The 54,089-nt window shown below is 65.7% G+C and carries 61 protein-coding genes and 1 pseudogene (1 of these 62 running past the window's edge); 8 read left to right on the forward strand and 54 right to left on the reverse strand.

What is annotated here, in order from left to right; all coding sequences use genetic code 11:
- Window positions 1–191: pseudogene (locus tag AC3WLF_RS27350) on the forward strand (GNAT family N-acetyltransferase); the annotation flags it as partial.
- A gap of 76 nt (window positions 192–267) precedes the next feature.
- Here the strand turns inward: AC3WLF_RS27350 and AC3WLF_RS27355 are convergent.
- The 11 genes from AC3WLF_RS27355 to pilM form a co-directional block, all read right to left on the reverse strand.
- Complete coding sequence (locus tag AC3WLF_RS27355) at window positions 268–1,731, reverse strand: glutamate synthase subunit beta (RefSeq protein ID WP_492352801.1); 1,464 nt, start codon at window positions 1,729–1,731, stop codon at window positions 268–270.
- 120 nt (window positions 1,732–1,851) lie between these two features.
- A complete protein-coding gene (locus AC3WLF_RS27360; protein ID WP_492359066.1) occupies window positions 1,852–6,657 on the reverse strand; it encodes a glutamate synthase-related protein in 4,806 nt (1,601 codons plus the stop codon).
- A gap of 287 nt (window positions 6,658–6,944) precedes the next feature.
- Window positions 6,945–7,670, reverse strand: coding sequence for a transposase (locus tag AC3WLF_RS27365; protein ID WP_492320421.1), 726 nt, complete (start codon window positions 7,668–7,670; stop codon window positions 6,945–6,947).
- A gap of 100 nt (window positions 7,671–7,770) precedes the next feature.
- Complete coding sequence (locus AC3WLF_RS27370) at window positions 7,771–8,907, reverse strand: deoxyguanosinetriphosphate triphosphohydrolase (protein WP_010812349.1); 1,137 nt, start codon at window positions 8,905–8,907, stop codon at window positions 7,771–7,773.
- 48 nt (window positions 8,908–8,955) lie between these two features.
- Window positions 8,956–10,062 (reverse strand): 3-dehydroquinate synthase, encoded by a 1,107-nt coding sequence (gene aroB, locus AC3WLF_RS27375; RefSeq protein ID WP_010812350.1) that lies wholly within the window; start codon window positions 10,060–10,062, stop codon window positions 8,956–8,958.
- The gene (locus tag AC3WLF_RS27380; RefSeq protein WP_211982343.1) at window positions 10,059–10,619 is read right to left on the reverse strand and encodes a shikimate kinase; all 561 of its coding nucleotides are present in this window, start codon (window positions 10,617–10,619) and stop codon (window positions 10,059–10,061) included. Before AC3WLF_RS27380 ends, aroB begins: the two co-directional genes overlap by 4 nt.
- A gap of 345 nt (window positions 10,620–10,964) precedes the next feature.
- Window positions 10,965–13,091 carry a type IV pilus secretin PilQ gene (locus tag AC3WLF_RS27385; RefSeq protein WP_492357214.1) on the reverse strand — a complete coding sequence of 709 codons (2,127 nt, stop codon included), beginning with the start codon at window positions 13,089–13,091 and terminating at the stop codon, window positions 10,965–10,967.
- Complete coding sequence (locus AC3WLF_RS27390) at window positions 13,088–13,639, reverse strand: pilus assembly protein PilP (RefSeq protein WP_492320423.1); 552 nt, start codon at window positions 13,637–13,639, stop codon at window positions 13,088–13,090. The genes AC3WLF_RS27385 and AC3WLF_RS27390 overlap by 4 nt, the downstream gene beginning before the upstream one ends.
- Window positions 13,636–14,307, reverse strand: coding sequence for a type IV pilus inner membrane component PilO (locus AC3WLF_RS27395; RefSeq protein WP_456806731.1), 672 nt, complete (start codon window positions 14,305–14,307; stop codon window positions 13,636–13,638). Before AC3WLF_RS27395 ends, AC3WLF_RS27390 begins: the two co-directional genes overlap by 4 nt.
- Window positions 14,308–14,309: 2 nt before the next feature.
- Window positions 14,310–14,969: a PilN domain-containing protein gene (locus AC3WLF_RS27400; protein WP_492320424.1), complete on the reverse strand. Its 660-nt coding sequence runs from the start codon at window positions 14,967–14,969 to the stop codon at window positions 14,310–14,312.
- A 17-nt stretch (window positions 14,970–14,986) separates the two neighbouring features.
- Complete coding sequence (gene pilM, locus AC3WLF_RS27405; protein ID WP_035820419.1) at window positions 14,987–16,057, reverse strand: type IV pilus assembly protein PilM; 1,071 nt, start codon at window positions 16,055–16,057, stop codon at window positions 14,987–14,989.
- A gap of 402 nt (window positions 16,058–16,459) precedes the next feature.
- On the opposite strand from pilM, the gene AC3WLF_RS27410 reads away from it, so the two are divergent.
- A complete protein-coding gene (locus AC3WLF_RS27410) occupies window positions 16,460–18,835 on the forward strand; it encodes a penicillin-binding protein 1A (protein ID WP_492352804.1) in 2,376 nt (791 codons plus the stop codon).
- A 71-nt stretch (window positions 18,836–18,906) separates the two neighbouring features.
- On the opposite strand, the gene cyaY is transcribed toward AC3WLF_RS27410, so the two are convergent.
- Window positions 18,907–19,242, reverse strand: coding sequence for an iron donor protein CyaY (gene cyaY, locus AC3WLF_RS27415; RefSeq protein WP_010812358.1), 336 nt, complete (start codon window positions 19,240–19,242; stop codon window positions 18,907–18,909).
- Window positions 19,243–19,386: 144 nt separating this feature from the next.
- Between cyaY and AC3WLF_RS27420 the strand changes: the two genes are divergently transcribed.
- Both AC3WLF_RS27420 and lysA read left to right on the forward strand, forming a co-directional pair.
- Window positions 19,387–19,620 carry a hypothetical protein gene (locus AC3WLF_RS27420; protein ID WP_492320426.1) on the forward strand — a complete coding sequence of 78 codons (234 nt, stop codon included), beginning with the start codon at window positions 19,387–19,389 and terminating at the stop codon, window positions 19,618–19,620.
- A gap of 2 nt (window positions 19,621–19,622) precedes the next feature.
- Window positions 19,623–20,882, forward strand: a complete 1,260-nt coding sequence (lysA, locus tag AC3WLF_RS27425) for a diaminopimelate decarboxylase (RefSeq protein ID WP_492320427.1) — start codon at window positions 19,623–19,625, stop codon at window positions 20,880–20,882.
- Window positions 20,883–20,901: 19 nt separating this feature from the next.
- Here lysA and msrQ read toward each other — a convergent pair whose 3' ends face one another.
- The 8 genes from msrQ to AC3WLF_RS27465 all read right to left on the reverse strand — a co-directional run bounded on the left by msrQ (window position 20,902) and on the right by AC3WLF_RS27465 (window position 29,031).
- Window positions 20,902–21,603 carry a protein-methionine-sulfoxide reductase heme-binding subunit MsrQ gene (gene msrQ / locus AC3WLF_RS27430; RefSeq protein WP_492320428.1) on the reverse strand — a complete coding sequence of 234 codons (702 nt, stop codon included), beginning with the start codon at window positions 21,601–21,603 and terminating at the stop codon, window positions 20,902–20,904.
- Window positions 21,603–22,604, reverse strand: a complete 1,002-nt coding sequence (gene msrP / locus AC3WLF_RS27435) for a protein-methionine-sulfoxide reductase catalytic subunit MsrP (RefSeq protein WP_492359067.1) — start codon at window positions 22,602–22,604, stop codon at window positions 21,603–21,605. Before msrP ends, msrQ begins: the two co-directional genes overlap by 1 nt.
- A 179-nt stretch (window positions 22,605–22,783) precedes the next feature.
- Window positions 22,784–23,623 carry an anti-sigma factor family protein gene (locus AC3WLF_RS27440; protein WP_492357590.1) on the reverse strand — a complete coding sequence of 280 codons (840 nt, stop codon included), beginning with the start codon at window positions 23,621–23,623 and terminating at the stop codon, window positions 22,784–22,786.
- Entirely contained in the window at window positions 23,620–24,156 is a 537-nt protein-coding gene (locus AC3WLF_RS27445; protein WP_492320431.1) for an RNA polymerase sigma factor, read from the reverse strand. Before AC3WLF_RS27445 ends, AC3WLF_RS27440 begins: the two co-directional genes overlap by 4 nt.
- 27 nt (window positions 24,157–24,183) lie before the next feature.
- Window positions 24,184–24,624 carry a COG4315 family predicted lipoprotein gene (locus tag AC3WLF_RS27450; protein ID WP_011616154.1) on the reverse strand — a complete coding sequence of 147 codons (441 nt, stop codon included), beginning with the start codon at window positions 24,622–24,624 and terminating at the stop codon, window positions 24,184–24,186.
- 158 nt (window positions 24,625–24,782) lie between these two features.
- On the reverse strand, window positions 24,783–25,949 hold the full coding sequence (gene ccsB, locus AC3WLF_RS27455; protein ID WP_492320449.1) for a c-type cytochrome biogenesis protein CcsB: 1,167 nt from the start codon (window positions 25,947–25,949) through the stop codon (window positions 24,783–24,785).
- Window positions 25,950–25,998: 49 nt separating this feature from the next.
- Complete coding sequence (locus AC3WLF_RS27460; protein WP_492359068.1) at window positions 25,999–28,185, reverse strand: cytochrome c biogenesis protein ResB; 2,187 nt, start codon at window positions 28,183–28,185, stop codon at window positions 25,999–26,001.
- A gap of 186 nt (window positions 28,186–28,371) precedes the next feature.
- Window positions 28,372–29,031 (reverse strand): c-type cytochrome, encoded by a 660-nt coding sequence (locus AC3WLF_RS27465; protein WP_010812367.1) that lies wholly within the window; start codon window positions 29,029–29,031, stop codon window positions 28,372–28,374.
- Between the two features lie 497 nt (window positions 29,032–29,528).
- Here AC3WLF_RS27465 and yihA point away from each other — a divergent pair, with 497 nt between their 5' ends.
- From yihA to AC3WLF_RS27480, 3 genes are all read left to right on the forward strand, one after another.
- Window positions 29,529–30,230 (forward strand): ribosome biogenesis GTP-binding protein YihA/YsxC, encoded by a 702-nt coding sequence (yihA, locus tag AC3WLF_RS27470; RefSeq protein ID WP_492294440.1) that lies wholly within the window; start codon window positions 29,529–29,531, stop codon window positions 30,228–30,230.
- 264 nt (window positions 30,231–30,494) lie between these two features.
- Window positions 30,495–31,487 (forward strand): porphobilinogen synthase, encoded by a 993-nt coding sequence (hemB, locus tag AC3WLF_RS27475; protein WP_492320433.1) that lies wholly within the window; start codon window positions 30,495–30,497, stop codon window positions 31,485–31,487.
- 22 nt (window positions 31,488–31,509) lie between these two features.
- The gene (locus AC3WLF_RS27480; protein ID WP_492320434.1) at window positions 31,510–32,724 is read left to right on the forward strand and encodes a magnesium transporter CorA family protein; all 1,215 of its coding nucleotides are present in this window, start codon (window positions 31,510–31,512) and stop codon (window positions 32,722–32,724) included.
- Between the two features lie 25 nt (window positions 32,725–32,749).
- Here AC3WLF_RS27480 and dsbD read toward each other — a convergent pair whose 3' ends face one another.
- From dsbD to AC3WLF_RS27650, 34 genes are all read right to left on the reverse strand, one after another.
- Window positions 32,750–34,648, reverse strand: coding sequence for a protein-disulfide reductase DsbD (dsbD, locus tag AC3WLF_RS27485; RefSeq protein ID WP_492320435.1), 1,899 nt, complete (start codon window positions 34,646–34,648; stop codon window positions 32,750–32,752).
- Between the two features lie 71 nt (window positions 34,649–34,719).
- The gene (cutA, locus tag AC3WLF_RS27490) at window positions 34,720–35,076 is read right to left on the reverse strand and encodes a divalent-cation tolerance protein CutA (RefSeq protein ID WP_492320436.1); all 357 of its coding nucleotides are present in this window, start codon (window positions 35,074–35,076) and stop codon (window positions 34,720–34,722) included.
- A 109-nt stretch (window positions 35,077–35,185) separates the two neighbouring features.
- Window positions 35,186–35,581, reverse strand: a complete 396-nt coding sequence (gene rplQ, locus AC3WLF_RS27495) for a 50S ribosomal protein L17 (protein ID WP_010812373.1) — start codon at window positions 35,579–35,581, stop codon at window positions 35,186–35,188.
- 136 nt (window positions 35,582–35,717) lie between these two features.
- On the reverse strand, window positions 35,718–36,698 hold the full coding sequence (locus AC3WLF_RS27500) for a DNA-directed RNA polymerase subunit alpha (RefSeq protein WP_010812374.1): 981 nt from the start codon (window positions 36,696–36,698) through the stop codon (window positions 35,718–35,720).
- A 167-nt stretch (window positions 36,699–36,865) separates the two neighbouring features.
- Window positions 36,866–37,489 carry a 30S ribosomal protein S4 gene (gene rpsD / locus AC3WLF_RS27505; protein WP_013958240.1) on the reverse strand — a complete coding sequence of 208 codons (624 nt, stop codon included), beginning with the start codon at window positions 37,487–37,489 and terminating at the stop codon, window positions 36,866–36,868.
- Between the two features lie 301 nt (window positions 37,490–37,790).
- On the reverse strand, window positions 37,791–38,189 hold the full coding sequence (rpsK, locus tag AC3WLF_RS27510; protein WP_010812376.1) for a 30S ribosomal protein S11: 399 nt from the start codon (window positions 38,187–38,189) through the stop codon (window positions 37,791–37,793).
- A gap of 24 nt (window positions 38,190–38,213) precedes the next feature.
- Entirely contained in the window at window positions 38,214–38,579 is a 366-nt protein-coding gene (gene rpsM / locus AC3WLF_RS27515; protein ID WP_010812377.1) for a 30S ribosomal protein S13, read from the reverse strand.
- 19 nt (window positions 38,580–38,598) lie between these two features.
- Window positions 38,599–38,715: a 50S ribosomal protein L36 gene (rpmJ, locus tag AC3WLF_RS27520; RefSeq protein ID WP_008642959.1), complete on the reverse strand. Its 117-nt coding sequence runs from the start codon at window positions 38,713–38,715 to the stop codon at window positions 38,599–38,601.
- 30 nt (window positions 38,716–38,745) lie between these two features.
- Window positions 38,746–38,964: a translation initiation factor IF-1 gene (gene infA / locus AC3WLF_RS27525; protein ID WP_010812378.1), complete on the reverse strand. Its 219-nt coding sequence runs from the start codon at window positions 38,962–38,964 to the stop codon at window positions 38,746–38,748.
- A 23-nt stretch (window positions 38,965–38,987) separates the two neighbouring features.
- A complete protein-coding gene (secY, locus tag AC3WLF_RS27530) occupies window positions 38,988–40,331 on the reverse strand; it encodes a preprotein translocase subunit SecY (protein ID WP_010812379.1) in 1,344 nt (447 codons plus the stop codon).
- Between the two features lie 43 nt (window positions 40,332–40,374).
- Window positions 40,375–40,809, reverse strand: coding sequence for a 50S ribosomal protein L15 (rplO, locus tag AC3WLF_RS27535; RefSeq protein ID WP_010812380.1), 435 nt, complete (start codon window positions 40,807–40,809; stop codon window positions 40,375–40,377).
- Window positions 40,810–40,831: 22 nt separating this feature from the next.
- Entirely contained in the window at window positions 40,832–41,014 is a 183-nt protein-coding gene (gene rpmD, locus AC3WLF_RS27540) for a 50S ribosomal protein L30 (protein ID WP_010812381.1), read from the reverse strand.
- 10 nt (window positions 41,015–41,024) lie between these two features.
- A complete protein-coding gene (rpsE, locus tag AC3WLF_RS27545; protein ID WP_006160449.1) occupies window positions 41,025–41,543 on the reverse strand; it encodes a 30S ribosomal protein S5 in 519 nt (172 codons plus the stop codon).
- Window positions 41,544–41,564: 21 nt separating this feature from the next.
- Window positions 41,565–41,921: a 50S ribosomal protein L18 gene (gene rplR, locus AC3WLF_RS27550; protein WP_010812382.1), complete on the reverse strand. Its 357-nt coding sequence runs from the start codon at window positions 41,919–41,921 to the stop codon at window positions 41,565–41,567.
- 11 nt (window positions 41,922–41,932) lie between these two features.
- Window positions 41,933–42,466, reverse strand: coding sequence for a 50S ribosomal protein L6 (gene rplF / locus AC3WLF_RS27555; RefSeq protein WP_010812383.1), 534 nt, complete (start codon window positions 42,464–42,466; stop codon window positions 41,933–41,935).
- Between the two features lie 10 nt (window positions 42,467–42,476).
- Complete coding sequence (gene rpsH / locus AC3WLF_RS27560) at window positions 42,477–42,872, reverse strand: 30S ribosomal protein S8 (protein ID WP_010812384.1); 396 nt, start codon at window positions 42,870–42,872, stop codon at window positions 42,477–42,479.
- Window positions 42,873–42,899: 27 nt separating this feature from the next.
- Window positions 42,900–43,205, reverse strand: a complete 306-nt coding sequence (gene rpsN / locus AC3WLF_RS27565; protein ID WP_010812385.1) for a 30S ribosomal protein S14 — start codon at window positions 43,203–43,205, stop codon at window positions 42,900–42,902.
- A gap of 9 nt (window positions 43,206–43,214) precedes the next feature.
- A complete protein-coding gene (gene rplE / locus AC3WLF_RS27570; RefSeq protein WP_010812386.1) occupies window positions 43,215–43,757 on the reverse strand; it encodes a 50S ribosomal protein L5 in 543 nt (180 codons plus the stop codon).
- Window positions 43,758–43,782: 25 nt separating this feature from the next.
- Window positions 43,783–44,091 carry a 50S ribosomal protein L24 gene (gene rplX, locus AC3WLF_RS27575; RefSeq protein WP_010812387.1) on the reverse strand — a complete coding sequence of 103 codons (309 nt, stop codon included), beginning with the start codon at window positions 44,089–44,091 and terminating at the stop codon, window positions 43,783–43,785.
- A 9-nt stretch (window positions 44,092–44,100) separates the two neighbouring features.
- Window positions 44,101–44,469: a 50S ribosomal protein L14 gene (gene rplN, locus AC3WLF_RS27580; protein ID WP_010812388.1), complete on the reverse strand. Its 369-nt coding sequence runs from the start codon at window positions 44,467–44,469 to the stop codon at window positions 44,101–44,103.
- 279 nt (window positions 44,470–44,748) lie between these two features.
- Complete coding sequence (rpsQ, locus tag AC3WLF_RS27585) at window positions 44,749–45,027, reverse strand: 30S ribosomal protein S17 (RefSeq protein WP_010812389.1); 279 nt, start codon at window positions 45,025–45,027, stop codon at window positions 44,749–44,751.
- On the reverse strand, window positions 45,024–45,218 hold the full coding sequence (rpmC, locus tag AC3WLF_RS27590; protein WP_010812390.1) for a 50S ribosomal protein L29: 195 nt from the start codon (window positions 45,216–45,218) through the stop codon (window positions 45,024–45,026). Before rpmC ends, rpsQ begins: the two co-directional genes overlap by 4 nt.
- A gap of 11 nt (window positions 45,219–45,229) precedes the next feature.
- Complete coding sequence (rplP, locus tag AC3WLF_RS27595; protein WP_010812391.1) at window positions 45,230–45,646, reverse strand: 50S ribosomal protein L16; 417 nt, start codon at window positions 45,644–45,646, stop codon at window positions 45,230–45,232.
- Between the two features lie 2 nt (window positions 45,647–45,648).
- Window positions 45,649–46,446, reverse strand: coding sequence for a 30S ribosomal protein S3 (rpsC, locus tag AC3WLF_RS27600; RefSeq protein ID WP_010812392.1), 798 nt, complete (start codon window positions 46,444–46,446; stop codon window positions 45,649–45,651).
- Between the two features lie 9 nt (window positions 46,447–46,455).
- Complete coding sequence (rplV, locus tag AC3WLF_RS27605; protein WP_010812393.1) at window positions 46,456–46,785, reverse strand: 50S ribosomal protein L22; 330 nt, start codon at window positions 46,783–46,785, stop codon at window positions 46,456–46,458.
- Between the two features lie 9 nt (window positions 46,786–46,794).
- The gene (gene rpsS, locus AC3WLF_RS27610) at window positions 46,795–47,070 is read right to left on the reverse strand and encodes a 30S ribosomal protein S19 (protein ID WP_010812394.1); all 276 of its coding nucleotides are present in this window, start codon (window positions 47,068–47,070) and stop codon (window positions 46,795–46,797) included.
- Window positions 47,071–47,092: 22 nt separating this feature from the next.
- Complete coding sequence (gene rplB / locus AC3WLF_RS27615; protein WP_492352852.1) at window positions 47,093–47,923, reverse strand: 50S ribosomal protein L2; 831 nt, start codon at window positions 47,921–47,923, stop codon at window positions 47,093–47,095.
- 2 nt (window positions 47,924–47,925) lie between these two features.
- Complete coding sequence (gene rplW, locus AC3WLF_RS27620) at window positions 47,926–48,240, reverse strand: 50S ribosomal protein L23 (RefSeq protein ID WP_006576245.1); 315 nt, start codon at window positions 48,238–48,240, stop codon at window positions 47,926–47,928.
- Complete coding sequence (gene rplD / locus AC3WLF_RS27625) at window positions 48,237–48,857, reverse strand: 50S ribosomal protein L4 (protein WP_010812396.1); 621 nt, start codon at window positions 48,855–48,857, stop codon at window positions 48,237–48,239. The genes rplW and rplD overlap by 4 nt, the downstream gene beginning before the upstream one ends.
- A 12-nt stretch (window positions 48,858–48,869) precedes the next feature.
- Window positions 48,870–49,520 (reverse strand): 50S ribosomal protein L3, encoded by a 651-nt coding sequence (rplC, locus tag AC3WLF_RS27630; protein ID WP_010812397.1) that lies wholly within the window; start codon window positions 49,518–49,520, stop codon window positions 48,870–48,872.
- Between the two features lie 298 nt (window positions 49,521–49,818).
- Window positions 49,819–50,319, reverse strand: a complete 501-nt coding sequence (locus AC3WLF_RS27635; RefSeq protein WP_492320438.1) for a flavin reductase family protein — start codon at window positions 50,317–50,319, stop codon at window positions 49,819–49,821.
- A 1-nt stretch (window position 50,320) separates the two neighbouring features.
- Window positions 50,321–51,562 carry a styrene monooxygenase/indole monooxygenase family protein gene (locus tag AC3WLF_RS27640; RefSeq protein WP_492359069.1) on the reverse strand — a complete coding sequence of 414 codons (1,242 nt, stop codon included), beginning with the start codon at window positions 51,560–51,562 and terminating at the stop codon, window positions 50,321–50,323.
- A 33-nt stretch (window positions 51,563–51,595) separates the two neighbouring features.
- On the reverse strand, window positions 51,596–52,384 hold the full coding sequence (locus tag AC3WLF_RS27645; protein WP_010812400.1) for an SDR family oxidoreductase: 789 nt from the start codon (window positions 52,382–52,384) through the stop codon (window positions 51,596–51,598).
- 86 nt (window positions 52,385–52,470) lie between these two features.
- Window positions 52,471–53,700 (reverse strand): dienelactone hydrolase family protein, encoded by a 1,230-nt coding sequence (locus tag AC3WLF_RS27650; RefSeq protein WP_492320440.1) that lies wholly within the window; start codon window positions 53,698–53,700, stop codon window positions 52,471–52,473.
- Between the two features lie 286 nt (window positions 53,701–53,986).
- Here AC3WLF_RS27650 and AC3WLF_RS27655 point away from each other — a divergent pair, with 286 nt between their 5' ends.
- Window positions 53,987–54,089, forward strand: the beginning of a protein-coding gene (locus AC3WLF_RS27655) for an AraC family transcriptional regulator (protein WP_492320441.1). The gene runs 899 nt beyond the window's last position; only the first 103 of its 1,002 coding nucleotides appear in the window; its start codon is at window positions 53,987–53,989; the stop codon falls past the right edge of the window.

Here is a 54,089-nt window from a genome sequence, read left to right on the forward strand (position 1 = left end):
CCGCGGCACAGGCGGCCGCGCGCGCGGCGGGGCTGCGGCGTTCGCGGCTGATCGCGGTGCAGTCGGCCGCGCCGTGGTGGCGCAGGCTCGGGTATGCCCCGGTGGCGGCCCACACGGCCGCCGCCCATGCGGCCAAGCTGGCCAGCTACGGCGCCAGTGCGGTGCTGATGGAGCGCACGCTGGCCGACTGAGCGCTGCGCCGGCGCGAGGACGACAAAAAGCCCGCCGGCTTGCGCCAGGCGGGCTTTTTGTTCCTGCCGGGGTGAATCAGCGCGGCAGTTCGGTGTGGCCCATCAGGAAGGCATCGACCGAACGCGCGGCCTGACGGCCTTCGCGGATCGCCCACACCACCAGCGACTGGCCACGGCGCACGTCGCCGGCGGCGAACACCTTGGGCACGTTGGTGTGGTAAGCACGCTCGCCCTCGGTCGAGGCCTTGGCGTTCTTGCGCGCATCGGTATCCACGCCAAACGCTTCCAGCATCGAACCCACCGGGTTGGTGAAGCCCATCGCCAGCAGCACCAGGTCGGCCGGCAGGATGAACTCGCTGCCTTCGACTTCCTGCATGCGGCCATCCTTCCATTCGACGCGGCAGGCCTTCAGTGCGGTGACCTTGCCGTTTTCGCCGATGAATTCCTTGGTGGCGACCGACCAGTCGCGCTCGCAGCCTTCATCGTGCGACGACGAGGTGCGCAGCTTGATCGGCCAGTATGGCCACACCAGCGGCTTGTCCTCTTCTTCCGGCGGCTGCGGCAGCAGTTCAAACTGCGTCACCGAGGTGGCGCCATGGCGGTTGGATGTACCCACGCAGTCGGAGCCGGTATCGCCGCCACCGATCACGATCACGTTCTTGCCTTCGGCGCGGATCTCGTTTTCGCCGTCGCCGGCCACTTCCTTGTTCTGCGGGATCAGGAATTCCAGCGCGAAGTGGATGCCGGCCAGGTCGCGGCCCGGCACCGGCAGGTCGCGCGGCACTTCCGAGCCGCCTGCCAGCACCACGGCGTCGAACTGGTCCATCAGGGCCTGGGCCGAGATGGTTTCACGGGCGTAGTTCTTGATGCCGGCCGGCAGTTCGCCGTCGGTCACCATCACGCCCGGACGAAAGGTCACGCCTTCGGCCTGCATCTGCTCGATGCGGCGGTCGATCAGCGTCTTCTCCATCTTGAAGTCGGGGATGCCGTAGCGCAGCAGGCCGCCGATGCGGTCGTTCTTCTCGAACACGGTCACGTCATGGCCGGCGCGTGCCAGCTGCTGCGCGACAGCCATGCCGGCGGGGCCGGAGCCGACCACGGCCACGGTCTTGCCGGTCTTGTGGCGCGGCAGCTGCGGCCTGACCCAGCCCTCTTCCCAGGCCTTGTCGATGATGGCGTGCTCGATCGACTTGATGCCCACCGGCAGTTCATTGATGCCCAGCGTACAGGCGGCCTCGCATGGTGCGGGGCAGATGCGGCCGGTGAACTCGGGGAAGTTGTTGGTCTGGTGCAGCACCTCGATCGCCGACTTCCAGTCCTGGCGGTACACCAGGTCGTTGAAGTCGGGAATGATGTTGTTGACCGGGCAGCCGTTGTTGCAGAACGGGATGCCGCAGTCCATGCAGCGCGCACCCTGGATCTTCGCTTCGCTGTCGGACAGCGCGAACACGAATTCCTTGTAGTGCTTCACGCGCTTGACTACCGGTTCGTAGCCTTCGTTCTGGCGCGGAAATTCGAGAAAGCCAGTCGCCTTACCCATGTTGCGTCCTTGGTCATGCTGCGCGGGACCGGCGGCGTCGCCAGCCCTGCGGTGGGGTCAGAATCTTGTCAGGGCCGCGGCGGCTGCCGCGGCCCCTCTGCGTGGTTGCGTTGCGCTCGCTCAGGCCGCGATGGCTTCGCGGTCGCTGTCGCGGGCGGCCTGTTCCTTGGCGTACATCTCGCCCAGCGCGCGCTTGTACTCGGTCGGGAAGACCTTGACGAACTTGCGGCGTGCCGTGGTCCAGTCGGCCAGCAGCGCCTTGGCGCGCTCGGAACCGGTGTAGCGGAAATGCTGCTCGATCAGGTTGCGCAGGATGACTTCATCCAGCACGCGCTTGCCGTCGACCTTGTGCCACGAAGCCTCGGGCTGGCCCTTCTCCTGGTCGGCCGAGGCCAGCACCGCTTCCAGCGCCACCATCGAGGTGTTGCAGCGCTTGTCGAACAGGCCGTCCTCGTCGTAGACGTAGGCCACGCCGCCCGACATGCCGGCCGCGAAGTTGCGTCCGGTGCCGCCCAGCACCACCACCGTGCCGCCGGTCATGTACTCGCAACCGTGGTCGCCGGTACCTTCCACCACTGCCACCGCACCCGAGTTGCGCACCGCGAAGCGCTCGCCGGCCACGCCGTTGAAGAACGCTTCACCGGCGATGGCACCGTACAGCACGGTGTTGCCGACGATGATGTTGCGGGTCGGGTCGCCGCGGAACTCATGCGGAGCGCGCACGATCACGCGGCCGCCCGACAGGCCCTTGCCGACATAGTCGTTGCCGTCGCCCACCAGGTCCAGCGTGATGCCGTGCGCCAGGAACGCGCCGAACGACTGGCCGGCGGTGCCTTGCAGCTGGATGTGGATGGTGTCGTCCGGCAGGCCTTCGTGGCCATGCTGGCGCGCCACCACGCCCGACAGCATCGCGCCGACGGTACGGTTGACGTTCTTCACCGGCTGGATGAACGAGACCCGCTCGCCCTTCTCGATCGCCGGGCGGGCCTTGGCGATCAGCACGTGGTCCAGCGCCTTGCCGGCCTCGGCCGACAGGCCGTGGTCCTGCACGTCGGTGTGGTACAGCGGCACGTCCGCGCCCAGCGACACCTGGTGGAAGATGCGGCCGAAGTCCAGGCCGCGCGCCTTCCAGTGCTCGATGCCGGGCTTGGTGTCGAGCAGGTCGGCGCGGCCGACCAGCTCGTCGAACTTGCGGATGCCCAGCTGGGCCATGATCTCGCGGGCCTCTTCTGCCACGAAGAAGAAGAAGTTGACCACGTGTTCCGGCTTGCCCTGGAACTTCTTGCGCAGCTGCGGATCCTGCGTGGCCACGCCCACCGGGCAGGTGTTCAGGTGGCACTTGCGCATCATGATGCAGCCCTCGGCCACCAGCGGCGCCGTGGCGAAGCCGAATTCGTCGGCCCCCAGCAGCGCGCCGATGACGACGTCGCGGCCGGTCTTCATCTGGCCGTCGGCCTGCACGCGGATGCGGTTGCGCAGACCGTTGAGCAGCAGGGTCTGCTGCGTTTCGGCCAGGCCCAGCTCCCACGGCGTGCCGGCGTGCTTGATCGACGACCACGGCGAAGCGCCGGTGCCGCCATCATGGCCGGCGATCACGACGTGGTCGGCCTTGGCCTTGGCTACGCCCGCGGCCACCGTGCCGACGCCGACTTCGGACACCAGCTTGACCGAGATGTCCGACACTGGGTTGACATTCTTCAGGTCGTGGATCAGCTGTGCCAGATCCTCGATCGAATAGATGTCATGGTGCGGGGGCGGCGAGATCAGGCCCACGCCCGGCACCGAGTAACGCAGCTTGCCGATGTAGTCCGAGACCTTGTGGCCGGGCAGCTGGCCGCCCTCGCCGGGCTTGGCGCCCTGCGCCATCTTGATCTGGATCTGGTCGGCCGAAGCCAGGTATTCGGCGGTCACGCCGAAACGGCCCGACGCCACCTGCTTGATCTTCGAGCGCAGCGAATCGCCTTCCTGCAGCTCCAGGTCGCGTTCGATCACGTTGTCGCCCAGCAGGCCCTTGAGGGTATCGCCCTGCTTGATGGGGATGCCGCGCAGCTCGTTGCGGTAGCGCTTCTCGTCCTCGCCGCCTTCGCCGGTGTTGGACTTGCCGCCGATGCGGTTCATCGCCAGCGCCAGCGTGGTGTGGGCTTCGGTCGAGATCGAGCCGAGCGACATCGCACCGGTGGCGAAGCGCTTGACGATCTCCCTGGCCGACTCCACCTCTTCCAGCGGAATCGCCTTGGCCGGATCGACCTTGAACTCGAACAGGCCACGCAGCGTCATGTGGCGCTTGCTCTGGTCGTTGATGATGTTGGCGTATTCCTTGTACGTCTGGTAGGCGCCCTTGCCGTCGTCGGCGCGCACCGAGTGCTGCAGCTTGGCGACCGAGTCCGGGGTCCACATATGCTCTTCGCCGCGGATGCGGAAGGCGTATTCGCCGCCGGCGTCGAGCATGCTTTCCAGCACCGGGTTGTCGCCAAAGGCGTCGCGGTGCAGGCGCAGGGCTTCCTCGGCCACTTCGAAGATGCCGATGCCCTCGACGTTCGACGGGGTGCCATGGAAGTACTTCTGCACCAGTTCGCGCGACAGGCCGATCGCTTCGAAGATCTGCGCGCCGGTGTACGACATGTAGGTGGAGATGCCCATCTTGGACATCACCTTGAACAGGCCCTTGCCGATCGCCTTGACGAAGTTCTTGACGGCCTTCTCGGGCGACAGGTCGCCGGACAGGCCCTGGGCCATTTCGGCCAGCGTTTCCATCGCCAGGTACGGATGCACGGCTTCGGCGCCATAGCCGGCCAGCAGCGCGAAGTGGTGCACTTCACGGGCGGTGCCGGTCTCGACCACCAGGCCGGTGGACGTGCGCAGGCCCTTCTCCACCAGGTGGTGGTGGATGGCGGACGTGGCCAGCAGCGCGGGAATCGCGACATGCTCGGCATCCACGCGGCGGTCCGACACGATCAGGATGTTGAAGCCCGAACGCACCGCATCCACGGCTTCGGCGCACAGCGAGGCCAGGCGCGCTTCGATGCCTTCCTTGCCCCAGGCCTTCGGGTAGCAGATGTTCAGCTCGTACGAACGGAACTTGCCGCCGGTGTAGTGCTCGATGTTGCGGATCTTGGCGATGTCCTTGAAGTCCAGCACCGGCTGGGACACTTCGAGGCGCATCGGCGGGTTGATGTTGTTCAGCTCCAGCAGGTTCGGCTTCGGGCCGATGAACGACACCAGCGACATCACCATGTTCTCGCGGATCGGGTCGATCGGCGGGTTGGTGACCTGGGCAAACAGCTGCTTGAAGTAGTGGTACAGCGTCTTGTTCTTGGACGACAGGATGGCCAGCGGCGAGTCGTTGCCCATCGAGCCGGTGGCTTCCTCGCCGGCCAGCGCCATCGGCGCCATCAGGAACTTGACGTCTTCCTGGGTGTAGCCGAAGGCCTGCTGGCGGTCCAGCAGCTTGGCCACGGGCTTCTTCTCGGCGGCAACGTCTTCCGGCTTGGCGTCGAGCTCGTCCAGCTTGATGCGCACGGCGTCGATCCAGCTCTTGTACGGCTTGGCGTTGGCCAGGTTGTCCTTGAGTTCCTTGTCGTCGATGATGCGGCCCTGCTCCATGTCGATCAGGAACATCTTGCCCGGCTGCAGGCGCCACTTCTCAACGATGCGCGACTCGGGGAACGGCAGCACGCCGGCTTCCGAAGCCAGCACCACGATGTCGTCCTCGGTCACGTAGAAACGTGCCGGGCGCAGGCCGTTGCGGTCCAGCGTGGCGCCGATCTGGCGGCCATCGGTGAAGCAGATCGCGGCCGGGCCGTCCCACGGCTCCATCATGGCGGCGTGGTACTCGTAGAAGGCGCGGCGGTTGTCGTCCATCAGCGTGTGCTGTTCCCAGGCTTCCGGGATCATCATCATCATCGCGTGGACGAGCGGGTAGCCGGCCATCGTCAGCAGTTCGAGGCAGTTGTCGAACGATGCGGTGTCGGACTGGCCCGGGTAGATCAGCGGCCACAGCTTGGGCAGGTCGTCGCCGAGCACCGGCGACGAGATCGCGCCGGTGCGCGCGTTGATCCAGTTGACGTTGCCCTTGACCGTGTTGATTTCGCCGTTGTGGGCGACCATGCGGTACGGGTGGGCCAGTTCCCAGGCCGGGAAGGTGTTGGTCGAGAAGCGCTGGTGCACCAGGGCCAGGGCCGAGACGGCGCGCTGGTCCAGCAGGTCCAGGTAGTACTCGCCAACCTGGTTGGCCAGCAGCAGGCCCTTGTACACCACGGTGCGGGCCGACATCGACGGCACGAAGTATTCCTTGCCGTGCTTGAGCTTGAGCGCCTGGATGGCGTGGCTGGCGGTCTTGCGGATGACGTAGAGCTTACGTTCCAGCGCGTCCGTGGTCATGATGTCGCGGCCGCGCCCGATGAAGATCTGGCGGATCACCGGCTCGGTGGTGCGCACCGTCGGCGACATCGGCATCTTGGCGTCGACCGGCACGTCGCGCCAGCCCAGCACGACCTGGCCTTCCAGGCGGACCGTGCGCTCCAGTTCCTGCTCGCAGGCCAGGCGCGAGGCGTGTTCCTTCGGCAGGAAGATCATGCCCACGCCGTATTCGCCGGCGGGCGGCAGGCTCACGCCCTGCGCGGCCATTTCCTCGCGGTAGAACTGGTCCGGGATCTGGATCAGGATGCCGGCACCGTCGCCCATCAGCGCATCGGCGCCGACCGCACCCCGGTGGTCCAGGTTCTCCAGGATCTTCAGGCCCTGCGAGATGATCTCGTGGGACTTCTTGCCCTTGATATGCGCGACCATGCCGACGCCGCAGGCGTCATGCTCGTTGCTGGGATCGTACATGCCCTGCGCTTGCGGGCGCAGGTCAATGGCGTGGGAAGACTCGCTGGTCTGCGCTTGTGCCTGAGCTTGGGCCGAAAGATTTTTCGTTTGGTCCACGGGCTGAATTCCGGTGAAGGCTGCGCGAACTGGCTGGGCGTACCGGAACGGGACCGCGCGCTTTCTCGTTTTCTTTATTCCTCCACCCAAACCGGAAACCGGCGGGACGGAAAATGGGGACGAAGCTGTCAGCGGGCCGCAGCGGCGTACACGAGCGTGACGCGCCGCACAATGACTGTGGGTGGAGCAACTATATGGGAATCGCGTTCGCCTCGCAAAATTTTTAAATGGGGTCGGATCACATTAAGTTACGCACCGTTTCGGTGATCCATTTAAATGGGGACATATTAATTATGCGACGGCTCTGGCACATCCACCGGTGCCGTTTGCACCTTTTTGGGGCGCCCTTTCGGCAGCGGTTGCACGCGCCGTGTTGCGTGCCGCTCCAATTGGGCCAGGAACGCTTCGTCGCCAAGCGGCCAGCCGCTGTGGGCATGGGCGCGCAGGGTCTCCAGGGTCTTGCCCGACAGGCCCTCGGCGCTCAGCATCCGGTAGTTCGACTGGCGCTCGAACGGCGTATTGCCCAGCTCCCAGTACGCGGAGTGGTCGCTCACAAACGGGCTGGCCTCGATGCCGGCGTGATGGTGGTAGCTGCTCCAGCGGTCGCCCTCGGGCGCGCTCACCTCGCCCGCGCGCAGCGCGTTGCCCTCGACATAGAGCATCGCCGGCAGCATCCACCGGGCCGGGTCGAACACCGCGGAACGGAAGCGCCCTTCCCACAGCGTGCCGGTGCGGCTGGCCACCCGGTTGAAGTAGCGCGCATAGCGCCGCCCCACCGCCTGCATGGTCAGGCTCAGCGAGTCTGACTCCTTGGGCGTGGCCACCAGGTGAACGTGGTTGGGCCGCAGCGCGTAGGCGTGGATGGCAAGGTCATGCTCGCGCGCGGCCATGCGCAGGCAGTCGAGGTAGTGCAGGTAGTCGTCCGGCCCCAGGAATACGGGCTGGCGGTTGTTGCCGCGCTGCAACACCAGGGCGGGCAGACCGGCGGGGGAAAAGCGGGGAAGGCGTGCCATGACAGTCATGCGAGCATAGATGCCCGCATCATAGCCTGATCCGTCCCCACTTATGCGGCAGGCTGGCGCGCCGATTGGACGGCCAGCCGGAACGCGGCCGTCAGTTGCCTTCGCTGACCGCGAAGATGCGGCGGTGCTCGCGGATCGCGTAGCGGTCGGTCATGCCCGCGATGTAGTGGGCAATCAGACGCGACTGGTCGCCGCCATGGCTGGCCTGGTACTGCGGCGGCAGCAGGCGCGGGTCGGACATGAAGGCCTGGAACAGGTCGCCGACAATGCGCTGCGCCTTGGCCGACATACGCATCACCAGGTAGTGCCGGTACAGGTGCCGGAACAGGAAGCGCTTGAGTTCGGCTGCTTCTTCATGCATCTGCGGGCTGAAGCCGACCAGCGGGCCGGCGGCGCGCACCGCGTCGATATTGCGCGGGTTGGCCGCGGCGATATTGCTGCTGGTGGTCTCGATCAGGTCGACGATCAGCGTATTGATCATGCGCCGGACCGTCTCGTTGATGGCGCGCCGGCCGTTGACGCCAGGGAAGACTTCGGCCACCTCGGCGCGGTGGCGGGCCCACATCGGCACCTCGTCGAGCTGCTCCAGCGTCAGCAGCCCCGAGCGCAAGCCGTCGTCGATATCGTGGTTGTTGTAGGCGATCTCGTCGGCGAGGTTGGCCAGCTGCGCCTCCAGCGACGGCTGCGTGCCCTCCAGGAAGCGCCGGCCCAGCTCACCCAGCGCCGAGGCATTGACCCGCGAGCAATGCTTAAGGATGCCCTCGCGCGTCTCGAAGGTCAGGTTCAGCCCGTTGAAGCCGCCGTAGCGCTCTTCCAGCTCGTCCACCACCAGCAGGCTCTGCAGGTTGTGCTCGAAGCCGCCGTGGTTCTTCATGCAGGTATTGAGCGCATCCTGCCCGGCGTGGCCAAAGGGGGTGTGCCCCAGGTCGTGCGCCAGCGAGATCGCCTCGACCAGGTCTTCATTGAGGCGCAGGTTGCGCGCGATCGAGCGGGCGATCTGCGCCACCTCCAGGCTGTGGGTCAGCCGGGTGCGGAACAGGTCCCCTTCATGGTTGACGAAGACCTGGGTCTTGTACTCGAGCCGCCGGAACGCCGTGCTGTGGATGACCCGGTCGCGGTCGCGCTGGAATTCGCTGCGCGACAGCGATGCGGGTTCTGCATGCACCCGCCCGCGCGTCTGCGCAGAGCGGGCGGCGTAAGGGGCGAGATGGCTTTCAAAGTCGGTCATGCGGCGCGTCCGGTGGCTGGGGCGGGGTGGCGAGGCATAACCGATCGGTCAGGCGACCGGGGCCTCGGTGGGTGGTTTGAGCACGGCGTGCGCGAGCGTGGCGCGCAGGTCAGCGTCCGGCACGGTGGTGATGAACGCTTCGCCGAGCTGCTTCAGCAGGATGAACTTGATGCTGCCCGCCTCGGCCTTCTTGTCGACCTTCATCAGTTCGATATAGCGGTCGGCACCGAGTTCCGGCGCCACCACGGGCAGGTTGGCGGCCTGCGTCAGCTCACGGATGCGGGCGCGGGTCTCGGTGTCGATAAAGCCCAGCCGGTGCGACAGGTCGGCGGCCATCACCATGCCGCAGCCGACGGCCTCGCCGTGCAGCCAGGCGCCGTAGCCCATGCCGGCCTCGATCGCATGGCCGAAGGTGTGGCCGAAATTGAGGATGGCGCGCAGGCCGCCCTCGCGCTCGTCCTGGGCCACCACGCCGGCCTTGATCTCGCAGGAGCGCTGCACGGCGAGCGCCATCAGGTCCGGGTCGCAGGCATTCAGCGGCTTGATATTGCGCTCGATCCAGCCGAAGTACTCGGCATCGGCGATGGCGCCGTGCTTGATGACCTCGGCCATGCCGGCGGCCAGTTCGCGCGCGGGCAGCGTGCGCAGCGTGTCGATGTCGGCAATCACCGCGTTGGGCTGGTGGAACGCGCCGATCATGTTCTTGCCGAGCGGGTGGTTGATGCCGGTCTTGCCGCCCACCGACGAATCCACCTGCGCCAGCAGCGTGGTCGGCATCTGGATGAAGGGCACGCCGCGCATGTAGCAGGCCGCGGCAAACCCGGTCATGTCGCCCACCACGCCGCCGCCCAGCGCGACCAGCGTGGTCTTGCGGTCGGCGCCGGCCTGCAGCAGCGCGTCGAAGATCCGGTTCAGCGTTTCCCAGTGCTTGAAGGCTTCGCCGTCGGGCAGCGTGACGGTGCGCACGGTCTTGCCGAGCGCGGCCAGGGCCGCCTCCACCCGCGCCGCGTAGAGCGGGCCGACGGTTTCGTTGGTGACGATGACGGCGTGCTGGCCGCGTACATGCGGGCGCAGCAGTTCGGCGTTGTCCAGCAGGCCGGTACCGATATGGATGGGGTAGCTGCGCTCGCCCAGGTCGACTTCAAGCGTAATCATGGATTGGGGTCCTGCGCCGGCGGCTCCGACGCTTCCGGCGGCGCGGAGGCCGGCTGCGGGGGATCGATCGGGAAACCGGCCATTTCAAGTTGCATCAACACCATATTAGCAAGCTGCGCCACCGAAGGCTTGCCGGTTTCGATGATGAAGTCGGCAACCTCGCGGTAGAGCGGGTCGCGCTCGGCATAGAGCGCCTCGAGCTTGCCCTTGGGGTCCTCGGTCTGCAGCAGCGGCCGGTTGCGGTCGTGGCGGGTGCGCAGCCACAGGTCGTGAGGGCTGGCGCGCAGGTACACGACCGTGCCGCGGGCCTTCAGCACCTCGCGGTTCTCGGCGCGCAGCACGGCGCCACCGCCGGTGGCCAGCACAATGCCCTGGCGCGCGGCCAGCTCGCGGATCATCGCGGCCTCGCGGTCGCGGAAGCCGGCTTCGCCCTCGACCTCGAAGATCACCGGGATGCGCACGCCGCAGTGCGCCTCCAGTTCATGGTCGGAATCGAAGAACGGATAGTGCAGGCGCCGCGCCACCGTGCGGCCCACGGTGGTCTTGCCGGCGCCCATCAGGCCGACGAAAAAGAGGTTGGGTCGATCGGATTCCGGTCGCTCGGAGTCAGATCGATCGGCATCGCGCCGATCCTGGGCCTGGCGCTGTGCCGCCGGGCCTGTCGCTGAGGCTGTCACTGGACTGTCGTTCGGGAGCGCGGCATGCGGGCCGTCCTCCCCGGTTGGGAACTGCATCATCTTCTTATGTTGTGGCGCGGCCGGCAAGTGGCGAATGCGGCATGGCCCACATGGCTGGCCCGTCCCGGGGCCGTCTCCGCCCCCCGCGGCGCGCAAAAAAAAGGCCGCATCCCTCGATGCGGCCTGCCAGTCTACTGTATCCGGCGTCCTCCGGACGCCATGTCCCTACCGGAGCGACACGCTCTCGTTCAGTATGCGCGGGGTCAGGAACACCAGCAGCTCGGTGCGGTTGCGCACCTTGGCGTTGTTCTTGAACAGGTAGCCCAGCACCGGGATATCACCCAGCAGCGGCACCTTGTCGGTTTCGTTGGACTCGGTCTGGGTGTAGATGCCGCCGATCACCACCGTGCCGCCGTTCTCCACCAGCACCTGGGTCTGCACGTGCTTGGTGTCGATGGCAAAGCCGGAAGTGGTCTGGATGCCGACGCTGTCCTTGTTCACATCCACATCGAGCAGCACATTGCCTTCGGGCGTGATCTGGGGCGTCACTTCCAGCTTCAGGTTGGCCTTGCGGAACTGCACCGAGGTCGCACCGCTGGAGGTCGCCGCCTGGTACGGCAGCTCGGTACCCTGCTCGATCAGCGCCTTGATGTTGTTGGCCGTGACCACGCGCGGGCTGGAGATGATCTTGCCCTTGCCATCCGCTTCCAGCGCCGACAACTCCAGTGCCAGGAATTTGGTGGCGGCGCTGTTGAACAGGCTGACCGCGACATTGGCCGGGTTGGTGCCGTTGATGGCACCGGCGGGCAGGCTCAGGAACGGGCCGTTGTCGGAGGTGGCCCCGGGCAGCACGTTGTTGTACGTGTTGCCGACGCGGGCATTGTTGTACTGCCCGGCAAAGCCCAGCTTCACACCCAGGTTGCGGCTGAAGGAGTCGGTGGCCTCGACGATGCGCGCCTCGATGATCACCTGGCGCACCGGGATGTCGATCTTGCCGATGAAGTTCTGCACCTCTTCCAGCTTGCTGGCGATATCCGAGACGAAGAGCTGGTTGGTGCGCGCATCGGCCGTCAACGAACCGCGCCTGGACAGCATGCGCGTGCTGGCGCCCGCCGCCCCGGCGGTACTGACGGCGGCCACGGCACCGCCGCCCGCCCCCATGCCCAGCAGCATCTTGCGCACGTCTTCGGCACGCTGGTAATTGAGCTGGAACACCTGGCTGCGGATCGGCTCCAGGTCATTGATCTGCTGCTGCGACTCCAGTTCCAGCTTCTCCTTGGTCTGCAGCTCCGCCTTGGGCGCCACCCACAGCACATTGCCGTTGCGGCGCGAGGCCAGGCCCTTGGCATCCATCACGATCTGCAGCGCCTGGTCCCACGGCACATCCTTCAGGCGCAGGGTCAGGTTGCCCTGCACGCTTTCGCTGGTGATGATGTTCAGGTTGGTGAAATCGGCAAACACCTGCAGCAGCGAGCGGATGTCGATGTTCTGGAAGTTCAGCGACAGGCGCTCGCCGCGGTAGCCTGGGCCACTGATCAGCTTGGTCGGGTCTTCCTTGACCGGGCGCACCTCGACCACGAACTGGGTATCGGTCTGGTACGAGCTGTATTCCCAGTTGCCGCGCGGCTCGATCGTCAGGCGCGCGTTGCCGTTGGTGTCCGAGGCCTGCATGCCCTGCACCGGCGTGCCGAAGTCGCTGACGTCGAAACGCCGCCGCAGGTTGTCAGGCAGCGTGGTGCCGAGGAAATCGACCACGATATTCTTGCCCTGCTGCGCGATGTTGATGCCCGAATCGCGCGAGGACAGGTCCACCACCACGCGCCCGGCGCCATCGGCACCGCGGCGGAAGTCGACATTGCGCACCGACGGCCGCGCCGCCGCGGCTGTGGACGTCGCCGTCGCAGCCGGCGCAAACGTGGGCGCAGCGTTCTTGACCGCCGGCGCCACATTATCCAGCGCCACCACGAAATAGTTGCCGCGCTGGTCGGTGCGATAGGTGGCGTTGCGCGTGAGGTCGAGGATCACGCGGGTACGGTCGCCGATCTGCACCACGTTGGCTGACTTGACCAGCTTGCCGCCGTAGTCGTACTGCGCGCGCCGGTTGGCAAAGCCGGTATCGAAGAAATCGATCGCGAGCCGTGCCGGGTTCTGCGTGGTGAAGTCCGCCGGCTTCTGCGCCAGCGGCCGTTCGAGCTCGATCGTGAACACGGTCTGCTCCCCGACCATGCTGACGTCAACCGACTTGATGCGGTTGCTTTGTGCCAGCGCGGCCGGCGCGGCAATCACCAGCAACAGCGCCATTGCCATTCTTGCGGCGCCCGCGAGCGCACGGTACCAGCGCGCGAGGGTCATGCCGCCACCTCCAGCTTCAGGCTGGTCATTTTCTCTTTCCACTCTGATACCCCCTCCCGGACCAATTCGCGCAGCACGATCTCCTGATCGGTGATGCGGACCACCCGGCCATAGCTCTGGCCGAGATACTGACCCACCTTGATATGGTGGATCTTGTTATCAACCCGCACGATGCCGAAGGTCTCCCCGTGCTTCTTCATCATCCCGAGCATCTTGAAGTTCTCGAGCGGGTAGTCCTCCAGCGGCTCGCGGCGCCGCCCGGCTTCGGGCGAATCCGCCAGCGTCTTGTTCAGCTCGCCGATCTTGGCCTGCGCGAAGGGCTCGGGCGCCTTGGCTGCGGCGTACTCGCGCGGCACATAGGGCCGGGCGTCGGGCAGCGGCTCGGGCGGCTTGGCGCGCGCGCTGCGTGTGGCATCCATCCACTGGCGCAAGGCGTCTTCATCGCTGGCGCCGCAGGCGCCGAGCAGGCCGACGGCCAGCGCCGCCGCCGCGAACGTGCGTGGCGCCGTGATCCACGCGAGGCTGCGGGTACGGGCGGTGCGCCTCATTTGGCACCTCCTGCCTTGGCTGCCGCAGCGGCTGCCGCGGCCTTGCGCTGCGCGGCCTGCTCGTCCGGGTCGAGCGCGCGGTAGGCCATCGCCACCGCCTCCATCGACATCCCGCCTTCCTTGGTATTGGCCAGCTGCAGGTTCTGCATCGACACGATCCGCGACAGGGCCGCAACGTCGGCATTGAACTGCGCCACCTCGTGGTAGCGCCCGGTCACGCGCAGGTTCACCGGGATCTCGGCGAAGTAGGGCTTGATCACCGCCCCCTGCGGCTTGAACAGCTCGAACTGCAGCCCGCGTGCGACACCGGCGTGGTTGACGTCGGCCAGCAGTGCATCCATCTCGGCCTTGTTGGGCAGCTGCCGCTCCAGCAGCGCCACGCGCTGCTCCACCTGCTTCTTCTGCTCGCGCAGTGCGTCCAGGTTGGCCACCTGCGCCACCTTGGACTGGTACGCCTGCTTCAGGCTTTCCTGCTCCTGGCGCTGGCGGTCGAGTTCGTCGAACTTGGCGCTCCAGTAGAACTGCCAGCCCAGCAGCAGCACCACGGCCGCGGCCAGCACCGCGAACAGCACGCGCGGCGCGGCCGGCCACGTCTCCGGTTCGTTCAGGTTGAGCCCGCGGAACTGGCCGGTCAGGTCGGCCAGGTTGATTTCAGTATTGAGCGCCATGGTCAGGCCTTTCCGGCTGCGGGTGCGGGAACTGGGGCGGCTGCGGGTGCGGACGCGCCCGGCACGGCCTTCTTGCCGTCGGCCGCCGCTTCCGGCGCGCGGTACGCGAAACGCATCGAGAAGTCGAACAACCGGCGCTGCTCGCGCAGGTTGTTGGTCATGGTGACAGCCTTGGATTCGACCAGCTCGGCCTTGTCCAGCCAGGCCACCCCGCCCAGGTTGCGCAGCAGCTCGGAAATGCGCTCGTTGGACTGCGCCACGCCCGCGATGGTGAAGGCCTCGCCGGTCTGCTTCAGGCTGGTCAGGTAGACGCCCTCCGGCACCTGCCGCACCAGTTCCTCAAGCAGCTGCACCGGGCGGTTGCGCTCGGTCTGCAGGCTTTCAACCGCCTTCTGGCGCTGCAGCAGCGCGTCGATGTCCTTCTTCAGGCTGTTGACCTCGCGGATCTGCCCGTCCAGCCTGGCGTTCTCAGTGCTCAATACCTGGTTGAGCGCGACCACCGAAGCGATGCGCCCGTCGATATAGAAGCCGCCCAGCAGCACCACGGCAGCGCCAGCCACCGCGGCACCGGCCAGCATCGTATAGACCTTCTTGCGGCGTGCTGCCTTGCGGGCTTCGTGGTAAGGCAGCAGGTTGACCGAAGGCAGTGTGTTCGTAGACATCTGATGCCTCCGGTGCGTTATTGCAGGCCGCGCAGGGCCAGGCCGGCACTGACGATGTACGCCGGCAAGTCGCGCTGCAGGTAGCGCTCGTTGACCTTGGCGTTGGTCGCCATGTTGGCGAACGGGTTCGCCAGCGTGGTGGTGATCTTGGTCTGGTGCTGGATTGCCGATTGCACGCCGAGCAGCGACGCATGTCCGCCCGAGAGCAGGATCTCGTCGACCCGGCCCAGGCTGGAACTGGCGATGAAGTTGCCGACCGCGGACTGCACTTCCATCGCCAGTGCATCCAGCGACGGCTTGAGCAACTGCGCGCGCCAGGCTTCAGGCAGCGTGTTCTTGCGCTTCTTGATCTCGGCCTTGAGCGCGTCGAGGGTGAACATGCGCGCCGCACTCTGCGTGAGCTGGTCGCCGTAGCTGTTCAGCGGCTGCTCGTAGAGTTCCTTCCAGCCCTGGTAGAAGATCGCCTTGGAACGGCTGCCGCCCAGGTGGATCACCGCCACCACCGGCAGCGCGCGCGCATCGGCCTCGGGCATCTCGTGCGGCACGCCCAGCATCTGCACGATCGAGCGCTGCACCGCGTATTCCTCGACATCCATGACCTGGGGCTTGAGCCCGGCCATCTCGGCCGCGGTCACGCGCTCCTGCACGCGGTCGCTGTTGGCCGCCGTGACGCGCACGCCGATGCCGCCCTCGGTCTCGCTGGGGCCGATCACGGCGAAGTCGAAGTTGACCGCCTGCGACGGCGGATAAAGCCGGTGCGCCTCGGACTCGACCTGGGAATACAGCTCGTCTTCGGACAGGTTGTCCGGCAGGCTGACCGTCTGTGACTCCGTCAGCATGGACGGCACGCCCAGCACCACGTCCTTCGAACGGATGCCGGCCTTGCCCAGCGCGCGTTTGAGCGCGATCCCGACGGCCTCGATATTGATGACGTTGCCATCGGCAACGGCGTTGCGGTCCAGCAGTTCGCTGGCGCATTTTTCCAGCCGATAGTCTTGCCTGCTGCCCCCTACGGACAGCTCGACTACCTTGACACTGGACGACCCGATATCCACGCCGACCGTAGTCCGGCGTAGAAGCCCCGACAAAATGCCCCGACGCAAGGTGACCCCCTGACTTTTGAACTCGCCCCTGGCTTGAACGCTCTAATCGGGCGAGCCTTGTTTCTTGAATGAAACCTTTGCTCTTTTATGTTGGTCGATTCTCACAAAATCCAGCATCGGTGGCAATGTGCCGAACTGGCGCCGAGTTCTTTTTGAGAAGCCCCTCACCAATCCGTTGCCAAAACCCCACGGTCGTCGGGTTCCCTTCCGTGCCCGCTTGTGCGCCTGCCCGTACCCCTCTAGCTGCACACAACATCGCCGTGCATGCACGCATTCGCCACATTACATCTTGTAACAGCGCGATAGCGGCGCCCGCACCACTGTACGCCCGGGCGGGCCGATGCCGGAAGATATAATCCCGGGCACCCCTGACTAGGTATTTCCCTTATGGCCACCGCACAACACAAGCCGTCCCACCCTGCCCGCCGTCCGATCTGGACGCGGCTCATGTTCTGGGCGGTCGGACTGGTTGTCGCCGGTGCCGTCGTGATTGCGCTGCTGCTCGGCTACGCGCTGCTGGTGGCCGCGCCCAACCTGCCTTCGCTGGACACCATCACCGACTACCGGCCCAAGATCCCGCTTCGCATCTACACCGCGGACAATGTGCTGATCGGCGAATTCGGCGAAGAGCGGCGCAACTTCGTGCCCATCGCCGAGATTCCGGACGTGATGAAAAAAGCGGTCCTGGCGATCGAGGACGACCGCTTCTACGAGCACGGCGGCGTCGACTTCGTCGGCGTGCTGCGCGCCGGGCTGGCCAACCTGCGCGGCGGGCTGTCGCAGGGCGCCTCCACCATCACCATGCAGGTGGCGCGCAACTTCTTCCTGTCCAGCGAGAAGACCTACACGCGCAAGATCTACGAGATGCTGCTGGCGTACAAGATCGAGGCCAACCTGAACAAGGACCAGATCCTCGAGCTGTACATGAACCAGATCTACCTGGGGCAGCGCGCCTACGGCTTCGACAGCGCCGCGCGCGTGTACTTCGGCAAGTCGGTGCGCGAAGTGACGCCGGCCGAGGCCGCCATGCTGGCCGGCCTGCCCAAGGCGCCGTCGGCGTACAACCCGGTGGTCAACCCGCGCCGCGCCAAGGTGCGCCAGGAGTACATCCTGCAGCGCATGCGCGACCTGGGCTATATCACGCCCGACCAGTACGAGCAGGCCGTGCATGCCGAGCTGAAGGTGCGCACCGAGGGCAACGAGTTCTCGACCCACGCCGAATACGTCGCCGAGATCGTGCGCCAGCTGATGTACGCGCAGTACCGCGAAGAAACCTACACGCGCGGCCTGACGGTCTACACCACGCTGACCAAGCCGGACCAGGACGCCGCCTATGAGTCGGTGCGCACCGGCATCATGAACTACGAGCGCAAGCACGGCTACCGCGGCCCCGAGGCCTTTATCGACCTGCCTTCCGACCCGGCCGAGCGCGAGCAGGCCATCGACGATGCGCTGGTCGAGCACCCCGGCAGCGGCGACCTGCGCTCGGCCGTGGTCACCAGCGTGTCGGCCAAGCAGGTGAAGGCGACGCTGCTGTCCGGCGAAGTGGCAACCATCGAGGGCTCGGCGCTGCGCTTTATCGCGCCGTCGCTGTCGTCCAACGCGCAACCCAAGATGAAGATGCGCCCCGGCGCGGTCATCCGCGTGACCCAGGACGAGAAAGGCAACTGGTCGGTGACCCAGCTGCCGGAAGTGGCCGCGGCGTTCGTGTCGATCAACCCGCAGGACGGCGAGATCCGTTCGATGGTGGGCGGCTTCGACTTCAACCGCAACAAGTTCAACCACGTGACCCAGGCCTGGCGCCAGCCGGGTTCCAGCTTCAAGCCGTTCATCTACTCGGCCGCGCTGGAAAAGGGCTTCTCGCCGGCCACGGTGATCAACGACGCACCGCTGACGATCGGCCCCGATACCGGCGGCCAGGTGTGGGAACCGAAGAACTATGACGGCCGCTTCGAGGGCCCGATGACCATGCGCCGCGCGCTGGCCAAGTCCAAGAACCTGGTCTCGGTGCGGATCCTGCGCGCGATCGGCACGCAGTACGCGCAGGACTACATCACGCGCTTCGGCTTCGAGGCCGACAAGCACCCGGCCTACCTGCCGATGGCGCTGGGCTCGGGCGCCGTGACGCCGCTGCAGATGGCGGGCGCGTACTCGGTGTTCGCCAACGGCGGCTACCGCATCAACCCGTACCTGATCCAGAAGGTGGTGGACGCGCGCGGCAACGTGATCTCCGAAACCCAGCCGCAGCGCGCCGGCACCGACGCCGTGCGCGTGCTTGACGCACGCACCGCCTTTCTCGCCGACACCATGCTGCGCGACGTGGTGCGCATAGGCACCGCCAACAGTGCCAAGCAGCGCCTGGGCCGCAACGACCTGGCGGGCAAGACCGGCACCACCAACGACGCGGTCGATGCCTGGTTTGCCGGCTACACGCCCAACCTGGTGGCAATCGCCTGGATGGGATACGACCAGCCCAAGAGCCTGGGCGTGCGCGAAACCGGTGGCGGCCTGGCGCTGCCGATCTGGGTGGGCTACATGAGCAAGGCGCTCAAGGGCGTGCCGGAGTCGCCGGAGCGCCCTGCGCCGGAAGGCGTGCTGATGGTGGGCGGCGACTGGACCTTCGAAGAGAATGCCGGCGGCGCCGGGGTGGCTTCGGTGGGCCTGGGCGATCCGTGGCCGGGCAAGCCGGAGGAGTCGACCAACGCGCCGGCCGACACCGAGACCGAGAAGAAGAAGATCCTGGAGATGTTCGGCGGCGCCTGATCACGGCCGCCAGACAGCGGAAAGCCGGCCCACGAGGCCGGCTTTTCTTTTGCCGCGAGGCAGGCTTTGCGTCAGCCCAGCGTGAGGGCCGCGCCGGCCTGCTCGCTGACGTAGCCCGACAGCGCCGCGTACAGCTCGCCGCCGTTGCGGGTGTCGATCCAGCGCTCGCCGTCGCGGCGGAAGTGGAAGCCGCCGGCGCGCGCGGCCACCCACAGTTCCTGCATCGGCGCCTGGCTGTTGATGATGATCTTGGTGCCGTTCTCGAACTCCAGCTCCATCACGTTGCCGGTGCGGCTGATCTCAATATCGGCGTCGGCCGCGTCGGCGGCCGCCTCGACCGTGGCTTCGATGCGGTCCAGCTCCTGCGTGGCCAGGGCCAGGAACTCGCTTTCGCTCAAGGGGGGCATGCTAAACTCCGAGACCGCCGTTGCCGCCGCTGCCCGGACCGGGCGTACGTGGCGCGAACGGCTTTTTTGTTAAGAATCCTTCGGATGCCCGGCCGTTGCGCGCGGGCCATCCAACGCCTTGCCAACAGCCTAAAGGACGACCCGATGCTGCGTCGTGTTGCGATTGTATCGGCGTTTGCCGCCGCCCTTGCGATGCCCCTACTGGGCGGATGCGGCATCCGCGGGCCGCTGACCATGCCCAAAGTGCCGCCCGAGCCGACCCCGCCGACCGTGACGGATCCGGGCCTGGGCCGCGCCGATGCCATGCCGGCCCCGCCCGCCACCCCTGCCCCCGCCGCGCAGCCGGCCTCGTCCCCTGCCGCCTCCACCACCCGATAACCATGACCGCATTTTTCCATCGCCAGGACGGCGCGCTTGCCGTCGAGCAGGTGCCGCTGGCGCGCATCGCTGCTGAATTCGGCACGCCGACCTATGTGTACTCGCGCGCGGCGCTGACCGCTGCCTACCAGGCCTACGCCGCCGCCTGCCAGGGCCGCAAGGCGCAGGTCCAGTACGCCATGAAGGCAAACTCCAACCTGGCGGTGCTGCAGGTGCTTGCCAAGCTCGGTGCCGGCTTCGACATCGTCTCGGGCGGCGAACTCAAGCGCGTGCTGGCCGCCGGCGGCGACCCGCGCAAGGTGGTGTTCTCGGGCGTGGGCAAGAGCGCGGCGGAAATGGAACTGGCGCTGGCACATGACGTGCGTTGCTTCAATGTCGAGTCGATCCCCGAGCTGGACCGCCTCAACGAAGTGGCCGGCCGCGTGGGCAAGCGTGCGCGCGTGTCGCTGCGCATCAACCCGGACGTCGACGCCAAGACGCACCCGTATATCTCCACCGGCCTGAAGGGCAACAAGTTCGGCATCGCCTTCGAGGACGTGCTGCCGACCTACCGCGCCGCGGCCGCGCTGCCGCACCTGGAAGTGACCGGCATCGACTGCCATATCGGATCGCAGATCACCGAGGTCGAGCCCTATCTGGAAGCGCTGGACAAGGTGCTGGACGTGGTCGAGGCGCTCGAGCGCGACGGCATCCGCCTGGAGCATATCGACGTGGGCGGCGGCCTGGGCATCACCTACACCGACGAAACCCCGCCGGACATCACCGGCTTTGCCACCACGCTGCTGGAACGCGTGGCCGCGCGCGGCCACGGCCACCGCGAGGTGCTGTTCGAGCCGGGCCGCTCGCTGGTGGGCAACGCCGGCGTGCTGCTGACGCAGGTGGAGTTCCTCAAGCCCGGCGCGGCCAAGAACTTCTGCATCGTCGATGCCGCCATGAACGACCTGGCTCGCCCGGCCATGTACGAGGCCTACCACCGCATCGAGCCGGTGGTGCTGCGCGACGCGCAAGCGGTGACCTACGACATCGTCGGCCCGGTGTGCGAATCCGGTGACTGGCTCGGCCGCGACCGCGCGCTGGCAGTGCAGCCGGGCGACCTGCTGGCAGTGATGTCGGCCGGCGCCTACGGCTTCACCATGAGCTCCAACTACAACACCCGCCCGCGCGCCGCCGAAGTGATGGTCGATGGCGCCAGGGTGCACCTGGTGCGCGAGCGCGAACTGGTCGAGGACTTGTTCCGCGACGAACGCCTGCTGCAGGATTAAATCCCAAAGCCCGGCCCGCCTACGTGGCGGGCTGGCGCACCCCCTCGGCGGGCTTGCGCAGCCGCCACCACAGCCGCATCCCCAGCAGCATGAACACCACCGCCGCGTAGATCGACACTTCGCCAAAGTCGTTCTTGCCCGCCTTGTGCCACCAGTAGTGCAGGATGGCCAGCACCGCGATCGCATAGACCAGCTTGTGCAGCGCCTGCCAGCGCTTGCCGCCCAGCCAGCGCACCATACCGTTGGTCGAGGTCAGCGCCAGCGGGACCATCAGCATGAAGGCGGTGAACCCGACCGTGATGAAGGGCCGCTTGTACACGTCCTTGATCATGTAGGCGAGGTCAAATCCGCGGTCCACGCCGATCCACAGCAGGAAGTGCTGCAGGCCGTAGAAGAACGCGAACAGGCCCAGCATGCGCCGCAGCTTGATCAGCCAGTTCCAGCCGGTGAGGCGGCGTAGCGGGGTGATGGTCAGCGTCAGGCACAGCATCACCAGCGTCCAGGTGCCGGTGGAGCGCGTCACGAATTCAAGCGGATTGGCGCCGAACTGCTCCGTGGCCCCCAGGTACAGCAGCCGTACGAACGGCAGCAGCGCCAGCAGCCAGACCGCAAGCTTGAGCGCGCGCACGCGCTGCGGCGACAGCGTGGCCAGGCCGGCCGGCTTGCGCGCCGCCACGGCGGCGGCGCTGGTGGAAGAGGTAGCCATGCGCTCGCCTTGCATCAGAAAAACTTCTTCAGGTCCATGCCCTGGTACAGCGACGCCACCTGCTGGCCGTAGCCATTGAACGGCAGGGTCTTGCGCTTGGGTGCGAACAACGCGCCAAAGCCGCTGCCGCGCTCCTCGCCGATGCGGCGCTCGGTAGCCTGGCTCCAGCGCGGATGGTCCACGTCCGGGTTCACGTTCGAATAGAAGCCGTATTCCTGCGGCGCGGCCAGGTTCCAGCTGGTGGGCGGCTGCTTGTCGACAAAGCGGATCTTCACGATCGACTTGGCGCTCTTGAAGCCGTACTTCCACGGCACCACCATGCGCACCGGCGCGCCGTTCTGGTTGGGCAGGACCTCGCCGTACAGGCCGAAAGTCAGCAGCGCGAGCGGGTGCATGGCCTCGTCCATGCGCAGGCCCTCGCTGTACGGCCAGTCGAGCACGCCGCTGCTGACGCCGGGCATCTGCTTCTTGTCGGCCAGCGTGATGAACTGGATGTACCTGGCACCAGGCTGCGGCTCGACGCGCCGGATCAGCTCGGCCAGCGGGTAGCCGATCCACGGGATCACCATCGACCAACCCTCCACGCAGCGCAGGCGGTAGACGCGCTCTTCCATTGCCGCCAGCTTCATCAGCTCGTCCAGGTCATAGACCTTGGGCTTCTTCACCAGCCCCTCCACCGACACCTGCCATGGGCGCGGGCGCAGCGTGCCGGCGTTGCGCGCCGGGTCGGACTTGTCGGTGCCGAATTCGTAGAAGTTGTTGTAGGTGGTGACGTCCTCGAAGGGCGTGCGCTTGTCGGTGATGACATAGGCGTTGTTGGGCGTGGCGGCCAGCTTCTGGCCGTGCTGCCCCTGCGCCAGGGCCTGGCGCGCGAACCACGGCGCCAGCGTGCTGCCGGCGGCGCCGGCTGCGGCCAGCGCCAGCACGCGGCGGCGCGCTTCGAAGACGTGACGGGGCGTGATCTCGCCGGCGGCGATATCGCCGCCGCGCAACCATTTGGGGGTAGGGATCATCATGGTTTTCCTCGTTGCCTGGCCGTGCCGGCGCCGGTCGCGCCCACACGCTTGCAGGATTGGACTCTGGCCTTGGTCGGAGAGTGCGGGCCAGTCCTGACAGTTTTTTGTGCCTGCGTCGGAATGCCGCGGATCATGAGGTGCCAGGCACACGCAATGTGCCGCCGGCACCTCGCGCGCGGCTATCCGCCCTGGTACTGCTGGTACACCACCTGCGCCACCGTGAGCAGCCGCGCCCGTTCCAGCGGGCCCGCCAGCGCAAAGCCCAGGTCGCGGTCGATCCAGTAGAAGGCCATCATCGGGTCGCGGCCGGCGGCTGGCCGCCTGGAGCCTGCGCCTGGCATGCGCTCGACGCGGAAGCCCGTATCGGGCGTGCCCTGTGCCATGCGCCGCAGCTGCAGCGACAGGCGCGTACCGTCGTCCGCTTCATACATCAGGATGGCCGACGGGCCGCCTTCGGCCACGCCCAGGCGGCCGCCGATCAAGTGGAAGCCCTGCGCGCGCAGGTCCGGCACCTGCAGCGCCGTGCCCAGGCGCTTGGACAGCCATGCGATCAGGTGGGCCTCTTCCGTCGCCGCGACTTCAACCGGGTGGCGCATTTCCGGAGCGTAGACCGCGTGCGTCGCCAGCGCCTCGCGCGCAAAGCGCTCACCGGGCGCCAGCACCAGCGTGCTGCTGCCAAGGCGGTCATGCGCCAGCCAGCCGAGAGCGCCGCCCACCGCCAGCAGCGCCACCGACGCGCAGGTGGCCGCCAGCGCCATGGCCCAGCGCGGCTTGGTTCGCGCGGCATTGCGCTTGCGATCTCCGTGCAGCCCCGGCGGCAAGGCCGCGAGCGGTACGGGTTCGTTCAGTACGGGATCCAGCGCCCCGTGCAGGGCATCGGCCTGCCGGCGCCAGACTGCGACCTGTGCCGCCGCCTCCGGGTGCTGCGCCAGGTACGCCTCCACGGCGGCGCGCCGCGCGCCGGAAAGCTGGCCATCGGCGTAGGCATGTAGATCGGCTTCGTGGATGGCGGACATCATTTCACCCGCTGCAGGGGGCTGGCGGCGGCAGGCCGGGCCGGGCCGGCGCCGTCGAGCAGCCGCCGCATCTGCTCGCGCGCCCGCGCCAGGCGCGACATCACCGTGCCCTGCGGAATATCGAGCACGCGCGCGGCCTCGGCGTACGTCAGTTGTTCCAGGCTGACCAGCAGCAGCACCGCGCGCTGCGCCTCCGGCAGTTGCGCCAGCGCCTGCACCAGGTCGCGGCGCAGGCCGGGGTCGTCAGCGGGGGCGCTGACCTCGGGCAGCGTCTCGGTGGTGACCACCAGTTCCTTCCTGCGCACGGTATTCAGGCGCAGGCGGTGCATCAGGGTCAGCAGCCACGGCAGCAGGCCATCGGCGCCGTCGCCCCACCAGGCGCCGGGGCGCAGGCGGAAGCGCCAGCGGTAGCGCAGCGCGCGCTCGAGCGTGTCCTGCACCAGGTCGTCGGCCAGCGCCGCGTCGCCGGTGAGGCCGCGCGCATGGCGCCGCAGCCGCGGCGCCAGCGCGACGAGCTGGCCGTCAAACCCTTCCATGCCGTGGCTGCGGTGGCTGCCGAAGCGTCAGGGCTTGGCCACGTGCCAGACGTTGTTGAGGTTGTCGCCGGTGCGGTCGCCCGGCTTGGCGTCCTTGGCAAAGCGGTACAGCGGCATGCCGCGGTACGCCCACTGCTTGCCGCCGTCATCGCGCGTGATGATGGTGTACTGGCCCGACGCATTGCTGCCAGGCGCGGCCATCAGCGGCGGCCAGTTGGTGGCGCACGGGCCATTGCAGGCGCTCTTGCCGCTGCCGGCGGTGTCGCGGTCGAAGGTGTACAGCGTCAGGCCCTGCGGATCGGTCAGCACGCCACTGGTCACCTTCACCGTGGGCGGCAAGTTGCCGGCGCCGCCGCCACCGCCCAGGCCCATGCCGGAACAACCGGCGAGCAGGACAGCCGCACAGCCGAGCGCGAGCGCGGCGGGACGAACGAGGGATGCTGCAGTGGTAAGACGCACACGTGCCATGATCTTGTTCTCCATACAAACCGGTACCGCCAGCCGGCACCGCTCCTCAAGTAAACACCGGATGTGACGCCTTTATTCCATGGGCATCCAGAAAAATTGAAAAAAGACGAAAAAAAACCTGCCCGGAGGCAGGTTTTGCATTGCAGCATGGCGCCGCGTCACAGTTCGCCGTAGCTGTGGAGGCCCGACAGGAACATGTTGACGCCCAGGAACGCAAAGGTCGTCACCAGCAGGCCGACCAGCGCCCACCAGGCCGCCACCGTGCCGCGCAGGCCCTTCATCAGCCGCATGTGCAGCCACGCCGCGTAGTTCAGCCAGACGATCAGCGCCCAGGTTTCCTTCGGGTCCCAGCTCCAGTAGCCGCCCCAGGCCTCGGCCGCCCACAGCGCGCCCAGGATGGTGGCGATGGTGAAGAAGGCAAAGCCGACTGCGATGGCCTTGTACATCACATCATCGAGCAGCTCCAGCGATGGCAGGCGTTCAGCCAGGATGCCGCGCTGCTTGAGCAGGTAGGCCACCGAGACCATCGCCGCCAGCGCAAAGGTGCCGTAGCCGATAAAGTTGGCCGGCACGTGGATCTTCATCCACCAGCTTTGCAGCGCCGGCACCAGCGGCTGGATCTCCTGCGCATTGCGGCTGACCGTGTACCACAGCAGGAAGCCCACCGCGGCCGACACCACCAGCATCACGAACGGGCCCAGCGCGCGCGTGGCGTAGCGGCCTTCGTAGTAGAGGTAGAACAGCGAAGTGATCAGCGTGAACAGCACGAACACTTCATACAGGTTGGAAATGGGGATGTGGCCGATGTCCGTGCCGATCAGGTAGGACTCGTACCAGCGCACCAGCAGGCCGGTGAAGCCCAGCACCACCGCGCCCCAGCACAGCTTGCTGCCGATGCTGTAGCCCGTGTTCGAGCGCGCCGCCAGCCCGAGCCAGTAGAACAGCGTGGACAGGAACACCAGCGCGCTCATCCACAGGATGGCCGACTGGCTTGACAGGAAATACTTCAGGAAGAAGGCCTGGTCCGCGCGCGCCAGCTGCCCCTGGTAGAGCTGGATCGCGAACAGCGACAGCGCGGTGAGCGCCAGCATCAGCGGGCGCACCGCCTTCCAGTGCCAGCCGAGCAGTGCGAACGCAGGCACGGCGCCGATCAGCACGGCCTTGTCGTAGCCGTCCATCCACTGCCCGTATTGCGACAGCGCCACGCCGGCGCCAACTGCCAGCGCCAGCGCAAAGAGCCAGTCCACCCAGGTCAGGCGGCGCAGGAAGGAAGGTTCGAGATAGGCCTCGTCAGCGCCGGTGTCGGCGCGCGTGGTGCCGCGCATGGCGGGACCGGCCTGGTTCACATTTGAGGACATAGCGTACCTGCTCAATTCAGTGGGGGGTGCCGGCGGGCTCGGGCGCCTCGCTGCGGCCCCCTGCGGCGCGGCCGATATCGTCGCGCAGCGCCGTGAATTCCTTTTCGAAATCCATCGTGCGGCGCTGGGTCGACATCGCCATCAGCACATGGCTGCCAGGCTCGGTGTCGCCCTCGGCGGGCTTGTCTTTCACCCAGATCCAGACCCGGCGCTCACGGATATAGAACATCGCGAACACGCCCAGCACCAGCAGCAGACAGCCAAGATACACGATGTTCTTGCCCGGCGCACGGGTCAGCTGGAACACGCTGGCCTTGATCTCCTTGAAGTCGTCGAGCTGCAGGAACACCGGCGCGCCGTAGAAGAAACTGTCCGACAGCGCGTTGATGGCCTGCTGCAGGAAGGTGCCGCTCTGGGCGCTGTTGGCTACCACCGGCAGCTTGTCCTGGGCGCGCGCCAGCTGCCACAGCTCCCACATCGACCCGTTCAGGATCTTCAGGAGCACGTCGGCGGCCTTCTGCTGCTCGGCCGGGGGCACGGATTTCTCCAGGAACGCGGCGATCGCGGTGAAGCCGCCCGGGGGCGAATCCGGCGTAGGCCGCGTGGCGCCTGCGAACAGGTCGAGCGCACGCAGCGAGCTTTCGGCCAGCTGGCGGCGCAGGTCGACCTTGTCATCGCCCGGCATCGAGGCCAGCGCAAATCGGCGCGCGGCCTCGCCGCGCAGCGCGCGGTCCTGCAGCGCGGCGCGCAGGCGCATCCAGTCGGCCACGCTGCCCTGGTCGTCGGCGGGGATGCGCAGATAGCGGAATTGTTCGCTGGGCGATTCGCGCATGCCGGCCAGGAACACCGACTGGCCGTCCATCTGCACCGGCACCATGTAGTTGTTGAACTCGCGCGCCTGGCCGGTGCGGTCGCGCAGCTTGTATTGCACCGACGGGCCGACATTGCGCAGCGTCTTGGCGCGGTCGGTGCTGGCGGCGGCGCCCAGGTGCTTTTCCAGGGTCTCGTTGAACGATTTGCGCGCCACGCCACGCGCGTCGGGCTTGCCCGAGGCATCGGTGACGTTCTCGATATTCATCAGCCGGAAGTCGCTGAACTCGACCGTCAGGCCATCGCTGTCGGCGCTGGTGCCGGTGCCCGCCAGCGGCTTGTTGCCGCCCACCGCGCCATCGATGGTGAAGCTGGCGTGGCCGCTGCCCTGCATCGGGTAGCCGACGAATTTCAGGCGCGAGCCGCCGTCCTCGAAGCTGGACTGGTAGATGGCGATGCCGTCGACGATCAGGGGCTCGTTCACCTTGATGGTGGCCTCGGTCTGCTTGCCGGTCGCGCGGTCGGTCACGATCACATCCGAGGCAAACAGCTTGGGCATGCCGGTCTCGTAGAAATCGACCTTGAACTTCTTGAGTGTGATCGCGAACGGCAGGTCCTGCACCAGCGCGCCGTCCGAAATGTTCAGGATCGCGGTGGAGACGGTCGAGCCCTCGGGCACGTAGGCGTTGCCGCGAAAGCCCGGGTTGCTCGCCGACAGCCGGTGCTGCGGCGGGATCTCGCTGATGACCGCGTTGCCGCTGATCGGGGTCTTGCCGCCCAGCCACATCTGCGCGCGGATCAGCAGGTCGCCGTCCAGCAGGCCGCCGATGCAGATCACCACGATGGCGGTGTGCGCCAGGATATAGCCGGCCTTGTTGGCCGCGCCAGCCTTGGCCGCCAGCAGCGTGGCGCCGTCATGCTCGACCGCCTTGAGGCGGTAGCCGCGGTTGCGCAGCAGCGCCGACAGGCGGCTCACCGCCTCGGTGCGCGGGCGCGCGCCGTCGAATTCGCCGCGGTGATGGAAGGCGCGCAGGCTGCGCTCGCGCACATGGTCCTTCCACGAGCGCATGTCCGCCACCATCCTGGGCGCATTGCGGATCAGGCAAAGGCTGGTCGACACCACCAGGAAGGCCAGGATCAGCAGGAACCACCAGGAACCGTAGACCTTCTGCAGCGACAGCGTGTGGAACACATCGGCCCAGAACGGCCCGAACTGGTTGACGTAGTTGGGATACGGCTCGTTCTGCTTGAGCACGGTGCCGATCACGCTGGCGATGGAGATCACCGTCAGCAGCGCGATCGCGAAGCGCATCGAGGACAACAATTCGACCGCGTCGCGCAGCACGCGGTGAGAGGTCTTCAGGTGCAGCCCTGAAGTGGAAGCGGTCGACATGTGCAGGGAAACCTAAAACAACGTGCGGCTGGAAATGAAAAAAGGGCGGACATGCTTTGGCAAGCAGGCCACCCTTTTCGATTGTGACAGGCGCGTTCGGTTGCATGCCGCGGCCACCCGCCGGAACGGGGGACCGCCAAACCAACGCGCCGGCGCCTGGCGGGCGCCAGCGGAGTCGCGGAATCGTTATCGAACGCCGGCGACGTAATCCGCCACCGCCTTGATCTCGGCATCCGACATCTTGGCGGCGATGGTTGTCATGACCGGGTTGTTCTTGCGGGTGCCCTGGCGGAATGCCACCAGTTGTGCCTCGGTATAGTCCGCCCACTGGCCGCCGATGCGCGGGTACTGGGCGGGGATGCCGGCGGCAGTAGGACCGTGGCAGGCGGCGCAGGCGGGCACGCCCTTGGCTGCGATGCCGCCGCGGTAGATCTTCTGGCCGGCTTCGATGGTGTCCTTGTTCTTGGCGGTGGCCGGCTTGAGCGACTGCTTGGCCAGGTAGGCGCCGACGTTGCGCATTTCCTCGTCGGTCAGTACCGATGCCATCGGCACCATGATCGCGTTGTTGCGTGCCTTGGACTTGAAGTCGGCCAGCTGCTTGTGGACGTACTCGGGATGCTGGGCGGCCAGCTTCGGGTTGGCGGCGGCAGCGCTGTTGCCGGCGGCGCCGTGGCAGCTCAGGCAGGCGGGCACATTGCGGTCGGGGGCACCTTGCGTGTACAGCGTTTCACCCTTGGCCGGGTCAGCCTTTGCGGCGGCCTGCTCTGCGGCAGATGCCATTCCGGAAAGGGCGGCGGCAGGAACGGCCAAAGCCAGGACACCCAGAATCTTCGCAATGCGGTTCATTCGCACACCTTCTCTGAATTGTTTTGGATACCGTGATGCGTGCCGCCCCGGCGCTTTGCCGGCGGTGAGGACGCGCCGGTGCAAAGGCTGGTATCGTGGCCACCCGCGCGCGGCTGACCGATCCGCAAAGCGCTGGCCGTGGCGGCAGACCCCGCCAGCCCGCTCCCGCCGCCGCACCCTCCGGTGCAACGCGCAATGCGGGGCAAAGGCCCTGCCCACGATGGAACGACACACTAGGCTTCCCGCCCGGACGACGGCAGTCGAGGCACGCGGCCATGGATGCCACGCGTCACCCGTTCAGGAGACCGTAAACCGGCGTATTGTACAATAAGTTATGTGCCGGATTGATGCCTTGCGCCTTGTCATGCCCCTTTCGGGCTGCGCCAGATCAACCCCGGCGGGCGGCCCAGGCCGCCAGCCATCCCACCCTGGCGAGACCCCGGCCCCGGCATGCGCAATGCGCACAGCCTCCGCGGCCCGCCCCACCGCTCTAGCGCATGTCCCTTCTTCACCAGGCCCGCTTCTTCATCACCGTGAACCACCTGCGCGACCTGCCCGCCACGGCCGTGCCGGAGGTGGCGTTCGCCGGCCGCTCCAACGCCGGCAAGTCCACGGCCATCAACATCCTGTGCAACCAGAAGCGGCTGGCGTTCTCGTCGCGCACCCCCGGGCGCACGCAGCACATCAACTATTTCTCGGTGGCGCCGGTCAAGGCGCCCGACCCGCTCGCCTTCCTGGTCGACCTGCCCGGCTACGGCTATGCCGAGGTCTCGGGCTCGGCCAAGTACCACTGGCAGGGACTGCTGAGCGACTATGTGCAGACGCGCCAGCAACTGTCCGGCCTGATCCTGATGATGGACGCGCGCCGTCCGTTCACGGATCTCGATTGCCAGATGGTGGAGTGGTTCCTGCCGACGGGGCGCCCCATCCACGTGCTGCTGACCAAGGCCGACAAGCTGACCAACAGCGACAACGCCAAGGCGCTGCGCGAGACCCGCAAGATGCTGCAGGGCTACGCCGAGCAGATGGAAACACCGGTGCCGATGACGGCACAGCTCTTCTCCAGCCTGAAGCGCCGCGGCATCGAAGAGGCGCAGGGCGTGATCGCCGGCTGGCTCAACCTGCCGGAAGCGCAGAAGGCCGAAGCCCGGTCCGCAGCGGAGAAGAGCGAGCCGCCTGCTGCCGATCCCGCAGTGTAATCACCAGGTCAGCACGCAAAAAAAAGCCCCGCTGCAAGCAACGGGGACAAACTTTCCCGCCGCTGGGGCGGGTACCCGCTCAGGGAGGAGTAGCGGGAGACACCGCGCCACGCAGGGCGCAACGCAAAGTGTCCGCGAGTATGATAGCGGGCACGCTCAAAAGTTTAGTTTTTCTTCGGCCAGCGGCTTTGGACCGCGCTTTGCCGCGCGCGCCGTGCTTGCCGGCCCGCTTTCCTGTCCAGCCCTACAGTCAAGAAGCCCGCCATGTCCACCTTCCCCGAATACCGCCCGCGCCGCATGCGCCGCGATGATTTCTCCCGCCGCATGATGCGCGAGCATCGCCTGTCGCCGGACAACCTGATCTACCCCGTCTTCATCCTCGACGGCCAGAACCAGCGCCAGGCGGTGGGGTCGATGCCGGGCGTCGAGCGCGTGTCGGTCGACCTGCTGATGCCGGTGGCCGAAGACTGCGTCAAGCTGGGCATCCCGGTGATCGCGCTGTTCCCGGTGATCGACCCGTCGCTGAAGACGCCGGACGGCATCGAGGCCACCAACCCCGAGGGCCTGGTGCCGCGTGCCGTGCGCGCGCTCAAGGACCGCTTCCCCGAGCTCGGCGTGCTCTGCGACGTGGCGCTCGACCCGTACACCAGCCACGGCCAGGACGGCGTGCTGGACGACAACGGCTATGTCATCAACGATGTGACCGTCGAGATCCTGGTGCGCCAGGCACTGGCACAGGCCGAAGCCGGTGTCGACATCGTGGCCCCGTCCGACATGATGGATGGCCGCATCGGCGCGGTGCGCACTGCGCTGGAAGACAACGGCCATATCCATACGCGCATCATGGCGTACTCGGCCAAGTATGCGTCGGCGTTCTACGGCCCCTTCCGCGACGCGGTGGGCTCGGCCGCCAACCTGGGCAAGGGCAACAAGATGACCTACCAGATGGATCCGGCCAATACCGACGAAGCCCTGCGCGAAGTGGCACAGGACATCCTGGAAGGCGCCGACATGGTGATGGTCAAGCCCGGCATGCCGTACCTGGACATCGTGCGCCGCGTGAAGGACGAGTTCCGCTTCCCCACCTACGTCTACCAGGTCAGCGGCGAGTACGCGATGCTCAAGGCCGCCGCGCAGAACGGCTGGCTGGACCACGACAAGGTGATGATGGAATCGCTGCTGGCCTTCCGCCGCGCCGGCGCCGACGGCATCCTAACCTATTTCGCGCGCGACGCCGCGCGGCTGCTGACGGCCTGAGCGGCCAACCGACAGAGCGCCTATGGAACTGCTAGGCTTCTCGGCCAGCCAGGTACACCCGCTCGCCTCGCTCACCGACGCGGGCAACTTCCTCGGCGGCAATGCCGCGTCGCTGTTCGTCTGGGCGGATTTCTCCACCGAGGAAGTCACCGCCGCGCCGGATGCCTGGCGCGAGAGCGTGCGCCAGCTTGCCGGCGCGCCGATCCTGGACCTGCACCTGGCCGACGCCACCAATGCCGCGCATCCGTCGTATTTCGATACGACCAATGCGTACGACATGGTGATCTTCCGCAAGCTCACCTTCGAGACCAGCCGCGCCATCGCCGAGGCCGAGCCGCAGGACCCTGCGGCCGGCACGGCGAAGCCGTCCGCTGCCGAGTCCGCCGCCCGCCAGAAGCGCTATCCGCCCGGCTTCCTCCCGGCACTGGCCAAGATCGACACCCAGCCGGTCACGTTTTTCGTGTTCGACACGGTGCTGGTCACGGTGCGCTCGGGGCAATCGCGCACCGTTGACCAGGTGCGCCAGCGCCTGGTCGAGCTATGCCAGGCACCACGCCCGCAGGCCACGCCCGTGCGCGGCAACGGCCAGCCGCTGCTGCACGGCGTGCGCCCGCCCAGCCGGCCCGAGGACCTGATGCTGCGCCTGCTCAATGCAATGGTCGACCGTTACCTGGAACTGCGCGCGCCGCTGACGCGCCAGCTCGACCGCTGGCAGCGCGCGCTGCTCAATTCGCGCCGCAGCTTCTCAAGCTGGGAGGGACTGCTGGATGCCCGCATCCAGCTGCGCAAGCTGGAGCACCTGAGCGAAGAGCAACGCGACGCGCTGCAGGAATTCCGCGACAGCCTGCTCGACAACCGCTACAGCAGCGACCAGCCCGGCGGCCCGGCCAATGCGCCGGGGCGTGACGAGGTGCTGCTGGTGCGCATCAACGACGTGATGGAGCATATCCAGCGCGTGCTGGCGCACGCGCGCCGGCTGGAGGATTCGATCGAGTCGGCGGTGCAGATCCACTTCTCCGCCGTGGCGCACCGGACCAACCGCACCATGCGCGCGCTGACGCTGATCACGGCGCTGTTCATGCCGCTGACACTGATCACCGGTGTCTTCGGTATGAACTTCGACCGCATGCCCTGGCTGCGCGAGCCGCACGGGTTCTGGTGGTCGATCGGCCTGATGGGCGCCGTGGCGCTGGGGCTGGCCGCGCTGTGGGCGCTGGGGCGGCGGCTGGAACGGTAGCCGCAGCGCAGCACCAAGGTACGCCTCAGGTGCTGGTACGCGTGCCGAAGGCCCGCTCCAGGCTTTCCAGGAAGCGGTTGGCCGACTGGTAGCCGATCACGCGCACCGGGCGCTCGCGCCCGTCAGGCCCGAACAGGATGATGCCGGGCGGCCCGAACAGGCCGAAGCGCTTGAGCAGCGCCTTGTCGTCGGCATTGTTGGCGGTCACGTCCGCTTGCAGCAGCACGATCTCGGACAGCCGCGCGCGCACGCGCGGATCGACGAAGGTCATGCGCTCCATTTCCTTGCAGCTGACGCACCAGTCGGCGTAGAAATCCAGCAGCACCGGCTTGCCTGCGGCGGCGGCCTGCGCCACGCGGGCATCGAGCTCGGCCACGCTGCGCACGCGCTCGAAGCGCACCGCCTGCGCGCCGGCAGCGCCTTCTGCGCCACCGCGTCCCACGCTCAGGTGCGACAGCGGCTGCAGCGGATCGCGCCCGCCCGAGGCCACGCCGATCAGCACGATGGCCGCTGCGATCGCGAACAGCACGCCCACGCCCTTGCCCACCCGCGCCAGGTTGCGCGGATCCGGGCCCAGGCCGTCAAAGGCGCCCAGGAACACCGCCGCCACCAGCAGCAGCGCCGCCAGCGCCAGCATCGAGGCCCAGGCCGGCAGCACCGGCCCCAGCATCCACAGCGCCACGCCCAGCAGCAGGAAGCCGAAGAAGCGCTTGGTGACCTCCATCCAGCGCCCGGCCCGCGGCAGCAGGTTGCCCGCGCCCACGCCCACCAGCACCAGCGGCACGCCCATGCCCAGCGCCATGGCGAACAGCGCCGCGCCGCCGATCACGGCATCGCGGGATTGCGCGATATAGGCCAGCGCCCCGGCCAGCGGCGCAGTGACGCAGGGCCCGACGATCAGCGCCGAAATCGCGCCCATCGCCGCCGCACCCGCCACCTGGCCGCCCTGGCGGCGGTTCGACGATTCGGTCAGGCGGGTCTGCCAGCGCTGCGGCAGTTGCAGCTCGTACAGCCCGAACATCGACAGCGCCAGCGCCACCATCAGCGCCGCGAACAGGCCCAGCACCCACGGTGTTTGCAGTGCGGCCGACAGGCCCTCGCCCAGCAGCCCGGCAGCCACGCCAACCGCGGTGTACACCACCGCCATGCCCAGCACGTAGGCCAGCGACACCACCAGCGCACGGCCGCGCGTGACATGCTCGCCCACGACGATCGAGGACAGGATCGGCACCATCGGCAGCACGCACGGGGTGAACGTCAGCAGCAGGCCCAGCCCGAAGAACAGCGCGGCGATCAGGGCCAAGTTGCGGCTCGCCAGCGCGCCGGCGATGCGGTCGCTGTCGTCGGCGCGCAGCACCGCGGGGGCGGCTGGCGCAGGGGCAGGCACGGCCGCCGGCGCATCCGAGCGCCCGCGCTTGCCGAACAGGTCGGCAAGCCCGCTGCCGCCGACCTTGTACACGCTCTCCATCGGCGGATAGCACAGGCCCTTGTCGGCGCAGCCCTGCGAGGTGACCGTCAGCGACCACTTGCCGTCGGCCGGAGCCGCCTCCACCGGCACGCGGATGACCACGCTGTCGCGGTAGGTCTCCATCTCCTTGCCGAAGGTCTCGTCGAACTTGACCTTGCCGGGCGGATACGCCGGCGTTCCCAGTTTCACGTCGGCGGGTTGCGCGGCAAAGGCGAAGCGCTCGCGGTACATGTAGTAGCCGGGGGCAACCTCGAAGCGCACCTCGACCGTCTTGTCGTCAAGCTGGCTCGCGGCGAAGCGGAAGGCCTGCTCCGGCGGCAGGAAGTCGTCCTCGGTGGCGGCATGCACGCCGCCCGCCAGGCACACCCAGGCCAATGCCGCCAGCAGCGCTGCGGCAATATGCCGCGCCCAGTCCTGCCCGAGCGCGCGCTCCGGAAGTGCCAAACCAATGGTCATCTCGCTGTTTCCTGTCTGTCTTGAACTGGGGGGCCGGCGTACCTGCTGCTGCGCTGCGGGCGCGGTTGCCCCTACTTTGCCGGCGCTGAGGCGGTCTCGGTCTCGCTACGGACCCAGGCCAGGTACGGCGCGTAACCAGCCGTCACCGGCCACGCTATGAGTTCCGGCACGTCGTAGGGGTGATGTTGCCGGATCACGGCCTCCAGCGCAGCGTAACGTGCACGCGTGGTCTTGATCAGCAGCGGCCACTCCTGCGCGCGCTCCAGCTTGCCCTGCCACCAGTACTCGGACTCGACCGGCGCCAGGCGGTTCACGCAGGCGGCGGCGCGCGCCTGCAGCACTACCTGCGACAGGTGCGCGGCAGTCTCGGCATCGGGGGCATTGGTGATCACGACGATCACCTCGGCCGGGTCGGTATGACTTTGCATCGACACTCTCCTTGCGGCGTCCCAAAAACAAAAGAGCCAGGCGGATGCCTGGCTCGATTGTAAAGCGGTGTGCCCGGACCCGTCGCAGCGACGGGTCGGGAAACCAACCTTATTCCGCGGCTTCTTCAGCCGGGGCTTCGGTGATTTCCGGACGATCCACCAGTTCGACCAGCGCCATCGGCGCATTGTCGCCCTGACGGAAACCGAACTTCAGGATGCGGGTGTAGCCGCCCGGACGGGTGGCGTAGCGCGGGCCCAGTTCGGTGAACAGCTTGGTGACCATGTCGCGGTCGCGCAGGCGGGCGAAAGCCAGGCGGCGGTTGGCAACGGTGTCCTTCTTGGCCAGCGTGATCAGCGGCTCGACAACCTTGCGCAGTTCCTTGGCCTTGGGCACGGTGGTCTTGATCAGCTCGTGCTGGAACAGCGAGTTGGACATGTTGCGCAGCATCGCGAGACGGTGCGACGAGGTGCGGTTCAGTTTCCGCAGACCATGACGGTGACGCATGATGATTCCTTTCAGTTAAGTGTTTGACCAGCTCTTCTATCGTCCGATGCGGCTGGACGCGGGCCGGTAGTCATACGAGCCCTGGCGAGAAGCCAGGGCGGTTACCGCGGTGCGGGACCAATGCCCCGCGCCACAATTACTTCTCCAGACCTGCGGGCGGCCAGTTCTCGAGCTTCATGCCGAGGGTCAGGCCACGCGAGGCGAGGACTTCCTTGATCTCGTTGAGCGACTTGCGACCCAGGTTAGGAGTCTTGAGCAGTTCGTTCTCGGTACGCTGGATCAGGTCGCCGATGTAGTAGATGTTCTCGGCCTTCAGGCAGTTGGCCGAACGCACCGTCAGTTCCAGGTCGTCGACCGGGCGCAGCAGGATCGGGTCGATCTGCGGCGTACGGCTCGATGCAGCTTCGGCTGCCGACTCGGTGCCTTCCAGCGCTGCGAACACGGACAGCTGGTCGACCAGGATACGGGCCGACTGGCGGATCGCTTCCTCGGGCGAGATCACGCCGTCGGTTTCGATGTTCATCACCAGCTTGTCCAGGTCGGTACGCTGTTCCACGCGAGCGGATTCAACCGCGTACGAGACGCGGCGCACCGGCGAGAACGAGGCGTCCAGCACGATGCGGCCGATGACCTTGCCCGACTCGTCGCCGAACTTGCGCACGTTGCCCGGCACATAGCCGCGGCCTTGCTCGACCTTGATCTGCATGTCCAGCTTGCCGCCGGCCGACAGATGGGCGATCACGTGGTTCGGGTTGATGATCTCGACGTCGTGCGGCAGCTCGATATCGGCAGCCGTGACCACACCTTCGCCATCCTTGCGCAGCGACACCGTGACTTCGTCGCGGTTGTGCAGCTTGAACACCACGCCCTTCAGATTGAGCAGCAGGTTGACGACGTCTTCCTGCACGCCGTCGATGGTGGAATACTCGTGGACCACCCCAGCGATCGTGACTTCGGTCGGTGCATAACCGACCATCGACGACAGCAGCACGCGACGCAGGGCGTTACCGAGCGTATGGCCGTAGCCGCGCTCGAACGGCTCCATCACGACTTTGGCGTGATGGTCGCCCAGAGGCTCGACGGCGATGATTTTTGGCTTGAGGAGTGCTGTTTGCATTAGGTTGTCCTTTTCAATACCCTCGGCTCGTTACACCGATAAGGCTGACGTTTGGAACCTGAAAATCCCATCGCGAGATGGGCGAAGCCCGACCGCGCGTACAGCGCGTCGGGCTGGAAGGGAAGCTTTGCGGCGAACGCAAGCTCTGGGCCGTTCCGCTCGCGTGATTAACGCGAGTACAGTTCGACGATCAGGCTTTCGTTGATGTCGCCCGAGATATCGGCGCGATCCGGCACTTGCTTGAAGGTGCCTTCGAACTTCTTCGAATCCACGGCCACCCAGGTCGGGAAGCCCGACTGCTCGGCCAGCGACAGCGATTCAGCGATACGGACTTGCTTCTTCGACTGTTCGCGGATGGTGACGACGTCGCCAGACTTGATCTGGGCCGACGGCACGTTCAGGGTCTGACCGTTCACCAGAATCGCCTTGTGGGACACCAGCTGGCGCGCTTCAGCGCGGGTCGAGCCAAAGCCCATGCGGTACACGACGTTGTCCAGGCGCGATTCCAGCAGTTGCAGCAGGTTTTCGCCGGTGTTGCCCTTGCGGCGGTCGGCTTCGGCGAAGTAGCGGCGGAACTGGCGCTCGAGCACACCGTAGATGCGCTTGACCTTCTGCTTTTCACGCAGCTGGTTGCCATAGTCGGAGGTGCGTGCACCCGAGGTGCGGCCGTGCTGGCCCGGCTTGCTGTCCAGCTTGCACTTGTCGGCGAGCGAGCGACGGGCGCTCTTCAGGAACAGGTCGGTGCCTTCACGGCGGGAAAGTTTGGCCTTCGGGCCGGTATAACGTGCCACGTTGTCTTCCTTTGATCGATCGCGACGCCTTCAAGACGCGCCGCGAGTCCGTCAACGCAGTACCTCCGCAGTGCATTTCTGCACCCGGGAGACCGTGACGGACGGTGGGCTTATTAAGCGCGTCCCGTTGCCGGTACGACGCTGCAAGCATTTACGGTGCGCCGGCATGGGAATGTGCCGTAAGAGACATTCCCTCGACGCAAAACGAAAACCTGCCGCATTAAAATGCAGCAGGTCAACGCGCCATATTACCATATCCGAAACCGGCAGGTAAACCCACCGGGCCCGGACACACCAACGCTCAGATGCGGCGGCGCTTCGGCGGACGGCAGCCGTTGTGCGGAATCGGCGTGACGTCTTCGATGATCGCGATCTTGATGCCCAGCGCGTTCAGCGCGCGGACAGCCGATTCACGACCCGGGCCGGGGCCCTTGATGCGCACTTCCAGGTTCTTGATGCCCTGGTCTTGCGCCACGCGGCCGGCGTTCTCGGCAGCAACCTGGGCAGCGAACGGGGTCGACTTGCGCGAACCCTTGAAGCCCTGGCCACCGGCGGTCGCCCACGACAGGGCGTTGCCCTGGCGGTCGGTGATCGTGATGATGGTGTTGTTGAACGAGGCGTGGACGTGCGCAATGCCGTCGGCAACGTTCTTCTTGACCTTTTTACGCGCGCGAGCGGCGTTATTCGGACCTTTTGCCATTAGTTTCTTCCTCTGCCTTCGGCTTTACTTCTTCAGAGCCACGCCGGCCTTGCGCGGACCCTTGCGGGTGCGGGCATTGGTCCGGGTACGCTGACCGCGCATGGGCAGGCCCTTGCGGTGACGCATGCCACGATAGCAACCAAGGTCCATCAGACGCTTGATGTTCATCGTGGTTTCACGACGCAGGTCACCCTCGACCGTGACCTTGCCCACTTCGTCACGAAGCTTTTCCAGGTCGGCGTCGGTCAGATCCTTGACCTTCTTGTCAAACGGTACACCGGTGGCCTCGCAAATCTTGCGAGCGCGCGAGCGGCCGACACCATAAATGGCCGTCAGGCCGATTTCGGTGTGCTTGTGGTTCGGGATGTTAACCCCTGCGATACGTGCCATTCGTCAATCCTCTTTCCGATTAGCCTTGGCGTTGCTTGTGGCGGGGATCCGACGAGCAGATCACGCGCACGACACCGTTGCGCTTGATGATTTTGCAGTTGCGGCAAATGCGCTTAACAGAAGCCAGCACTTTCATAATTTTCCTCTTCCTTCAATTCCTGTTCGCTCACTTCGTCCGGAAGACGATTCGTGCGCGCGACAGATCATATGGGGTCAGCTCGACCGTCACCTTGTCACCCGGAAGAATCCGGATGTAGTTCATTCGCATCTTGCCGGAGATATGGCCCAGTACTACATGGCCATTTTCCAACTTGACCCGGAACGTCGCATTGGGAAGGTTTTCCAGGACCTCCCCCTGCATCTGGATGACGTCGTCTTTTGCCATACCTAGCCTGTACCGATCCGAAGTCAGCGCAAGGTCAGATTACCCTTGAAATTCGCCTTCTTCAGCAGCGACTCATATTGCTGCGACATCACGTAAGACTGAACCTGAGCCATGAAGTCCATCGTGACGACCACGATGATCAGCAGCGAGGTTCCGCCAAAGTAGAACGGAACGTTCCACCGCAGCACCAGGAATTCCGGCAACAGGCAGACCAGTGTGATATAGACCGCACCAGCCAGCGTCAGGCGCACCAGAATCTTGTCGATATAGCGCGTCGTCTGCTCGCCCGGACGAATGCCCGGAATGAAGGCACCGCTTTTCTTCAGGTTGTCTGCCACTTCACGGCTGTTGTACACCAGGGCCGTGTAGAAGAAGCAGAAAAATACAATCGCAGCAGCGTACAGCAGGATGTAGACCGGCTGGCCCGGCGACAGCGTGGCAGCCAGGTCCTTGATGAACCCGCCAACCGAACCCGTCGCGTCGGACGTGAACCAGCCCGCGATCGTCGCCGGGAACAGGATGATCGACGATGCGAAGATCGGCGGAATCACCCCTGCCATGTTCAGCTTCAGCGGCAGGTGCGACGACTGGCCGCCGTACACCTTGTTGCCGACCTGACGCTTGGCATAGTTCACCAGGATCTTGCGCTGGCCCCGCTCGACGAACACCACGGCGAAGGTCACACCGATCACGATCGCCACGATGAAGATCGCCGCGATGATGCTCATGGAACCCGTGCGGACCAGTTCGAACAGTCCGCCGATCGCGTTGGGCAGGCCCGCCGCGATACCGCCGAAGATGATGATCGAGATGCCGTTGCCCAGACCACGCTCGGTGATCTGCTCACCCAGCCACATCAGGAACATCGTGCCGGTCACCAGCGTAATCACTGCCGTGGCCCGGAACATCAGGCCCGGATCCAGCACCAGCCCAGGCTGCGACTCCAGCGCCACCGCAATCGACAACGCCTGGAACGTGGCCAGGACCACGGTGCCGTAGCGCGTGTACTGCGTGATCTTGCGTTGCCCTGCCTGCCCTTCCTTCTTCAGCGCCTCCAGCTGCGGCAGCACGATCGTCAGCAACTGCATGATGATCGACGCCGAGATGTACGGCATGATGCCGAGCGCGAAGACGGTAAAGCGCGACAGCGCCCCGCCCGAGAACAGGTTGAACATCCCGAGGATGCCACCCGACTGACTCTGGAAAAGCTTCGCAAGCTGCTCCGGATCGATACCGGGCACCGGAATATGAGCGCCGATGCGGTACACGATCAGGGCCAGCACCAGGAACATCAGCCGGCGCTTGAGGTCGCCGTACTTCGCCGTGTTCCTGGCTTGCGCGCTTGCATTGGGTTTCGCCGTGGCCAAACGATGCTCCGACTATAACTGCCTATGCTGCGATAAATGCCTGTCAGGCTGCGATCTGGCCGCCGGCGGCTTCGATCGCGGCCTTGGCGCCAGCGGTGGCGCCCAGACCCTTGATCGTCACCTTGCGGGTCAGTTCGCCAGCCTTGATGACCTTGGCGCTCTTGACCAGCTCGCCCACCAGGCCAGCTTGCTTCAGGACCAGCAGGTCGACTTCGGCCGCTTCCAGGCGCTCGATGTCACGCAGCGTGACTTCGGCGTTGAACGCCTTGGTCAGCGAGGTGAAGCCGCGCTTGGGCAGGCGACGATACAGCGGCATCTGACCGCCTTCGAAGCCCACCTTGTGGAAGCCGCCCGAACGCGACTTCTGACCCTTGTGGCCGCGACCGGCAGTCTTGCCCAGGCCGGAGCCGATACCGCGGCCGACGCGACGCTTGGCGTGCTTCGAACCGGCGGCCGGTTTCAGGTTGTTCAGTTGCATCTTGCTCTCCGAGTTCCCGGTATCAGGCCAGAACCTTGACCAGGTACGAGACCTTGTTGATCATGCCGCGCACAGCGGGCGTGTCCTGCAGCTCCGACACCGAGTTGATGCGGCGCAGGCCCAGGCCACGAACAGTGGCGCGATGATCCTCGCGCGTGCCGATCAGGCTGCGCACGAGTTGCACTTTTACGGTTTTCTGCGACATTGCGTTCACCTTAACCCAGGATGTCTTCGACCGACTTGCCACGCTTGGCGGCGATTTCGCCCGGCGTGCTCATCTTCTGAAGGCCGTCCAGCGTGGCGCGAACCATGTTGTACGGGTTGGTGGAGCCGTGCGACTTGGTCACCACGTTGGTGACGCCCATCACTTCGAAGATCGCGCGCATCGGGCCGCCGGCGATCACGCCGGTACCTTCCTTGGCGGGCATCATCAGCACCTTGGCGGCGCCGTGCTTGCCAACGACTTCGTGTTGCAGCGTGCCGTTCTTCAGCGAGACCTTGACCATCTTGCGACGGGCTTCGTCCATTGCCTTCTGAACAGCAACCGGCACTTCCTTGGCCTTGCCCTTGCCCATGCCGATGCGGCCATCGCCGTCACCAACCACGGTCAGCGCAGCGAAACCGAGAATCCGGCCACCCTTCACCACCTTGGTGACGCGGTTGACCGAGATCATCTTCTCGCGGAGGCCGTCGTCGCGTTCGTCCTGTTGGACTTTTGCTTGCATCTTTGCCATGACGTATCTCTCTCTATGCGCTTAGAACTTCAGGCCGGCTTCGCGAGCGGCGTCTGCCAGGGCCTTGACGCGGCCATGGAAACGGAAGCCGGCGCGATCGAACGCGACAGTTTCCACGCCGGCAGCCTTCGCCTTCTCGGCGATGCGCTTGCCAACCACGGTGGCGGCAGCGGCGGTAGCGCCCTTGCCATCCAGTTCCTTGCGCACTTCCACCTCGGCGGTCGACGCGGAAGCCAGCACCTTGGTGCCGCACTCCGAGAAAACCTGGGCGTAAATATGCGAATTCGTACGGAACACGGTCAGACGATTGACTTTCATCTCCGCGATCTTGGCGCGGGTCTGACGTGCACGGCGCAAACGAGCGTCTTTCTTGTTCATCATTGCACCCCTTACTTCTTCTTGGTTTCCTTCAGGATGACGCGCTCGTCCGAGTAACGCACACCCTTGCCCTTGTAGGGCTCAGGCGGGCGGTACGCGCGGACTTCCGCGGCAACCTGACCGACTTTCTGCTTGTCCGCACCCTTGATGATGATCTCGGTCTGCGTCGGCGTTTCCGCCTTCACGCCTTCCGGCATCTCATGGATCACGTCGTGCGAGAAACCAAGCTGGAGCTTCAGCGCAGCGCCTTGCAGCTGGGCACGATAGCCCACGCCGACGAGGTTCAGCTTACGCTCGAAACCGGTGGTTACGCCCTTGACCATGTTGGCCACCAGAGCACGCATGGTGCCCTGCAGAGCATTTGCTTCACGCGATTCGTCAGCCGGGCTGAAGGTCAGCGTGTCGTTTTCGACATTGACCTTGACCAGGCTGTGAATCGGCTGCGACAGCGTACCGAGCGGGCCCTTTACGGAGAGCACGCCAGCCGCCACGTTCACTTCCGCGCCCTTGGGGAGCGCGATGGGAGCCTTACCTACACGGGACATGGTTCTCTCCTTAAGCGACGTAGCAGAGAACTTCGCCGCCCACGCCAGTGGCGCGAGCCTTGCGGTCGGTCATCAGACCCTGCGGGGTCGAAATGATCGCCACACCCAGGCCGTTCATCACTTGCGGGATGTCGCTGCGGCCCTTGTATACGCGCAGGCCGGGCTTCGAGACGCGCTCAATGCGCTCGATGACCGGACGGCCGGCGTAGTACTTGAGACCGATGCTCAGTTGTGCCTTGCCGCCATCTTCCTGGACGGCGTAGTCGTCGATGTAGCCTTCGTCCTTCAGGACCTTGGCGATTGCCACTTTCAGCTTCGACGACGGCATGACAACCGACGCTTTCTGCACGCCCTGGGCGTTGCGGATGCGCGTCAGCATATCGGCGATAGGATCGCTCATGCTCATACTGTTTCTCCTGTAGCCTGTGCGTAATTACCAGCTGGCTTTCGTCAGACCCGGAATTTCGCCCTTGAAGGCGATTTCGCGGATCTTGTTACGCGCCAGGCCAAACTTGCGGAAGGTACCGCGGGGACGACCGGTGATCGCGCAGCGGTTACGCTGGCGGGTCGGGTTCGCGTTGCGCGGGAGCTGTTGCAGCTCGAGACGCGCGCTGTAACGCTCTTCTTCCGACTTCTCTTGGTCGTCGATAATGGCCTTGAGGTTGGCGCGCTTGGCGGCATACTTCGCCACCAGCTTGGCGCGCTTCTTCTCACGTTCAATCAGAGCCAGTTTAGCCACGGTTACCCCTTAATTGCGGAACGGGAACTTGAACGCACCGAGGAGTGCCTTGGCTTCCTCGTCGTTCTTTGCCGTCGTCGTGATGCTGATGTTCAGACCACGCAGTGCGTCGATCTTGTCGTACTCGATTTCGGGGAAAATGATCTGCTCTTTCACACCGATGTTGTAGTTGCCACGACCGTCGAACGACCGGCCCGACACACCACGGAAGTCACGCACGCGCGGCAGGGCCACGGTAACGAAACGATCGAGGAATTCGAACATGCGCTCGCCGCGCAGGGTCACCATCGCACCGATGGGGTAGCCCTGACGGATCTTGAAGCCGGCGATAGCCTTCTTGGCCTTCGTCACGACCGGCTTCTGACCGGCGATCTTGGTCAGGTCGCCGACGGCGTTCTCAATGATCTTCTTGTCATTGATGGCTTCGCCAAGACCCATGTTCAGGGTGATCTTGGTGATGCGCGGCACTTCCATGACCGACTTGTAGCCGAACTGTTCGATCAGCTTCGGCACAACCTGTTCTTTGTAAAACTCTTGCAGACGTGCTGCCATGCTCAACTCCTATACGTGCCCAGAATCAAGCTGCCACGACGGCGCCGGTGGTCTTCAGCACGCGCACGCGCTTGCCGTCTTCCACCTTGATGCCGACGCGCGACGGCTTGCCATTGGCATCCACGAGCGCAACGTTGGAAATATGCAGGGGCATGACCTTGTCGACCACACCACCGGTAGTGCCCAGCATCGGGTTCGGGCGGGCATGCTTCTTGGCGATGTTCACGCCTTGCACCGCAACCTTGTCGCCCAGGACAGCTTGCACGGTACCGCGCTTGCCCTTGTCCTTGCCGGTCAGCACAATGACTTCGTCGCCTTTGCGAATCTTGTTCATGGCGGCTCCTTACAGCACTTCCGGAGCGAGCGACACGATCTTCATGAAGCGCTCGGTACGGAGTTCACGAGTCACCGGCCCGAAGATACGGGTGCCGATCGGCTCGAGCTTGTTGTTCAGCAGGACGGCGGCGTTGCCGTCGAACTTGATCAGCGAACCGTCAGCGCGGCGCACGCCCTTGGCGGTACGCACGACGACGGCGTTGTAGATGTCGCCCTTCTTCACGCGACCGCGCGGCGCTGCGTCCTTGACGGTCACCTTGATGATGTCGCCAACGCTTGCGTAGCGGCGCTTGGAGCCACCCAGCACCTTGATGCACAGCACTTCGCGCGCACCAGTGTTATCGGCTACTTCGAGCCGGCTTTCTGTCTGAATCATGGTGTTTGTCTTCCCAACTTAATCCGTCAGGTGCAAAAAGCGCCCATCGGTCAGTCTTGGTCCCGTCGGCTCCGGCATTGCGCCAGCTCCGTATGGGTTGATCAACTTTGAAGTCGGTAGGAACCAGGCGATCTCAACTATTTGTTGAGGGCGCTCGGTCCTGGCTCGCTTCACAGGCCCGCCCGGGTGGTAATGCAAAGGCGAACGCAACAAAGCGGAAGTCCAGGATTATAGCTACATAATCCTGGACTTGCAAGTCAAGCTAAGAACGTGTTGTTCTTAGATGACGCGTGCAGCCTCTACCAGCCGGGAAACCACCCAGGACTTGGTCCGCGACAGCGGACGGCCTTCCTGGATCTCGACCTTGTCGCCTTCCTTGTACTGGTTGGCTTCGTCGTGTGCGTGGTACTTCTTCGAACGCAGCACGTACTTGCCGTACAGAGGATGCTTGACGCGGTTTTCCACCAAGACCGTAACGGTCTTGTCCATCTTGTCGCTCACGACACGGCCGACCAGGGTACGGCGAAGCGACTTTTCCGTTTGTGCAGCTTCAGTCATTTCGCGTTTGCCTTTTGAGTCAGCACGGTTTGCACACGCGCGATGTCCTTGCGAACCTTCTTCAGCTGGCTGGTGTTCTGCAGCTGTTGGGTCGCCTTTTGCATGCGCAGGCTAAATTGGGCCTTCAGCAGCTCGGAGAGCTCCTGGTTCAGCCCGGCGGCGTCCTTGCCGCGAAGTTCGGATGCTTTCATCCCTGCTCTCCTTACGTCCCGACCTGGCGCACCACGAAATTGGTGGCGATCGGCAGCTTGGCGGCCGCGAGGCGGAACGCCTCACGTGCCAGGTCTTCGCTCACGCCATCCATTTCGTACAGCATCTTACCCGGCTGGATTTCAGCCACGTAGTACTCCGGATTGCCCTTACCGTTACCCATACGGACTTCGGCAGGCTTCTTCGAGATCGGCTTGTCCGGGAAAATCCGGATCCAGATGCGGCCGCCACGCTTGATGTGGCGGGTCATCGCACGACGTGCCGACTCGATCTGACGAGCGGTCAGGCGGCCACGGCCCATGGCCTTCAGGCCGAATTCGCCGAAAGACACGGCGTTACCACGGGTAGCCTTACCCGTGTTGCGGCCTTTCTGCTCCTTGCGGTATTTTCTGCGCTTCGGTTGCAGCATCGTTATTCTCCACTCTTCGCATCTGCGCCAGGCGCAGCGCGGCGACCGGCACCGGCACCGCCGCGGCGGTTGCCACCCGGACGGCCTTCGCCTTCACGGCGGCGGCCTTCCGGACGACCCGGGCGACGACGACGGTCGTCCTGCGGCTCTTCCACCACCGGCGCGTCGTTGCGGCCGAGGTGATCACCCTTGTAGACCCACACCTTGACACCGATGATGCCGTAGGTGGTTTCTGCTTCGGAGAAGCCGTAGTCGATGTCGGCGCGCAGGGTGTGCAGGGGCACACGGCCTTCGCGGTACCACTCGGTACGTGCGATTTCGATACCGTTCAGACGGCCGGCGCTCATGATCTTGATACCCTGGGCGCCCAGGCGCATCGCGTTCTGCATGGCGCGCTTCATGGCGCGGCGGAACATGATGCGGCGCTCGAGCTGCTGGGTGATCGAATCGGCGATCAGCTGAGCATCGGTTTCCGGCTTGCGGATTTCCTCGATGTTCACATGCACGGGCACGCCCATGCGACGCTGCAGCTCAGCCTTGAGCAGTTCGATGTCCTCACCCTTCTTGCCGATCACCACGCCCGGACGCGAGCTGTAAATGGTGATGCGTGCATTGCGGGCGGGGCGCTCGATCACGACGCGGCCAACCGATGCGTTCTTCAGCTTCTTCTTCAGGAAGTCCCGAACTTCGATGTCTTCCTTCAGCATGCCGGCGAACTTCGTGTTGCTGGCGTACCAGCGCGAAGCCCAGTTACGGCTGACAGCCAGGCGGAAGCCAGTCGGATGAATCTTCTGTCCCATCGTGACTCCTTAGTTGCCGAGCGTCACAGTGATGTGACAGGTTTGTTTCTCGATGCGGTTGCCGCGGCCCTTCGCCCGTGCGGTGAAGCGCTTGAGCGAGGTTGCCTTGTCGACGAAGATCGATTTGACCTTCAGTTCGTCGATGTCGGCGCCTTCGTTGTGCTCAGCGTTGGCGATGGCCGATTCGACCACCTTCTTCACGATCCCGGCAGCCTTTTTCGGGCTGAACGTCAGGACATTGAGCGCGCGCTCGATCGGCAGACCACGGATCTGGTCAGCGACCAGGCGCGTCTTCTGGGCGGAGATGCGGGCACCGCGATGAATCGCTTTCACTTCCATGATGGCACCTTACCTCTTCGCTTTCTTGTCAGCCGCGTGGCCCTTGAACGTGCGGGTAATCGCAAATTCACCGAGCTTGTGGCCAACCATGTTTTCCGTAACGTACACCGGCACGTGTTGACGGCCGTTGTGAACGGCGATCGTCAGGCCAATGAACTCCGGCAGAATGGTCGAGCGACGCGACCAAGTCTTGATGGGCTTCTTGTCCTTGCCGCTCGATGCGACTTCCACCTTCTTCAGCAGGTGGGCGTCGCAGAACGGACCCTTTTTAGCGGAACGAGTCATATCTTTAGCTCCTACCTACCGATTAACGCTTGTGGCGCTTCTGGACGATCATGCTGTCCGTGCGCTTGTTGCTGCGGGTACGGTAACCCTTGGCCGGGGTACCCCACGGCGAAACCGGATCGCGACCAGCAGCGGTCTTGCCTTCACCACCACCGTGCGGGTGGTCGACCGGGTTCATCACGACACCACGGACCGTCGGGCGGATACCGCGCCAGCGGGTCGCACCGGCCTTGCCGATGACGCGCAGGCTGTGCTCTTCGTTGCCCACTTCACCGATGGTGGCGCGGCACTCGATGTGCACGCGGCGCACTTCACCGGAGCGCAGGCGAACCTGGGCGTACAGGCCTTCACGAGCCAGCAGCACGGCGGAACCGCCGGCGGCACGTGCGATCTGCGAACCCTTGCCCGGCAGCATTTCCACGTTGTTGATCGTGGTACCGACCGGAATGTTGCGGATCGGCAGGTTGTTACCGGCCTTGATCGGCGCTTCCGAGCCGTTCAGCAGCTGCTGGCCGGCAACCATGCCCTTGGTGGCGATGATGTAGCGGCGCTCGCCGTCGGCGAACAGCACCAGCGCGATGTTGGCGCTGCGGTTCGGATCGTATTCCAGGCGCTCGACGCGGGCGGGGATGCCGTCCTTGTCGTTGCGCTTGAAGTCGACCACGCGGTAGTGGTGCTTATGACCACCGCCCTTGTGGCGGGTGGTGATATGACCGTTGTTGTTACGGCCCGACTTCTGGAATTGCTTTTCCAGCAGCGGAGCATGCGGGGCGCCCTTGTGAAGGTCCTTGTTGACCACCTTCACCATCGAGCGACGACCCGGGGAAGTCGGCTTGGTCTTGACGAGTGCCATGATTACTTGGCCTCCGCTTCAAAATTGATTTCCTGACCCGGCTTCAGCGAAACGTAGGCCTTCTTCACGTGGTTGCGACGCCCCATGAAACGGCCAAAACGCTTCTGCTTGCCCTTCTGGTTCAGGATCTGAACGGACTGCACCTCGACCTTGAACAACAGTTCGACGGCGGCCTTCACTTCTGCCTTGTTGGCATCGCGGGCCACTTCGAACACGACTTGTTCATTCTTGTCGGCGACCAGGGTTGCCTTTTCGGAAACCACCGGCGCGAGCAGCACCTGCATCAAACGATGATCGTTCTTGGCTACTTGCGTCATTTCAGCAACTCCTCGATCTGCGCGACGGCTGCCTTGGTCACCAGCACCTTCTTGTAGTGCACGAGCGACAGCGGATCAGCCTGGCGCGGCTCGACAACTGCCACGTGCGGCAGGTTGCGCGAAGCCAGGTAGAGGTTTTCGTCGAGGCTGTCGGTGATGATCAGCACCGAGTCCAGGCCCATGGCCTTGAACTTGTCGGCCAAGAGCTTGGTCTTGGGCGCGTCGACAGTGAAACCGTCCACCACGTTGATACGACCTTCACGTGCGAGCTGCGAGTAAATCGAGCGCATGCCGGCACGGAACATCTTCTTGTTGACCTTCTGGGTGAAGTTCTCTTCCGGCGAATTCGGGAAGATACGGCCGCCCCCGCGCCACAGCGGCGAGGAAGACATACCGGCACGAGCACGGCCCGTACCCTTCTGGCGCCACGGCTTCTTGGTCGTGTGCTTGACCTCTTCACGATCCTTCTGCTTACGGTTACCGCTGCGAGCGTTGGCCTGGTAAGCGACGACGATCTGGTGAACGAGGGCTTCGTTGTAGTCACGGCCGAACACTTCGGGCGAAGCGTCAACGCCCGCGCCGATCTGGCCATTGTCCTGGAGGAGCTTGAGTTCCATTACATGCGCTCCTTAAGCTTTGGCTTTGGCCTTGACGGCCGGGGTAACGATGACCTTGCCGTTCTTGGAGCCGGGGATGGCGCCCTTGACCAGCAGCAGCTTGCGCTCTGCGTCGATCTTGGCGATTTCCAGGTTCTGCACGGTGCGGGTGACATCGCCCAGGTGACCGGTCATGCGCTTGCCCGGGAACACGCGGCCCGGATCCTGCGCCATACCGATCGAGCCCGGCACGTTGTGCGAGCGCGAGTTACCGTGGGTGGCACGGCCGGAGGCGAAGTGATAGCGCTTGATGGTACCGGCGTAGCCCTTACCGATGGTCACGCCCTGCACGTCGATCTTCTGACCGACTTCGAACAGGTCGACCGACAGCGAACCGCCAGCTTGCAGTTCGGCAGCCTTGGCTGCATCGATACGGAATTCGCGGATGATTTCGCCGGCTTCCACGCCGGCTTTGGCGAGATGACCCGCCAGCGGCTTGGTAACGCGGCTTGCGCGTCGTGCGCCGAAGGTGACTTGAACCGCGGTATAACCGTCGGTCTCGTCCGTCTTGATTTGCGTCACGCGGTTGTCGCCGACCTCGACCACGGTAACGGGAATTGCTTCACCGTCGTCCGTGAAAATACGGGTCATGCCAACCTTGCGACCTACAAGGCCAAGGCTCATGGTTTGCTCCATTCCCAGCTGCGATTGGCCGGGGCTGATTGATACACGAAAACTGTGTTTGCTGTGGGCTTGCGCTAAAGAAGACTGCGCGCGGCCAAAGTGGCCAGCCCACTACCCGAGGAAACGGGTAGCCTTACACTATATCGCAGCGGTTTGGAAAGGGCAATATGAATTGCGGATTCGCCCGCAGTGTTGTAGGCAGGCGCGCCGCAGTAGTGGCGCTTGCGTTGCTTGGAGTGTGGTGTGGAGGCGACGGCTGGTAGTTGAAGTGCCGTGAAGCGCATCCGGGGATGGTTGCTCAGGCGGCGAGGCGGACGAAATCGCCGCCATAGAATACCAGCGGTTCGCCCTCCCCTGCCTCGAATGCCTCGACGGCGCCGACGATCAGCAGGTGATCGCCTACCGGGTCGGCCCGCTCCACGCGGCAGGCCAGGGTCGCCAGCGCCTCGTCCAGGTAGGGCACGCCGCGCTCGCAGCGCCCGTGGGCGACGCCCGCGAACTTGTCCGCCGCCGGCGTGGCGAAGCGGCGCGCCAGTTCGCCATGGCCGGCACGCAGGATGCTGACGCCGAAAGGCGCGCCGGGCACGAACAGGCCCGCATTCGGCGAGTGCAGCGCCAGGCTCCACAAGATCAGCGGCGGCGCCAGCGACAGCGAGGCAAACGAGTTCACCGTCAAGCCGACGGGCCGGCCCCGCGCCCCGCAGGCGCCGATAACGGCCACGCCAGTGGCATAGCGGCCGCAAACCCGGCGCAGTTCGCGGGGATCATGGACGGAAGTGGCAGGCGTGGCGGCGTGCATGTCAGGCGGCCTCGGCAACGTACTGGTTGATCAGCTGGTGGCAGGCCTGTGGATCCAGCCACCACGGGAAATAGTCCGGCGGATTGTCGAAGCCGTTGGCGATGCGCGCGGCCAGTGCCGGCGCCTGCCCCGCGGCGCCCAGCAGCGCCAGGATATGCGGCGGCGGCGGGGTCAGCAGCGAGTTGGTCCACGCCACCACATCGCCCGCGTACTGCCAGTACTGGTCGAAGGTGCGCTCCATCCAGTCCTGGTCGAAGGGCTGGTCGCCGCGTGCCAGGATCGCATCGAGATAAACCTTGCAGCATTTGGCGGCGTTGTTCGAACCCTGCCCCGTGATCGGGTCGTTGACCACCACGGCATCGGCCATGCCGAACACCTGCCGCCCGGACGGCAGCGTCAGCACCGGCTTGCGCACCGTTGGCGCAAAGCGCCCGGCAAGGGTGCCGTTGTCGTCGGTCAGCGCGACCCGCTCGCAGCGCTCGGCCTCCCATGGCAGGTAGGTCTGCAGGATGCGCAGGCTTTCGGCCAGGTGCTGCGCCGGCGTGCGCGCCTCGGCCCAGCGGTCCATCGGGCCGCCCGGGATGCCTTCGAACACCATGATCTCGCACGGCCCCGACAGCGTCAGCGCGGGGAAGACGAAGTACTCACCCACGCCCGGGATCAGGTTGAAGCAAACCCGTGAGAACGGCGTGCGCGGCTGCATGCCGGTCACATAGGTCAGCGCCAGCGCGCGCTGCGGCTTGTCGAACGGGCTGCGGGAGGCATCGCGCTCGAAGCGGCTGACGATCTCGCCCTTGCCGGCGGCCAGCAGCACCAGGTCATGCTCGCGGGTCAGGTCCTCCAGTTCATCCAGGCCGACATCGGCGATGCGCAGGTCGCCGCCGCGTGCAACGAAGGCCTCCATCCACGCGGGCATCTTCAGGCGCTGGTCCACCGCCTGCGCCGGGCGGTCCAGCGGCGCGGCCCAGTCGATCGAGCGGGCACCGGCCTGCTCGGGATGCGGCACGGCCAGGCCGATGCCCTCCACCGGCGGGCAGGCATCGTCCCACCAGTTCAGCCCGAGCTCGCGCTCGGCCTGCAGCGCGCGGTCGAACATGCACTGGCTGGACATGACTTTCCCGCCGCGGATCTGCTCGGGGGTCCGGTTGGACAGCAGCGTGACCCGGTAGCCGTTGGCTTGCAGCCCGAGGGCCATTTGCAGGCCCGACTGGCCGGCTCCGACGATGGCGATGCGTTGGCTCATGATGTTTTCTCCTGAAGGGTCGTTCGACGGCGTTCAGCCGGCCAGCTTGCCGATGGCGGGCACGTTCTGCTCCGGCCCCATGGCGGAATAGCCGCCGTCGACGGCATAGTCGGCACCGGTGACGAAGCTGGCATGGTCGGAACAGAGGAAGAGCACCACCTGGGCCACCTCGTCGGGCTCGCCGACGCGGCCCAGCAAGTGGAACGGCGCGGCCACCGCATCGGTGCGGGCACGGTTGCCGCCGCTGACCTCGTCCATCAGCCGGCACCAGGTCCAGCCCGGCGACACCGCGTTGACGCGGATGCGGTCCGGCGCCAGGTCCATCGCCATGCTGCGCGTCAGCTGCGCGATGGCGGCTTTCGACACCGGGTAGAGCCAGCGCCCGGTCTGCGCCACGTTGGCAGAGATGCTGGTGAAATTGACGATCGCACCGCCGCCGCGCGCCCGCATATGCGGGTGCACCGCCTGCGCCAGCATCACGCCCGACACCACGTTGACGTCGAGCGCCGCCAGCCAGTCGGCACGATTCGAGCGGAAGCCGTCATCGAGATAGGTGCAGGCCAGGTTGACCAGGCAGTCCACGCCGCCAAAGCGCTGCACCACCTGCGCCACGGCATCGCGAACCTGCTCGTCACGCGTGATGTCGGTGGCGATGAAGAGCGCGTTCGCCCCCAGCTGCGCGGCCACGCGCTCGCCATTGGCGGCATCGATGTCGAAGATCGCGACGCGCGCGCCGGCCTCGACAAAGGCCCGCGCCACGCCGGCGCCGATCAGCGTGGCGCCGCCGGTGACAATGGCGACCTTGCCCTGCAGTCCTTTCATGCTTGTCTCCTGTGCCGGCAACAGCCGGCGATGGTTGCGGGCGGGCCTCTGCGGGGCCCGTTCCGGATCGATGCCGCGGGCGCAGCCTACTTGCCTTCGCTCTGCTGCCAGCGCGCCATCAGTGTGTTCGACGGCAGGGTCTCGTCCAGCAGCTTGCGCGCGGTCTCCACGCCCGCGACCGGCAAACCCGCCGGGTCCAGCTTGCCGATCTGCACCAGCACGCTGGCCTGGTCCCAGTAGATATGCTCGTGGTACAGCTTGTCGCCGCGGAACTTGACGATGGCGATCAGCGGGATCTCCACGCGCTTGCCGGTGGGCGGCACGCCGGGCAGCATCCAGTCGATCTCGCAGCTATGCGTGAAGCAGAACAGCATCTCGTCGACGATCTGCGTGGCCCCGACCGTGCGCGACAGCGGGATCAGCGTGGTGTCGGGCGGATTGCTGTGCACGAAATGGTGCTGGTAGAAGCGCCGCAGCTGCGCGTAGCCGACCCCGCCGGTCATGGTCGGGATATGGTTCACATAGGGCTGCGGCACCATCGTCGCCATGGTGGCGTCGACATCGCGGGTGGCAAATTCGTATTCGCAGTGCTTGTCCCACAGCGCGGAGAAATCGTAGTGCGGACCCATTTCACCGCGCAGCGCCGCGATCGAGCGCTGGTGCGCCATCAGCGCCGAGGGCTTGTCGAAGTGCTCGCCACCGGTGCGGGCAAAGGCATGGTCGACGCCGGCGTAGACGTAGACCTCGATGTTCTCGCGCCCGGCCAGGGCTGCGCGGATCGCAGCCTGCGCCTGCGGCGGGCAGAAGCCGTCTTTCTCGGCGATATGCAGCACCAGGCGGCCGCGCACGCTGGCGGCTTCGCCCAGCGCGTGCTCGATGCCCACGCCGTAGTACGCCACCGCGCAGGCCACGTCGGGCAGCCGGCAGGCCGCCAGGTAGGCCAGCTTGCCGCCCAGGCAGAAGCCCAGCACGCTGGTCTGGCCGACGCATTCCGGCCGCGCACGCAGCGCTTCAAGCGCGGCGCCCACATCCTGCACGCCCGCGGCTTCGTCGAACTGCTGGTACAGGCCCAGCGCCCGCTGGAAGTCCTCGCCGCGGTCGGTCAGCTCGATCCCGGGCGCGATGCGCCAGAACAGGTCGGGCACCAGCACCGTATAGCCCTCCTCGGCGTAGTAGTCCGCCACCTGCCGCATGGTCGCATTGACGCCGAAGATCTCCTGGCACAACACGATGCCCGGGCCCTTGCCTGCCGCCGGGATGGCGAGATAACCGCTGAAACTGCCTTCGGGGGTCTGGATCTGGATGGTCTGGCCCATGGCCTGCGCTCCTTGTCGTTCTCTTTCCGGTGTCTGATGGGACTGCCGTGCTGGCCTCCATAATGGTGGCTCCGCACCGCAGCAAACTAGCCGCTGGGCGCAGCGGCTATCCGATTAGTGCAGGAAACTTCGGACTCGGTCAACGCCGTAGCGCTGACAGCGAGGTCATCCGCTATAGTGGATCGCGTGGGAAACCGTGCCCCGGCCGTCAAGCCGGGCCGGCCCCGGAACCAGCGGCGCGCACGTTCACCGGCAGCGCCGCGGCCCCCGCCAGAGGAGCGAGACAATGCAGCTGCCCCCCGCCGCCGGACCGCTGGCGAGCGCCCTGCTCGCCGATCCCGCCCGGTGCGTGTTCGCCTCGACCGACCTGGCCGAGACGCGCGCCGCTG

The sequence above is a fragment of the Cupriavidus sp. FW306-01-F10A genome (assembly GCF_058782785.1).

What these genes read in the sequence shown, in the direction of transcription:
- rpsE (WP_006160449.1), bottom strand. Translation starts at nt 41,543, where the DNA reads ATGGCAAAGATGCAAGCAAAAGTCCAACAGGACGAACGCGACGACGGC.
- rplB (WP_492352852.1), bottom strand. Translation starts at nt 47,923, where the DNA reads ATGGCACTCGTCAAGACCAAGCCGACTTCCCCGGGTCGTCGCTCGATG.
- AC3WLF_RS27500 (WP_010812374.1), bottom strand. Translation starts at nt 36,698, where the DNA reads ATGCAAACAGCACTCCTCAAGCCAAAAATCATCGCCGTCGAGCCTCTG.
- lysA (WP_492320427.1), top strand. Translation starts at nt 19,623, where the DNA reads ATGACCGCATTTTTCCATCGCCAGGACGGCGCGCTTGCCGTCGAGCAG.
- AC3WLF_RS27400 (WP_492320424.1), bottom strand. Translation starts at nt 14,969, where the DNA reads ATGTCTACGAACACACTGCCTTCGGTCAACCTGCTGCCTTACCACGAA.
- AC3WLF_RS27640 (WP_492359069.1), bottom strand. Translation starts at nt 51,562, where the DNA reads ATGAGCCAACGCATCGCCATCGTCGGAGCCGGCCAGTCGGGCCTGCAA.
- ccsB (WP_492320449.1), bottom strand. Translation starts at nt 25,949, where the DNA reads ATGCGCGGCACCACGCGCGCCGACACCGGCGCTGACGAGGCCTATCTC.
- AC3WLF_RS27410 (WP_492352804.1), top strand. Translation starts at nt 16,460, where the DNA reads ATGGCCACCGCACAACACAAGCCGTCCCACCCTGCCCGCCGTCCGATC.
- rpsS (WP_010812394.1), bottom strand. Translation starts at nt 47,070, where the DNA reads ATGACTCGTTCCGCTAAAAAGGGTCCGTTCTGCGACGCCCACCTGCTG.
- AC3WLF_RS27420 (WP_492320426.1), top strand. Translation starts at nt 19,387, where the DNA reads ATGCTGCGTCGTGTTGCGATTGTATCGGCGTTTGCCGCCGCCCTTGCG.
- dsbD (WP_492320435.1), bottom strand. Translation starts at nt 34,648, where the DNA reads ATGACCATTGGTTTGGCACTTCCGGAGCGCGCGCTCGGGCAGGACTGG.
- AC3WLF_RS27645 (WP_010812400.1), bottom strand. Translation starts at nt 52,384, where the DNA reads ATGAAAGGACTGCAGGGCAAGGTCGCCATTGTCACCGGCGGCGCCACG.
- AC3WLF_RS27480 (WP_492320434.1), top strand. Translation starts at nt 31,510, where the DNA reads ATGGAACTGCTAGGCTTCTCGGCCAGCCAGGTACACCCGCTCGCCTCG.
- yihA (WP_492294440.1), top strand. Translation starts at nt 29,529, where the DNA reads ATGTCCCTTCTTCACCAGGCCCGCTTCTTCATCACCGTGAACCACCTG.
- hemB (WP_492320433.1), top strand. Translation starts at nt 30,495, where the DNA reads ATGTCCACCTTCCCCGAATACCGCCCGCGCCGCATGCGCCGCGATGAT.
- AC3WLF_RS27465 (WP_010812367.1), bottom strand. Translation starts at nt 29,031, where the DNA reads ATGAACCGCATTGCGAAGATTCTGGGTGTCCTGGCTTTGGCCGTTCCT.
- rplD (WP_010812396.1), bottom strand. Translation starts at nt 48,857, where the DNA reads ATGGAACTCAAGCTCCTCCAGGACAATGGCCAGATCGGCGCGGGCGTT.
- rpsK (WP_010812376.1), bottom strand. Translation starts at nt 38,189, where the DNA reads ATGGCAAAAGGTCCGAATAACGCCGCTCGCGCGCGTAAAAAGGTCAAG.
- infA (WP_010812378.1), bottom strand. Translation starts at nt 38,964, where the DNA reads ATGGCAAAAGACGACGTCATCCAGATGCAGGGGGAGGTCCTGGAAAAC.
- rpsC (WP_010812392.1), bottom strand. Translation starts at nt 46,446, where the DNA reads ATGGGACAGAAGATTCATCCGACTGGCTTCCGCCTGGCTGTCAGCCGT.
- rplX (WP_010812387.1), bottom strand. Translation starts at nt 44,091, where the DNA reads ATGAACAAGATTCGCAAAGGCGACGAAGTCATTGTGCTGACCGGCAAG.
- AC3WLF_RS27395 (WP_456806731.1), bottom strand. Translation starts at nt 14,307, where the DNA reads ATGGCGCTCAATACTGAAATCAACCTGGCCGACCTGACCGGCCAGTTC.
- msrP (WP_492359067.1), bottom strand. Translation starts at nt 22,604, where the DNA reads ATGATGATCCCTACCCCCAAATGGTTGCGCGGCGGCGATATCGCCGCC.
- msrQ (WP_492320428.1), bottom strand. Translation starts at nt 21,603, where the DNA reads ATGCAAGGCGAGCGCATGGCTACCTCTTCCACCAGCGCCGCCGCCGTG.
- rpmD (WP_010812381.1), bottom strand. Translation starts at nt 41,014, where the DNA reads ATGTCGCAGAAAACCGTAAAAGTGCAACTCGTGCGCAGCCTGATCGGC.
- AC3WLF_RS27650 (WP_492320440.1), bottom strand. Translation starts at nt 53,700, where the DNA reads ATGGGCCAGACCATCCAGATCCAGACCCCCGAAGGCAGTTTCAGCGGT.
- AC3WLF_RS27365 (WP_492320421.1), bottom strand. Translation starts at nt 7,670, where the DNA reads ATGGCACGCCTTCCCCGCTTTTCCCCCGCCGGTCTGCCCGCCCTGGTG.
- AC3WLF_RS27355 (WP_492352801.1), bottom strand. Translation starts at nt 1,731, where the DNA reads ATGGGTAAGGCGACTGGCTTTCTCGAATTTCCGCGCCAGAACGAAGGC.
- rpmC (WP_010812390.1), bottom strand. Translation starts at nt 45,218, where the DNA reads ATGAAAGCATCCGAACTTCGCGGCAAGGACGCCGCCGGGCTGAACCAG.
- AC3WLF_RS27440 (WP_492357590.1), bottom strand. Translation starts at nt 23,623, where the DNA reads ATGATGTCCGCCATCCACGAAGCCGATCTACATGCCTACGCCGATGGC.
- AC3WLF_RS27370 (WP_010812349.1), bottom strand. Translation starts at nt 8,907, where the DNA reads ATGACCGACTTTGAAAGCCATCTCGCCCCTTACGCCGCCCGCTCTGCG.
- rplR (WP_010812382.1), bottom strand. Translation starts at nt 41,921, where the DNA reads ATGAACAAGAAAGACGCTCGTTTGCGCCGTGCACGTCAGACCCGCGCC.
- aroB (WP_010812350.1), bottom strand. Translation starts at nt 10,062, where the DNA reads ATGATTACGCTTGAAGTCGACCTGGGCGAGCGCAGCTACCCCATCCAT.
- AC3WLF_RS27450 (WP_011616154.1), bottom strand. Translation starts at nt 24,624, where the DNA reads ATGGCACGTGTGCGTCTTACCACTGCAGCATCCCTCGTTCGTCCCGCC.
- rpmJ (WP_008642959.1), bottom strand. Translation starts at nt 38,715, where the DNA reads ATGAAAGTGCTGGCTTCTGTTAAGCGCATTTGCCGCAACTGCAAAATC.
- AC3WLF_RS27385 (WP_492357214.1), bottom strand. Translation starts at nt 13,091, where the DNA reads ATGACCCTCGCGCGCTGGTACCGTGCGCTCGCGGGCGCCGCAAGAATG.
- rplE (WP_010812386.1), bottom strand. Translation starts at nt 43,757, where the DNA reads ATGGCAGCACGTCTGCAAGAGTTTTACAAAGAACAGGTTGTGCCGAAG.
- AC3WLF_RS27380 (WP_211982343.1), bottom strand. Translation starts at nt 10,619, where the DNA reads ATGGGCGCCGGCAAGACCACCGTGGGCCGCACGGTGGCGCGGCGCCTG.
- rpsH (WP_010812384.1), bottom strand. Translation starts at nt 42,872, where the DNA reads ATGAGCATGAGCGATCCTATCGCCGATATGCTGACGCGCATCCGCAAC.
- rpsQ (WP_010812389.1), bottom strand. Translation starts at nt 45,027, where the DNA reads ATGACTGAAGCTGCACAAACGGAAAAGTCGCTTCGCCGTACCCTGGTC.
- rplO (WP_010812380.1), bottom strand. Translation starts at nt 40,809, where the DNA reads ATGCAACTGAACAACCTGAAACCGGCCGCCGGTTCGAAGCACGCCAAG.
- rplC (WP_010812397.1), bottom strand. Translation starts at nt 49,520, where the DNA reads ATGAGCCTTGGCCTTGTAGGTCGCAAGGTTGGCATGACCCGTATTTTC.
- rplF (WP_010812383.1), bottom strand. Translation starts at nt 42,466, where the DNA reads ATGTCCCGTGTAGGTAAGGCTCCCATCGCGCTCCCCAAGGGCGCGGAA.
- rpsM (WP_010812377.1), bottom strand. Translation starts at nt 38,579, where the DNA reads ATGGCACGTATCGCAGGGGTTAACATCCCGAACCACAAGCACACCGAA.
- rplQ (WP_010812373.1), bottom strand. Translation starts at nt 35,581, where the DNA reads ATGCGTCACCGTCATGGTCTGCGGAAACTGAACCGCACCTCGTCGCAC.
- rplP (WP_010812391.1), bottom strand. Translation starts at nt 45,646, where the DNA reads ATGCTGCAACCGAAGCGCAGAAAATACCGCAAGGAGCAGAAAGGCCGC.
- rplN (WP_010812388.1), bottom strand. Translation starts at nt 44,469, where the DNA reads ATGATTCAGACAGAAAGCCGGCTCGAAGTAGCCGATAACACTGGTGCG.
- AC3WLF_RS27460 (WP_492359068.1), bottom strand. Translation starts at nt 28,185, where the DNA reads ATGTCGACCGCTTCCACTTCAGGGCTGCACCTGAAGACCTCTCACCGC.
- cyaY (WP_010812358.1), bottom strand. Translation starts at nt 19,242, where the DNA reads ATGCCCCCCTTGAGCGAAAGCGAGTTCCTGGCCCTGGCCACGCAGGAG.
- AC3WLF_RS27635 (WP_492320438.1), bottom strand. Translation starts at nt 50,319, where the DNA reads ATGCACGCCGCCACGCCTGCCACTTCCGTCCATGATCCCCGCGAACTG.
- rplW (WP_006576245.1), bottom strand. Translation starts at nt 48,240, where the DNA reads ATGACGCAAGTAGCCAAGAACGATCATCGTTTGATGCAGGTGCTGCTC.
- rplV (WP_010812393.1), bottom strand. Translation starts at nt 46,785, where the DNA reads ATGGAAGTGAAAGCGATTCATCGCGGTGCCCGCATCTCCGCCCAGAAG.
- AC3WLF_RS27390 (WP_492320423.1), bottom strand. Translation starts at nt 13,639, where the DNA reads ATGAGGCGCACCGCCCGTACCCGCAGCCTCGCGTGGATCACGGCGCCA.
- AC3WLF_RS27445 (WP_492320431.1), bottom strand. Translation starts at nt 24,156, where the DNA reads ATGGAAGGGTTTGACGGCCAGCTCGTCGCGCTGGCGCCGCGGCTGCGG.
- cutA (WP_492320436.1), bottom strand. Translation starts at nt 35,076, where the DNA reads ATGCAAAGTCATACCGACCCGGCCGAGGTGATCGTCGTGATCACCAAT.